Annotated in this window: 50 protein-coding genes, 3 pseudogenes and 1 riboswitch (1 of these 54 running past the window's edge); of the genes and pseudogenes, 28 read left to right on the top strand and 25 right to left on the bottom strand. The window is 62.1% G+C overall.

Annotated elements, in window-relative coordinates:
* From AC07VF_RS23225 to AC07VF_RS23210, 4 genes are all read right to left on the bottom strand, one after another.
* On the bottom strand, positions 1-262 hold the 5' portion of the coding sequence (locus AC07VF_RS23225) for an amino acid ABC transporter ATP-binding protein (protein WP_495009997.1). It extends 530 nt beyond the left edge of the window; only the first 262 of its 792 coding nucleotides appear in the window; it begins with the start codon at positions 260-262; its stop codon lies beyond the left edge, outside the window.
* Positions 259-921 carry an amino acid ABC transporter permease gene (locus tag AC07VF_RS23220; RefSeq protein ID WP_282372235.1) on the bottom strand — a complete coding sequence of 221 codons (663 nt, stop codon included), beginning with the start codon at positions 919-921 and terminating at the stop codon, positions 259-261. The genes AC07VF_RS23225 and AC07VF_RS23220 overlap by 4 nt, the downstream gene beginning before the upstream one ends.
* A 12-nt stretch (positions 922-933) precedes the next feature.
* Positions 934-1,596, bottom strand: a complete 663-nt coding sequence (locus AC07VF_RS23215) for an amino acid ABC transporter permease (RefSeq protein WP_282372237.1) — start codon at positions 1,594-1,596, stop codon at positions 934-936.
* Positions 1,597-1,671: 75 nt separating this feature from the next.
* Positions 1,672-2,520, bottom strand: coding sequence for a transporter substrate-binding protein (locus AC07VF_RS23210; protein ID WP_192173978.1), 849 nt, complete (start codon positions 2,518-2,520; stop codon positions 1,672-1,674).
* A 583-nt stretch (positions 2,521-3,103) separates the two neighbouring features.
* Here AC07VF_RS23210 and AC07VF_RS23205 point away from each other — a divergent pair.
* The 4 genes and pseudogenes from AC07VF_RS23205 to AC07VF_RS23190 all read left to right on the top strand — a co-directional run bounded on the left by AC07VF_RS23205 (position 3,104) and on the right by AC07VF_RS23190 (position 5,694).
* Positions 3,104-3,472 (top strand): NUDIX hydrolase, encoded by a 369-nt coding sequence (locus AC07VF_RS23205; protein WP_192173979.1) that lies wholly within the window; start codon positions 3,104-3,106, stop codon positions 3,470-3,472.
* 230 nt (positions 3,473-3,702) lie between these two features.
* Positions 3,703-4,479 (top strand): annotated as a pseudogene (locus AC07VF_RS23200) (PAS domain-containing protein); the annotation flags it as partial.
* 84 nt (positions 4,480-4,563) lie between these two features.
* Complete coding sequence (locus tag AC07VF_RS23195; RefSeq protein ID WP_423571583.1) at positions 4,564-5,013, top strand: methyl-accepting chemotaxis protein; 450 nt, start codon at positions 4,564-4,566, stop codon at positions 5,011-5,013.
* 150 nt (positions 5,014-5,163) lie between these two features.
* Positions 5,164-5,694 carry a GAF domain-containing protein gene (locus AC07VF_RS23190; protein ID WP_346630456.1) on the top strand — a complete coding sequence of 177 codons (531 nt, stop codon included), beginning with the start codon at positions 5,164-5,166 and terminating at the stop codon, positions 5,692-5,694.
* A 120-nt stretch (positions 5,695-5,814) separates the two neighbouring features.
* Here AC07VF_RS23190 and AC07VF_RS23185 read toward each other — a convergent pair whose 3' ends face one another.
* Positions 5,815-6,432: a DcrB/PsbP domain-containing protein gene (locus AC07VF_RS23185; protein ID WP_346630457.1), complete on the bottom strand. Its 618-nt coding sequence runs from the start codon at positions 6,430-6,432 to the stop codon at positions 5,815-5,817.
* A 117-nt stretch (positions 6,433-6,549) separates the two neighbouring features.
* Between AC07VF_RS23185 and AC07VF_RS23180 the strand changes: the two are divergent.
* The 5 genes and pseudogenes from AC07VF_RS23180 to AC07VF_RS23160 all read left to right on the top strand — a co-directional run.
* Positions 6,550-6,729 (top strand): annotated as a pseudogene (locus AC07VF_RS23180) (hypothetical protein); the annotation flags it as partial.
* Positions 6,730-6,776: 47 nt separating this feature from the next.
* On the top strand, positions 6,777-8,363 hold the full coding sequence (locus AC07VF_RS23175; RefSeq protein ID WP_463581783.1) for an ABC-F family ATPase: 1,587 nt from the start codon (positions 6,777-6,779) through the stop codon (positions 8,361-8,363).
* Positions 8,364-8,684: 321 nt separating this feature from the next.
* Positions 8,685-9,911 (top strand): MFS transporter, encoded by a 1,227-nt coding sequence (locus AC07VF_RS23170; RefSeq protein ID WP_282373579.1) that lies wholly within the window; start codon positions 8,685-8,687, stop codon positions 9,909-9,911.
* A gap of 268 nt (positions 9,912-10,179) precedes the next feature.
* On the top strand, positions 10,180-10,929 hold the full coding sequence (locus AC07VF_RS23165) for an endonuclease/exonuclease/phosphatase family protein (RefSeq protein ID WP_197984053.1): 750 nt from the start codon (positions 10,180-10,182) through the stop codon (positions 10,927-10,929).
* A gap of 129 nt (positions 10,930-11,058) precedes the next feature.
* A complete protein-coding gene (locus tag AC07VF_RS23160; protein WP_282373580.1) occupies positions 11,059-11,241 on the top strand; it encodes a con-10 family general stress protein in 183 nt (60 codons plus the stop codon).
* Positions 11,242-11,360: 119 nt separating this feature from the next.
* Here AC07VF_RS23160 and AC07VF_RS23155 read toward each other — a convergent pair whose 3' ends face one another.
* Entirely contained in the window at positions 11,361-11,525 is a 165-nt protein-coding gene (locus AC07VF_RS23155) for a hypothetical protein (RefSeq protein ID WP_163023126.1), read from the bottom strand.
* Between the two features lie 77 nt (positions 11,526-11,602).
* The gene (locus tag AC07VF_RS23150; protein ID WP_495009998.1) at positions 11,603-12,160 is read right to left on the bottom strand and encodes an ATP-dependent Clp protease proteolytic subunit; all 558 of its coding nucleotides are present in this window, start codon (positions 12,158-12,160) and stop codon (positions 11,603-11,605) included.
* A gap of 288 nt (positions 12,161-12,448) precedes the next feature.
* Here AC07VF_RS23150 and AC07VF_RS23145 point away from each other — a divergent pair, with 288 nt between their 5' ends.
* The 5 genes and pseudogenes from AC07VF_RS23145 to AC07VF_RS23125 all read left to right on the top strand — a co-directional run.
* Complete coding sequence (locus AC07VF_RS23145) at positions 12,449-13,444, top strand: aldo/keto reductase (RefSeq protein WP_192173987.1); 996 nt, start codon at positions 12,449-12,451, stop codon at positions 13,442-13,444.
* 60 nt (positions 13,445-13,504) lie between these two features.
* On the top strand, positions 13,505-14,227 hold the full coding sequence (locus AC07VF_RS23140; protein ID WP_192173988.1) for an aspartate/glutamate racemase family protein: 723 nt from the start codon (positions 13,505-13,507) through the stop codon (positions 14,225-14,227).
* Between the two features lie 221 nt (positions 14,228-14,448).
* Positions 14,449-14,644, top strand: a riboswitch (cobalamin riboswitch).
* A 143-nt stretch (positions 14,645-14,787) separates the two neighbouring features.
* On the top strand, positions 14,788-15,789 hold the full coding sequence (locus AC07VF_RS23135; RefSeq protein WP_192173677.1) for an ABC transporter substrate-binding protein: 1,002 nt from the start codon (positions 14,788-14,790) through the stop codon (positions 15,787-15,789).
* 35 nt (positions 15,790-15,824) lie between these two features.
* On the top strand, positions 15,825-16,832 hold the full coding sequence (locus tag AC07VF_RS23130) for a FecCD family ABC transporter permease (RefSeq protein ID WP_192173676.1): 1,008 nt from the start codon (positions 15,825-15,827) through the stop codon (positions 16,830-16,832).
* A pseudogene (locus tag AC07VF_RS23125) lies at positions 16,829-17,611 on the top strand (ABC transporter ATP-binding protein); the annotation flags it as partial. The gene AC07VF_RS23130 and the pseudogene AC07VF_RS23125, both read left to right, overlap by 4 nt.
* Before the next feature lie 500 nt (positions 17,612-18,111).
* Here AC07VF_RS23125 and AC07VF_RS23120 read toward each other — a convergent pair.
* Entirely contained in the window at positions 18,112-19,386 is a 1,275-nt protein-coding gene (locus AC07VF_RS23120) for a glucarate dehydratase family protein (RefSeq protein ID WP_192173674.1), read from the bottom strand.
* Positions 19,387-19,417: 31 nt separating this feature from the next.
* Positions 19,418-20,704, bottom strand: a complete 1,287-nt coding sequence (locus tag AC07VF_RS23115) for an MFS transporter (protein ID WP_197984002.1) — start codon at positions 20,702-20,704, stop codon at positions 19,418-19,420.
* A 238-nt stretch (positions 20,705-20,942) separates the two neighbouring features.
* Here AC07VF_RS23115 and AC07VF_RS23110 point away from each other — a divergent pair, with 238 nt between their 5' ends.
* Positions 20,943-21,842 (top strand): LysR family transcriptional regulator, encoded by a 900-nt coding sequence (locus tag AC07VF_RS23110; RefSeq protein WP_192173673.1) that lies wholly within the window; start codon positions 20,943-20,945, stop codon positions 21,840-21,842.
* A gap of 206 nt (positions 21,843-22,048) precedes the next feature.
* Here AC07VF_RS23110 and AC07VF_RS23105 read toward each other — a convergent pair whose 3' ends face one another.
* The gene (locus AC07VF_RS23105) at positions 22,049-23,338 is read right to left on the bottom strand and encodes an MFS transporter (protein ID WP_192173672.1); all 1,290 of its coding nucleotides are present in this window, start codon (positions 23,336-23,338) and stop codon (positions 22,049-22,051) included.
* A gap of 338 nt (positions 23,339-23,676) precedes the next feature.
* On the opposite strand from AC07VF_RS23105, the gene uxuA reads away from it, so the two are divergent.
* Positions 23,677-24,720: a mannonate dehydratase gene (gene uxuA, locus AC07VF_RS23100; protein ID WP_495010114.1), complete on the top strand. Its 1,044-nt coding sequence runs from the start codon at positions 23,677-23,679 to the stop codon at positions 24,718-24,720.
* Positions 24,721-24,763: 43 nt separating this feature from the next.
* On the opposite strand, the gene AC07VF_RS23095 is transcribed toward uxuA, so the two are convergent.
* The 3 genes from AC07VF_RS23095 to AC07VF_RS23085 all read right to left on the bottom strand — a co-directional run bounded on the left by AC07VF_RS23095 (position 24,764) and on the right by AC07VF_RS23085 (position 27,870).
* Positions 24,764-25,471, bottom strand: a complete 708-nt coding sequence (locus AC07VF_RS23095; protein ID WP_495010113.1) for a FadR/GntR family transcriptional regulator — start codon at positions 25,469-25,471, stop codon at positions 24,764-24,766.
* A 246-nt stretch (positions 25,472-25,717) separates the two neighbouring features.
* Positions 25,718-26,848 carry a mannitol dehydrogenase family protein gene (locus tag AC07VF_RS23090; protein ID WP_192173669.1) on the bottom strand — a complete coding sequence of 377 codons (1,131 nt, stop codon included), beginning with the start codon at positions 26,846-26,848 and terminating at the stop codon, positions 25,718-25,720.
* Positions 26,849-26,859: 11 nt separating this feature from the next.
* The gene (locus AC07VF_RS23085) at positions 26,860-27,870 is read right to left on the bottom strand and encodes a zinc-binding alcohol dehydrogenase family protein (RefSeq protein WP_495010112.1); all 1,011 of its coding nucleotides are present in this window, start codon (positions 27,868-27,870) and stop codon (positions 26,860-26,862) included.
* Positions 27,871-28,171: 301 nt separating this feature from the next.
* On the opposite strand from AC07VF_RS23085, the gene AC07VF_RS23080 reads away from it, so the two are divergent.
* A complete protein-coding gene (locus AC07VF_RS23080) occupies positions 28,172-28,573 on the top strand; it encodes a hypothetical protein (protein ID WP_192173667.1) in 402 nt (133 codons plus the stop codon).
* A 54-nt stretch (positions 28,574-28,627) separates the two neighbouring features.
* Here the strand turns inward: AC07VF_RS23080 and AC07VF_RS23075 are convergent, their stop codons facing one another.
* Entirely contained in the window at positions 28,628-29,479 is an 852-nt protein-coding gene (locus AC07VF_RS23075; RefSeq protein WP_192173666.1) for an urea carboxylase-associated family protein, read from the bottom strand.
* 208 nt (positions 29,480-29,687) lie between these two features.
* On the opposite strand from AC07VF_RS23075, the gene AC07VF_RS23070 reads away from it, so the two are divergent.
* Positions 29,688-30,713 (top strand): LacI family DNA-binding transcriptional regulator, encoded by a 1,026-nt coding sequence (locus tag AC07VF_RS23070; protein ID WP_495010111.1) that lies wholly within the window; start codon positions 29,688-29,690, stop codon positions 30,711-30,713.
* Positions 30,714-30,771: 58 nt separating this feature from the next.
* Entirely contained in the window at positions 30,772-31,770 is a 999-nt protein-coding gene (gene iolG / locus AC07VF_RS23065; RefSeq protein ID WP_192173664.1) for an inositol 2-dehydrogenase, read from the top strand.
* A 252-nt stretch (positions 31,771-32,022) separates the two neighbouring features.
* On the opposite strand, the gene AC07VF_RS23060 is transcribed toward iolG, so the two are convergent.
* The 9 genes from AC07VF_RS23060 to AC07VF_RS23020 all read right to left on the bottom strand — a co-directional run bounded on the left by AC07VF_RS23060 (position 32,023) and on the right by AC07VF_RS23020 (position 42,669).
* Complete coding sequence (locus AC07VF_RS23060; protein ID WP_192173663.1) at positions 32,023-35,124, bottom strand: error-prone DNA polymerase; 3,102 nt, start codon at positions 35,122-35,124, stop codon at positions 32,023-32,025.
* The gene (locus AC07VF_RS23055) at positions 35,121-36,548 is read right to left on the bottom strand and encodes a Y-family DNA polymerase (RefSeq protein ID WP_192173662.1); all 1,428 of its coding nucleotides are present in this window, start codon (positions 36,546-36,548) and stop codon (positions 35,121-35,123) included. The genes AC07VF_RS23060 and AC07VF_RS23055 overlap by 4 nt, the downstream gene beginning before the upstream one ends.
* Positions 36,549-36,555: 7 nt before the next feature.
* A complete protein-coding gene (gene imuA / locus AC07VF_RS23050; RefSeq protein ID WP_192173692.1) occupies positions 36,556-37,173 on the bottom strand; it encodes a translesion DNA synthesis-associated protein ImuA in 618 nt (205 codons plus the stop codon).
* Positions 37,173-37,790, bottom strand: coding sequence for a transcriptional repressor LexA (gene lexA / locus AC07VF_RS23045; protein ID WP_192173661.1), 618 nt, complete (start codon positions 37,788-37,790; stop codon positions 37,173-37,175). The genes imuA and lexA overlap by 1 nt, the downstream gene beginning before the upstream one ends.
* Before the next feature lie 110 nt (positions 37,791-37,900).
* Positions 37,901-38,704, bottom strand: a complete 804-nt coding sequence (locus tag AC07VF_RS23040) for an isocitrate lyase/PEP mutase family protein (protein ID WP_495010110.1) — start codon at positions 38,702-38,704, stop codon at positions 37,901-37,903.
* A 91-nt stretch (positions 38,705-38,795) separates the two neighbouring features.
* Positions 38,796-39,335 (bottom strand): methylated-DNA--[protein]-cysteine S-methyltransferase, encoded by a 540-nt coding sequence (locus tag AC07VF_RS23035; RefSeq protein WP_192173659.1) that lies wholly within the window; start codon positions 39,333-39,335, stop codon positions 38,796-38,798.
* A gap of 129 nt (positions 39,336-39,464) precedes the next feature.
* On the bottom strand, positions 39,465-40,385 hold the full coding sequence (locus AC07VF_RS23030) for a DNA-3-methyladenine glycosylase family protein (protein WP_192173658.1): 921 nt from the start codon (positions 40,383-40,385) through the stop codon (positions 39,465-39,467).
* Between the two features lie 277 nt (positions 40,386-40,662).
* The gene (locus tag AC07VF_RS23025) at positions 40,663-41,343 is read right to left on the bottom strand and encodes a hypothetical protein (protein ID WP_495010109.1); all 681 of its coding nucleotides are present in this window, start codon (positions 41,341-41,343) and stop codon (positions 40,663-40,665) included.
* 180 nt (positions 41,344-41,523) lie between these two features.
* Positions 41,524-42,669: an MFS transporter gene (locus AC07VF_RS23020; protein ID WP_495010108.1), complete on the bottom strand. Its 1,146-nt coding sequence runs from the start codon at positions 42,667-42,669 to the stop codon at positions 41,524-41,526.
* A gap of 320 nt (positions 42,670-42,989) precedes the next feature.
* Here AC07VF_RS23020 and AC07VF_RS23015 point away from each other — a divergent pair, with 320 nt between their 5' ends.
* From AC07VF_RS23015 to AC07VF_RS22985, 7 genes are all read left to right on the top strand, one after another.
* A complete protein-coding gene (locus AC07VF_RS23015; protein ID WP_346630480.1) occupies positions 42,990-43,976 on the top strand; it encodes an aliphatic sulfonate ABC transporter substrate-binding protein in 987 nt (328 codons plus the stop codon).
* 83 nt (positions 43,977-44,059) lie between these two features.
* A complete protein-coding gene (locus tag AC07VF_RS23010) occupies positions 44,060-44,851 on the top strand; it encodes an ABC transporter permease (RefSeq protein WP_346630510.1) in 792 nt (263 codons plus the stop codon).
* A 1,046-nt stretch (positions 44,852-45,897) separates the two neighbouring features.
* Positions 45,898-46,881, top strand: a complete 984-nt coding sequence (locus tag AC07VF_RS23005) for a LacI family DNA-binding transcriptional regulator (protein ID WP_495010158.1) — start codon at positions 45,898-45,900, stop codon at positions 46,879-46,881.
* Between the two features lie 104 nt (positions 46,882-46,985).
* Positions 46,986-47,807, top strand: a complete 822-nt coding sequence (locus tag AC07VF_RS23000) for a sugar phosphate isomerase/epimerase family protein (protein WP_495010156.1) — start codon at positions 46,986-46,988, stop codon at positions 47,805-47,807.
* Positions 47,800-48,765 (top strand): sugar kinase, encoded by a 966-nt coding sequence (locus tag AC07VF_RS22995; RefSeq protein WP_495010155.1) that lies wholly within the window; start codon positions 47,800-47,802, stop codon positions 48,763-48,765. The genes AC07VF_RS23000 and AC07VF_RS22995 overlap by 8 nt, the downstream gene beginning before the upstream one ends.
* Before the next feature lie 71 nt (positions 48,766-48,836).
* The gene (locus tag AC07VF_RS22990) at positions 48,837-50,153 is read left to right on the top strand and encodes an MFS transporter (protein WP_192173651.1); all 1,317 of its coding nucleotides are present in this window, start codon (positions 48,837-48,839) and stop codon (positions 50,151-50,153) included.
* 15 nt (positions 50,154-50,168) lie between these two features.
* A complete protein-coding gene (locus tag AC07VF_RS22985) occupies positions 50,169-51,149 on the top strand; it encodes a 2-hydroxyacid dehydrogenase (RefSeq protein WP_495010154.1) in 981 nt (326 codons plus the stop codon).
* Between the two features lie 378 nt (positions 51,150-51,527).
* Here AC07VF_RS22985 and AC07VF_RS22980 read toward each other — a convergent pair whose 3' ends face one another.
* A complete protein-coding gene (locus AC07VF_RS22980; RefSeq protein WP_495010153.1) occupies positions 51,528-53,153 on the bottom strand; it encodes a methyl-accepting chemotaxis protein in 1,626 nt (541 codons plus the stop codon).
* A 409-nt stretch (positions 53,154-53,562) separates the two neighbouring features.
* On the opposite strand from AC07VF_RS22980, the gene AC07VF_RS22975 reads away from it, so the two are divergent.
* Entirely contained in the window at positions 53,563-53,826 is a 264-nt protein-coding gene (locus tag AC07VF_RS22975; RefSeq protein WP_197983975.1) for a DUF1652 domain-containing protein, read from the top strand.
* On the opposite strand, the gene AC07VF_RS22970 is transcribed toward AC07VF_RS22975, so the two are convergent.
* The gene (locus tag AC07VF_RS22970; protein WP_495010157.1) at positions 53,813-56,266 is read right to left on the bottom strand and encodes a UvrD-helicase domain-containing protein; all 2,454 of its coding nucleotides are present in this window, start codon (positions 56,264-56,266) and stop codon (positions 53,813-53,815) included. The genes AC07VF_RS22975 and AC07VF_RS22970 overlap by 14 nt on opposite strands.
* A gap of 382 nt (positions 56,267-56,648) precedes the next feature.
* Here AC07VF_RS22970 and AC07VF_RS22965 point away from each other — a divergent pair, with 382 nt between their 5' ends.
* Complete coding sequence (locus AC07VF_RS22965) at positions 56,649-57,344, top strand: pirin family protein (protein ID WP_495010152.1); 696 nt, start codon at positions 56,649-56,651, stop codon at positions 57,342-57,344.
* Positions 57,345-57,458 lie beyond the last annotated feature (114 nt).

The raw sequence follows: 57,458 nt of genomic DNA, 5'->3' as shown, positions 1-57,458 counted from the left end.
GCACGCGCTTGCCACTGACGTCGCTGTAGCCGATGTCCTGACCTTCGAGACGAATGTGCCCGCCCTGAAATTCTTCCAGCAGATTGACGCAACGCAACAGCGTGGTTTTGCCCGAGCCGCTGGAGCCGATCAGCGTCACCACGTTGCCTTTGTTCATCGTCAGGTCGACGCCCTTGAGCACTTCAACCGGGCCATAGGATTTGTGCAGCCCTTCGATGCTCAACAGAGCCGGGGCGGCAGGTGCGGTTTGAGTCTGTGTCATGGCAAGGCCACCCGTTTTTCGATTTGCCGCCCAAGAAGCTCGATGGCGTAGTTGATGACGAAGAAGAGAAAGCCGGCGAACAGGTAAAACTCAAGGGTCATGAAGTTGCGCGCGATGACCTGCTGGGTGCTGAGCAGCAGCTCGGCCACGCCGATCACCGACAGCAGGGTCGAGGCCTTGACGATCTCCGTCGACGAATTGACCCAGGTCGGCAATATCTGCCGCAGCGCTTGAGGCAACAGCACATAACTGAGGGACTGACCGAACGTCAGGCCGATGGCCTTGCCGGCTTCCAGTTGCCCGCGCGGGATGGCCTGCAAGGCACCGCGCACGATCTCGGCGACATGGGAACCGCAAAACAGCGTCAGCCCCAGCGCACCGGCCTGGAACGCGCCGATCTGCCAGCCCAGCGCCGGCGCCATGTAAAAGCAGGCCAGCACCAGGACAAACACGGGCGTGCCGCGAATCAGATCCACGTAGGCGCGAAACGGCAGGCGCGCCCACCATTTGCCGTAGGTCAGGATCAGCCCGGCAAACACGCCGATCACAGTGCCGAACACGATCGCCAGTCCCGCGCACTGCACGCTGGTGAGAAACCCTGCCCACAGCGCCTCTCGGGCGATCCACAATTCATGCAACCAACTGGGTTGTTCGTACATGGTCCTGGCCTCCTAGCGGCGAATCGCCAGACGCTGCTCGAGGTAACGCAGCAGCATGGCAATGAGGTAACAGGCCGCGACGTACAGGGCCGTGGTCACCAGCCAGGTTTCAATCACCCGGTAGCTCTCGACGTTGATCTTGCGCGCGTAATAGGTCAGTTCCGGCACCGCGATGGCGGCGGCCAGGGACGTGTCCTTGAACAGCGAAATGAAGTTGTTCGACAGTGCCGGCAGCACATTGCGCAGCATCACCGGGACCACAATGTACGCACGCACCTGCCATTCGCCGAGGCCGATCGCCAGCCCTGCTTCGCGCTGGCCCTTGTGAATGCTCAGCAGCCCTGCACGGAACACCTCGGTCAGGTACGCCCCGGCATACAGCGATAGGGTGATGATGAACGACGGGATCTTGTCCAGACGAATACCGAGCCCGGGCAAGGCGAAGTAGATCAACAGGATCAGCACCAGAATCGGCGTGTTGCGCACCACGGTGACGTAAACCGACGCCACGATGCGCAGGGCCCGATAGCGCGACAGCATCGCAAACGCGGCCATCATGCCGATCACGCATCCGATGGCGATGGAGATCAGGGCCAGTTCCAGGCCGAGCCCCAGCCCCGCCAGCAGACTGGGGAAATCCCGCCAGACCGCTGCAAAATTCAGCTGATAATTCATGGTCAGCAGTACCTGGGGCGGGACGGCACCACGGCCGTCCTCGCCCGCTTCAGTGGGCGACGCAAGCGGCGCGGGTTATTTGTATTCCATCGGGAAACCGATCGCAGGGGTCGGCAGGTCCACGCCGAACCACTTCTTGAACGACTCGGCATACATCGGGAACTCGACCCCGGTCATGGCTTCATGCAGGGCGGTGTTGACGAAGTTCAGCCAGTCCTGATCACCACGCTTCACGGCGCAGGCGTAGGTCTGCGGGCTCCAGGCGAACGCGGGCGAGCGATAGCGACCGGGGTTCTGCACCATCAGGTATTTCACCGACGACTGATCGGTGGCCGCCGCATCGGCACGACCGGAGTTGATGGCCTGGTACATCAGATCGACGCTGTCGTACTGATCAACCTTCGCCTTGGGCAGCGCCTGATGCACGAGCTCTTCGGCGTAGACGTTTTGCAGCACGGCAACGGTGACGCCATCGCCGGCGCCTTTCAGGTCATCGATTTCCTTGTACTTGCTGTTGGTCGGCAGCAACAGCGCGACGCCTTCGCGGTAGTAAGGCAGGGTGAAGGCCACCTGCTGGGCGCGGCTGGCGGTGACGGTGATGAACTGGCAGCTCATGTCGACTTTGTCGGTCAGCAGGTTCGGGATGCGCGCGTCGGAAGACTGCACGACGAACTCGACTTTGCTCGGGTCATTGAACAGGCCCTTTGCGACGATCCGCGCGATGTCGATATCAAAACCCTGCAACTTGCCGTCTGCACCCTGGAAGTGCCAAGGGGCATTGGTGCTCCCCGTACCCACGATCAGATGGCCACGTTGCAGAACGCTGTCGAGCTTGCTGTCAGCGGCGTACGCCGTCGTCGCAAACGTCGCTGCTGTTATCAGGGCCAGTGCACAAGCTTTCAAAGAAAGGGATCCGCGCCACATGAGAGAAACTCCGCCGGTTGTATTTATTCCGCTATAGCGGAACACTGTTTGCCACAACGGAATAGACAGCAGAAAGTGTGCCACAGACTCGGGCAGTAAAAGAAGGCGCAAGAATCACCGGTGTTTTCAATCACATGGGTGCAGAGCCAAGTGCGTGCAGGTCGAAACCTGGCGCGGGCCGAGAGAATTCAGCGCTACGGATCACCCCACGCAGTGAGCATTGGGCCCCATCGGTGTGCGGGCCGCGCCAGAAACGCGCATCACGTCTCACCTCCGCCGACCGTTCATCGCGCCAAGGGCACGATCGCCTTGGTGTGACCCCTAAGCATCGCGCCACTTCAGTAGTGGCACTTTGGGCTGTGCTGGGTCCAGCCCAGGCCGCTACAACACGCCGCCGGGCGGGTTGACGAAAATCTCCCCCCATTCCAGCTATGGTTTTGCTGTGACCGGCCGATTTATGTGGAGGTCAAGGGAACATTGGCACCGTTACTGCTTCAAACGTCTTTATGAAGCTTTTATGACAACCGCGTGAACATGCACGGACGGCAGGCGCTTTTACGGGTTGTACGGTGGAGGAACGCCAATGAAAGAACGAGCCACAGTCATTTGCCGCAGGGACAATCAGATCCTCTACGTGCGCAAATCCAAAGCTCGCTGGAACCTGCCGGGCGGCAAGGTCGAAGCCGATGAATCGCCCGCGCAGGCGGCTGCGCGAGAACTACGTGAAGAGACCGGACTGATCCTGGAAGACCTGGCGTACATCACCCGGTTTGAAGGCGGCACTGTGTTGCACCACGTGTTCGAAGTGTCGGTGACGATGATCGCCACCCCTGCCCCCCATAATGAAATTGCCGACTGCAAGTGGTTTACCACTGAAGAGCTGGGCAGCCAGAAAGTCAGGCCTTCTGCGAAGTCCATCGTGAAGGCTTTTCTGACCAACGCTATTTATTAACTGTTGTTGAGAGGTGTTCACAGGTTTTTCACATTGAGGGCGGTAGTCTTCAATTGCTCCTCCAAGACTGACTTTAAGCCCGCACCCCCCATCGCGGGCTTTTTCTTGTCCGGAATTCCTTGTCAGCGCCCTCCTTTTATCCACGCATGATCTATACACATTCTGACGACCGGGCTTAATTTCGGCATACGAACGCCGACATCAAGCAGAGGATATCCAAGGAGCGGCAGATGTTTAATTCCAAAGTCAAAAAGCAGGTGGCCACACTAAGCTCGGAGCTGGTCACGCTCAAAAATTTTCATGACGCCCTCATGCAGGAGATGCTGTCGCTGACGGTGGATTCCGACCTGCGCATCACGGACGCCAACAGCAAGTTCTGCGCAGCAATCGGTTACTCCCACGATGAACTGGTCGGCAACCCCATGGCGGCATTTATCCCTTCCTACGTGGCGACCATGCCATGCTTTCGCAACTTCAAGGCCGCAGCCACCAGCGGCACGGCAGTGACCGACGACTACCGCTTCGTCAGCAAAGGCGGTTCGCTGATCTGGCTTCACGCCACCTGGTCGCCGTTGAAAGATGAGCAAGGTCGCCTCGTCGCCTTCAAATGTCTGGCCACCAACGTCACCGCCGAAGTCAACAAGGCCCGGGAAAACGAGTCGTTCATCAACGCCCTGCTGCGGTCGACAGCGGTCATCGAATTCGACCTCGGCGGCCACGTGCTGAAGGCTAACCAGTCCTTCCTCCAGGAAATGGGCTACAGCCAGGATCAGATTCTCGGCAAGCACCACAGCCTGTTCTGTGATCCGAAATTCGCCGCCACCGAAGACTACAAAGCGTTCTGGAAACGCCTGAACAACGGTGAGTTCGTGGCAGACCGGTTCAAACGCTTGAACAGCCGTGGCGATGAAGTCTGGCTGGAAGCGACGTACAACCCGGTCCACGACACGCAGGGCAAACTTTACAAAGTGGTGAAATTCGCCACTGTCATTACTGATCAGGTACATCGCGAAGCGGAAATCAGCGTCGCGGCGGGCACTGCCTTCGAAATCTCCCAGCGCACCGATGTCTCGGCCCAGCGTGGAGCAGCGGTGATCAACAACACTGTGGAAACCATGAACGGCATTGCCGACCAGATGCTTTCCGCCTCCCATGGCATGGAAGCGCTGGGCAAGCAATCGCTGCTGATCAGCACCATCGTGCAAACCATCGGTGGCATCGCCCAGCAGACCAACTTGCTGGCGCTCAATGCCGCCATCGAAGCGGCCCGCGCCGGTGAACAAGGGCGTGGCTTTGCCGTCGTGGCGGATGAAGTGCGTCAGTTGGCCGGGCGCACCAGCACGGCCACCGAGGAAATTGTCGCGGTGGTGCAACAGAACCAGAAACTGGTGGATGACGTGGTCAAGGACATGGGCAGCACGCGGGTTCAGGCCGAACAGGGCCTGTCGCTGGCCAACCAGGCGGGCAGCGTGATCGTGGAAATTCAGGAGGGCGCGCGGCAGGTCGTGGGGGCGGTGCAGCGGTTTACCCACCAGCTCTGACGGCCTCGGCTGCATCTTTTCGACGATCGGCCCCATGGCAAATGGTCGCAGAGAGCCGAGGGGGAGGATACGGGTGCAGCACAAGATGCTAATCTGCGCGACGTACATGCCCCGGCCGGTACGCCACTACACATCGATATGGAGCCGACAATGGCTTTGGATTCCCTGCTCTGCCCGGATTTGCTGACCATTGCCGAGCGTTCGGCGATCGCCGAGGTTGAGGCCACGACGAACATCCTCAGACTCGTGACCCGGCTGACCGGCATGCGTTTTGCGGGCATCGCCAAGTTCACCGATGCCGAGTGGGTCGCCTGCGCGGTCTATGACGAGATTCACATCGGTATCCAGGAAGGCGAAGTCCTGGAGCTGGAATCAACACTGTGTAACGAGCTGATCGAAAACCCGAAGGCGCTGATCATCCCCAGCATCAGCAAAAGCGAGCACTATGCGGGTCGCCCGGTGGTCAAGCGTTACGCCATCGAAAGCTACATCGGCGTACCGATCTCCCTGCCCGACGGCCAACTCTTCGGCGCGCTGTGCCTGCTCGACTCCAAGGCCAGCACCTTCGAGAACCCCGACCTCGTCGAAACCCTTGGGCTGTTCTCCCGACTGATCGGCTGCATCGTGTTCTCCCATTACTCCACGGTGAACAAGGTCAGGACGCAGGTCGAGCACGCTTGATCAGGTGATGCAATTCGGGAGCGGCGTCAGGGCCGCTCACGCTTAGCCACCTTCATCAGGCCACGTCACCTCATCGGTGACGTGGCGTCGTAGTCCCTGAGCGCCAGCGATAGCTTTTACTCACTCGCCGGTAACAGTCTTCACAAGTGCAGAGTGGCCTTTCGGGTTGTCCGCGTTGGTAATCACTGTTACGACTGCGGACTGTGTACCAGAGGCAGCGGCCACGGTAGTCGCGAGCATCGGCTTACCACCCGCACTGAAAGAGGCATCGAGCTGACGCAAGCCCAACCCACTGGCTTTAACGATGCTTTTTTCCCCAAGTTTTTTATAGTTTTGGTAATCGGTACGTTGTTGCAGCGCCGTGCCGGTCAGTAGACCGTTCAAGGCGGTTTCGTCGTTGTCGGAATCGACGGCTGTCGCAAGGGGAACCTGCCCGGTGATCAGCACGCTTTTTTCTGCTTTGTTGAGGTAGTTGGCGCCGGTCATGCCCATGGCAGTCGCTCTAGGGTCGATTGGCGCAGGATCTTTGACAAACCCCGCCGGTACGTTGACTGAAAGCTTGCCCCCTAACATCGAGGCCTGCTGGGCGGTGTAACTGCTCTGCGCCTCTGGCGGTGAGGCGGCCAGAGCGGCCGTGACGCCAACGGTCATTGACACGGCCAGGCTCAATGTGAGATTCAGCGCGCCTTTTTTTAGCGATCGGTTCGTCACGGCAGGCAAATTCCATTTATTCAACATAGTCGATTCCAGAAATGATCACAGGGAGATTCAAGCGACTCTAGCCAGTACAGAGCCCAGCGTAGAGCCACCTTTACGCATTCAGCTGACAGGTCCTTCAGACATTTGTTCCAGAGTCCGCCATACAACTGTCGTCATACTTATGCGACACTACGCGCAATGTCTGGAACGAATCCCTCCTTTATCGCCCAACAGCTCGGACGCCCCGTCCAGATGCTGCTCTCGACATATGCGCGCTGGCTCAGCTCCAGCGGTGATTGGGGGGAAATGGAAAACTCAGAAATGCCCCAGGATTGACCCAAGGTCACATCCAGCAACCCGCAACCCATTGATAGGTAAGGTAATTGATTTCCACAGCTAACATCACCATGCAGTTTGGCGCCAAGCCGCTGTTCGAGAACGTTTCGGTCAAATTCGGCGGTGGCAATCGCTATGGCCTCATCGGCGCCAATGGCTGTGGCAAGTCCACCTTCATGAAGATCCTCGGCGGCGATCTGGAGCCGTCTGGCGGCCAGGTGATGCTTGAGCCGAACGTGCGTCTGGGTAAATTGCGCCAGGACCAGTTCGCCTACGAAGACTTCACCGTCATCGACACCGTGATCATGGGTCACGAAGAGCTGTGGAAGGTCAAGGCCGAGCGCGATCGCATCTACTCCCTGCCGGAAATGACCGAAGAAGACGGCATGGCTGTCGCCGAGCTGGAAACCGAATTCGCTGAAATGGACGGCTACACCGCCGAATCCCGTGCCGGTGAGCTGTTGCTCGGTCTGGGCATTGGCATCGAGCAGCACAACGGGCCGATGAGCGAAGTGTCGCCGGGCTGGAAGCTGCGCGTATTGCTGGCTCAGGCATTGTTCTCCGATCCTGAAGTGCTGTTGCTCGACGAACCGACCAACCACCTGGACATCAACACCATTCGCTGGCTGGAAAACATCCTGACCCAGCGTTCCAGCCTGATGATCATCATTTCTCACGACCGTCACTTCCTCAACAGCGTGTGCACCCACATGGCTGACCTGGATTACGGCGAGCTGCGTCTGTTCCCGGGCAACTACGACGAGTACATGACCGTGGCGACCCAGTCCCGCGAGCAGTTGCTGTCGGACAACGCCAAGAAGAAAGCCCAGATCTCCGAGTTGCAGTCGTTCGTCAGCCGCTTCTCGGCCAACGCCTCGAAAGCCAAGCAGGCCACGTCCCGCGCCAAGGCGATCGACAAGATCCAGCTGGCCGAGGTCAAGCCGTCGAGCCGCGTCAGCCCGTTCATCCGCTTCGATCAGAACAAGAAGCTGCACCGTCAGGCGGTCATCATTGACCAAATGGCCAAAGGCTTCGACGGCAAGACGCTGTTCAAGAACTTCAGCTTCCAGGTTGAAGCCGGCGAGCGCGTTGCGATCATCGGCCCGAACGGTATCGGTAAAACCACTCTGCTGCGCACCCTGGTCAATGAGCTGACCCCGGATGCCGGCACGATCAAGTGGACCGATGCGGCGGAGCTGGGTTACTACGCCCAGGACCACGCCCACGACTTCGAAGACGATGTCACCCTGTTCGACTGGATGGGGCAATGGACCCAAGGTGAGCAAGTCATTCGTGGCACCCTGGGCCGGATGCTGTTCTCCAACGACGAGATCCTCAAGTCGGTCAAGGTCATTTCCGGTGGTGAGCAAGGCCGCATGCTGTTCGGCAAGCTGATCCTGCAGAAGCCGAACGTGCTGATCATGGACGAACCGACCAACCACCTGGACATGGAGTCGATCGAGGCGCTGAACCTGGCGCTGGAGAACTACCCGGGCACGCTGATCTTCGTCAGCCACGACCGCGAGTTCGTCTCGTCCCTGGCCACCCGCATCATCGAGTTGAGCCCAAGTGGCGTGACCGACTTCAGCGGCACCTACGACGATTACCTGCGCAGCCAGGGCGTCGCGTTCTGATCAGGGTCATGCACTGACAGAGCCATGCTGAAAACAAGAAGCCCCGTCCATCGTGACGGGGCTTTTTTGTGACAGTGGGACCGGCTTCAGCCGGGAAGACGCCAGGCCAGGCGCCCCCGATCCTGCGGTGTGACATCCGACGCTTTCCCGGCTAAAGCCGGTCCTACGAAGGCAAATGCAAACACTCGCAGGACCGGCTTTAGCCGGGAAAGGGCGAGTCCGGGTGTCCTCTGATTCTGGAGAAAAACCGTTAGCCAGCTTTCATTTCCTGACACCACGGGCGATGATGCGGCACTCCCACCGCTCCAGCGAAGAGTCCCCATGTCTGCCGCCCTGCCGCCCGATGCGCCTGCCCATTCCCCCACCCATGACGCCAGTTCGATGGCGATCACGCTGCAAATCGTCTCCATCGTCGTCTACACCTTCATCGCCTTCCTGTGCATCGGCCTGCCCATCGCGGTGATGCCCGGCTACGTGCACAACCAGTTGGGCTTCAGCGCGGTGGTCGCGGGGCTGGTGATCGGCGCCCAGTACCTGGCGACGCTGTTGAGTCGTCCGGTGGCGGGACGCATCTGCGACACCATCGGCACCAAGCGCGCCATCGTTTACGGGCTGTCGGGCATCGCGTTGAGCGGCGTGCTGACGTTGGCAGCAATCCTTCTGGAGCGTTTCGCCGGAGTCAGTCTGACCATCCTGATCATCGCTCGCCTGTTCCTCGGTGCGTCCCAGGGCTTGATCGGCGTCGGCACCATCAGCTGGTGCATCGGCCAGGTCGGTTCGGAGCACACCGCCCGCTCGATCTCGTGGAACGGCATCGCGTCCTACGGCGCCATTGCGATCGGCGCGCCGCTGGGGGTGGTGATGGTCGGCGCGCTGGGCTTTGCCAGCCTGGGCGTGGTGCTGTTCGTGCTGGCCGCCGGGGCACTGTTGTTGATCCGCAACAAGCCGGCGATCCCGGTGGTGCGCGGCGAGCGCCTGCCGTTCTTCTCGGTGTTCGGCCGGGTGGCGCCGTTCGGCCTGAGCCTGACCTTGTCCTCCATCGGCTACGGCACGCTGACCACGTTCATCACCCTGTTTTACCTGGCCCGTGGCTGGGAAGGCGCGGCCTGGTGCCTGACGGTGTTCGGCGTTTGTTTCATCCTGGCGCGGTTGCTGTTCATCAACGCGATCAACCGCTTCGGCGGCTTCCGCTCGGCGATCGTCTGCATCTCGGTGGAAACCCTGGGGCTGTTGCTGTTGTGGCTGGCACCCGATACCACTTTCGCCCTGATCGGCGCGGGGCTGACCGGTTTTGGTTTGTCGCTGGTGTACCCGGCACTGGGCGTGGAAGCCATCAAGCAGGTGCCCAACAGCAGTCGCGGCGCGGGGCTCAGCGCCTATGCGGTGTTCTTCGACCTGGCCCTGGCCATTGCCGGGCCGCTGATGGGCGCGGTGGCGCTGGGCATGGGCTACGGCTGGATTTTCTTCTTCGCGGCGCTGTTGTCGGTGGCGGCGTTGACGCTGGCGGTGGTGCTGTCGCGCAGGGCGCCGGTCGACACGCGGGTGTAGCGAGCGCAGCGTCTCAAAGCTTCCCGGCTGAAGCCGGTCCTACAGAGAGCCCGCGTTGGTTCAGTAGGACCGGCGTCAGCCGGGAAGAGGCCGGCGACTCTGCAACAGCGCTCACTCGCTGTTGAAATCCCCCGGCCACAGCCCGTCCCACCTAAAAGCTGAACTGCCGCCTCGCGTCCCGGTCCGAATAGCACATCCCCCGAACAGGAGTGAGGGCGTGACCCCCGATCCCGCTGGCTCGAACGCTACCCCTCCGGACCCGGCCACGTTGCGCGAAGTCCACAAACTGCGCGTGCTGACCGTGAACACCCACAAGGGCTTCACCGCCCTGAACCGGCGTTTCATCCTGCCGGAGTTGCGTGAAGCCGTGCGCAGCACCGGTGCCGACCTGGTTTTTCTCCAGGAAGTCCTCGGCGGCCATGACCGCCACGCCGCCAAGTACGAAGACTGGCCCGACACGCCGCACTACGAATTTCTCGCCGACAGTATGTGGACGGACTTCGCCTACGGCCGCAACGCGGTCTACCCCGATGGCCACCACGGCAACGCGCTGCTGTCCAAATACCCGATCCTGCACTACCGCAATCTGGACATCTCGATCACCGGGCCGGAGCGCCGCGGCTTGCTGCACTGCGTGCTGCAAGTGCCAGGGCATGCCGAGGTCCATGCGATTTGCGTGCACCTCAGCCTGCTGGAAAGCCATCGCCAGTTGCAGCTGAACTTGCTCTGCGACCTGCTTGACTCCCTGCCCGAGGATGCCCCGGTGGTAATCGCCGGCGACTTCAACGACTGGCAGCTTCAGGGCAACAAGCGTCTGCAGCGTTGCGGCTACCTGCATGAGGCCTTCGAGCGCAGTCAGGGGCGGCTGGCGAAGACCTACCCGGCGCGCTTCCCGATGCTGCGTCTGGACCGCATCTACCTGCGCAACGCCACCAGCCACCAGCCGAAAATCCTCGGCACGCGGCCGTGGACCCATCTGTCCGATCACCTGCCGCTGACCGTCGAAGTGCACATGTAACAGCGGGTATCACTCGTCACCGCCGTTGGTCTGCCAGTCAAGCGACGGGTTAAACCATTGCGTGAACGCCCCCTCACAGTTAAGGCGAGGCACCTGTCTCGCCTTCTCAATAACAAGAGGTCTGCGATCATGGCTAACACCGGAAAGTCGAACCCTGGCAATTTTGCGAACGATAAAGAGAAAGCGTCCGAAGCCGGCAAGAAAGGCGGACAGGCTTCAGGCAGCGGCAATGCCGGAAGCGATATGAAGAAAGAATCGGGTGCAGGCGCGAGCGGCACCGGCAAGAAAGGCGGCTCAGGCGGCAAGTCGTAACGACGTGCGGCTGAGTGAAGCGAGCGAGGGCCAAGGCTCTCGCTCTTTTGTTTGAGCATCAGTCAAAAAAGCAATGTACGCCTCATAGCAAGCACACGTGTAAGCGGCATCCTCCCCCCTCATTTATCCGGATCGATCAGCGGCACCGTCGCGTCCCGATCAAACTGCGAACCCGGGTCTTCGTTGCCCGGATCCAAGTCGGCGTCAAATCCTGTCTCTTCGTCACCCGGCTGGGGAGCGGGGCGCGGCGGAACGGGTGCAGCGTCAGGTGTATGGGATTGCATGGCAGTCACCTCTCGTTTCAATGTGGCCAATAATAGAGTCAGAGGGCTCGACAACGACCGGGTTCAATGGATCGAGCTTAGCTGGCGCTGACGGTCCAGTGCACGGCGTCTTCGGCAAACTGCAATTGCTCGACACGATGGGCAATGCCGCACGCCAGGGAGTCTTCAGCGCGGATCACCTTCTCCTCCGCTGACAGGCAGCGCCCTATGTCCAGCGGGTGCACCGCGCTCACGGTTTCGCTCTGATAGATGTTCACGTAGCGCTGCAGGTCGTTGTCCAGGCTGCGCAGGTATTCGCGCATGCGTGAGTGGTCTACCGAGCTCTGATTGAAGTACCAGCTCATGGGATGGATCAGAAAACGCGAGTGGGGGCAGACGATCCGCTCTTGAGCCGCCAGGTAGATGACGATGCCCATGGATTCGATGTTGCCGCTGTTCAACGCGCGGATCGGCACTTTCAGGGATTTCAGGAAGTTGTACAGGGTGAATCCCAGTGCCGTGCTGCCGCCGGCGGTCGACAGATTCAGCAGCAATCCGGTCGCGCCCTTGCTGAGGGCTTCGAGGCAGCGATCGCGAAAATGCTCGGTGCTGGCCTGATCGACCCCGCAATGGAAATGAATGATGTGCTCGCTCATCGGCGGCCTCGCTGGTCATGGATGGCGTACTCACGGGCCTCTTCCCGGCTGAAGCCGGTCCCGCAGAGGAATCGCAGGAGCTGGTCCCAGTGAGGTACCGCAAATAGCGAGATTTGCATGGACTGAGGATAGCCGCTCACCGAGCATGTGAAAGTCCACCGCCGCGGATTACGAAGAACCCCTGCGGCAATCAACAGTCAGTAAAGAAGCTTCGCCGGTTTCATCGTGCTCGATCCGGGCCATGAACCGCGCGACATCCAACACGCCCCACCGCACAGGACATCTTCCATGAGTCTGCACGACAAGATCATCGGCCGCCTCGGCTTCGGCTCCGCACCGCTGGGCAACATGTTCCGCACCATCGACGAGGAGGAAGCAGCGGCCACCGTTCAATCCGCCTGGGACCAGGGCATTCGCTATTTCGACACGGCGCCCATCTACGGCGCCGGCTTATCCGAGCAGCGCCTGGGCAAGGCCCTCGCCGGCGTCCCACGCGACCAATACACCCTGAGCACCAAAGTCGGCCGGCTGATTTCCGACGAGATCGATACCGAGACCCGCAGCGGCCCGTTCGCCGAAGGCCTGAAAAACAAGATCGTCACCGATTATTCCGCCGACGCCACGCTGCGTTCCATTGAAGCGAGCCTGGAGCGGTTGAACACTGATCGTCTGGATATCGTGTTTGTCCACGACGTCGCGCAGGACGCCCACGGCGATGCCTGGATCGAGCATTTCAATATCGCCCGCACTGGCGCTTTCCGCGCCCTCACCCGCCTGCGCGAAGAAGGCGTGATCAAGGCCTGGGGCCTGGGCGTCAACCGCGTCGAGCCGTGCGAACTGACGCTGGATCTGGAAGAAGCCCAGCCCGATGGTTTCCTGCTCGCCGGCCGTTATTCGCTGCTCGATCACGACCAACCGCTGCAACGGCTGTTCGACAAGGCCCGTCAGCACAACGCCGAATTCGTCGTCGGCGGGCCTTACAGCTCCGGCGTGTTGGTGGGCGGCAAGCATTTCGAGTACCAGGAAGCGTCGCCAGCGATGCTCGACAAGGTGGCGCACATTCAGGAGATCGCCCGTCAGTACCAGGTCGACATCAAATCGGCAGCGCTGCAATTCGTCCTTGCCAACCCCCTGGTGGCGGCGGTGATTCCGGGTGCCAGCCGCCCTTCGCGGATCATCGAGGACGTCACCGCGCTTAACGCACAGGTGCCTGACGGTTTCTGGCAGGCCATGCGCGATCAGGGCTTCATCGCCCTGCAGGCGCCCGTGCCGATGAAAGACTGATATCGTGGGCAACGACGCCGGGCCAGACGCCCGGCCTTGTTTTCTGCGCGAGATCTGTCCATGCGAATTCTGATCGTCAACGTCAACACCACCGAATCCATGACCGAGACCATTGCCGAGCAGGCCCGCAGCGTGGCCTCGCCTGGCACCGAGATCATCGGCCTGACCCCGCGCTTCGGCGCCGAGTCGGTGGAAGGCAATTTCGAAAGCTACCTGGCGGCCATCGCGGTGATGGACCGGGTGATGTCCTACGAAGGGCCTTATGACGCGGTGATTCAAGCCGGCTACGGCGAGCATGGCCGCGAGGGTTTGCAGGAATTGCTCGATGTGCCGGTGGTGGACATCACCGAAGCGGCGGCCAGCCTGGCGATGTTGTTGGGGCACAAATACGCCGTTGTGACGACACTGGACCGCACCGTGCCGCTGATCGAAGACCGCCTGAAGCTGGCCGGGGTGTACGAGCGCTGCGCATCGGTGCGGGCCAGCGGCATGAGCGTGCTGGAGCTGGAGGCATCGCCGGAGCGTGCGGTCGAGGCCATTGTCGAGCAGGCCATCGAAGCGGTGAATCGGGACAAGGCCGAGGTGATTTGCCTGGGCTGCGGCGGCATGGCCGGCCTGGATCAACTCATCCGTGACCGCGCCGGCGTGCCCGTGGTGGATGGCGTGACCGCTGCGGTGGCACTGGCGGAATCACTGGTGCGTCTGGGGTTGAAGACCTCGAAAGTGCGGACCTATGCGACGCCACGGCCGAAGAAGATCGTGGGTTGGCCGTTTAAGCTCTAAGCCGGTGGTGTTGAGCTCACGCCGATGGCGCTGCAAACACATACCTTGTGGGAGCGAGCTCGCTCGCGAAGACTGCATTCCAGCCGCAGAAGATTTAGCGGATGTGCTGGCCTCTTCGTGAGCAAGCCCACTCCCACAGGTGTTGCGTCCGTCCAGTTACTGCGAGGTGTCAATACATCTCCGGCACACTGTCGCTGCATTCGCCTCTCCCCACCGAATCGTTTAGTATCCCCGCCGCCGGTTTCCGCTCGGAATTAATAGGGAATCCCCAGGCGCGTGCTGCGCGCTGAAAGGGAACTGTCCCCGCAACTGTAGGCGCTGAGCCCTGCTTCCTGTTTGCCACTGGGTCACCCCGGGAAGGCCGAAGCACGGCGATGAAGCGCCAGTCAGGAGACCTGCCGGCCAGCATATTCATTCACCGGCGGGGTGTCCGGGGAAGGACTCCCGTTCGCGTGCCGTGCGCGCACCATGAGCTCGCCCTTTTTTCCGGGGCGTCTGTCGGGATGGACTTTCCAGCGCCTGCTTCGCCAAGCATTCAGGCTATCTGGAGATCGCTGTTCATGCCGCTGCGCCGCCTCGCCGCCCTGCTTGTCACCCTGACCTTGCCCACTGCCGCCCTCGCAGCGTCGACGATTTACCCCTTGACCGTGGACAACTGCGGCCAAGCGCTGACCTTCACCCACGTCCCGCAGAAAACCGTGACCATTGGCCAGGCCGCCACCGAGATGCTGTATGCGCTCGGCCTGGGCCCGAACGTCGTGGGTACGTCGCTGTGGTTCAATCCCGTTCTACCGCAGTACCAAACCCTCAACGACGGCATCGAGCGTCTGGCCGACAACGCGCCGAGTTTTGAATCGGTGATCGGCAAACGCCCGGATTTCGTCCCGGTGCAGTTTGAGTGGATGGTCGGGCCACAGGGCGCCGTTGGCACCCGCGAGCAGTTCCGCGACCTGGGCATCCCCACCTACATCCTGCCGTCCGATTGCGAGGGCAAGAACAACCGGGTCGGCGCCGACGGCACGCGCCTCGAAGCCTTCCGCATCGACACGCTGTACAAAAGCCTGCGGCAGCTGGCGCAGATTTTCGACGTGCAGGACCGTGGCGAGCAGTTGATCGCGGATTACCAGGCGCGAATGGCTCGGGCTGTGGCGCAGGCGAACGCCCATGCCAACCCGCCCGTCTCGGCGGTCTTCTGGTTTTCCAGCCCGGACATCAACGTCGATCCGTACGTGGCCGGACGCAAGGGCATTCCCAACTTCATGCTCGACACCCTCGGCATGCGTAACGTCATCGACTCTGACGAGGAATGGCCGACCGTGGGCTGGGAAACCATCGCCAAGGCCAACCCGACCGTGCTGGTCATCGCGCGCATGGACCGCCGCCGCTTCCCGGCGGACGATCACGAGAAGAAGCTGGCCTTCCTCCGCTCGGACCCGGTCACACGGAATATGGATGCGGTGAAAAACAATCGCATCGTGATCATGGACGCCAGCGCCATGGAGTCCAGCGTCAGGCTGTTCGACGGCATCGAGCAACTGGCCCAGGCCATTCACCCCCAATGACCTCGCTCCGTACTCCTCGCTCAAGCATCGTCCGAATGTTCGGCCACGGCGCCTGGGCGACCGCGTTGCTGGCGTTGGCGGTGCTGGCGGGCGTGGCGATCGGCGAGACGTCGATCAGCCTGCCGGTGATCGTTCAGGTGCTGGCGAACAAGCTGTGGGCCACAGGCTATCCCCTCGACCCCATCGATGAGGGCATCGTCTGGAATTACCGCCTGACCCGGGCCATCGTGGCCGCCACCTGCGGCGCAGGGCTCGCCGTGTCGGGCGTGGTCTTGCAATCGCTGCTGCGCAACCCGCTGGCCGATCCCTACTTGCTGGGCATTTCCGCCGGGGCTTCGACCGGCGCGGTGCTGGTGGCGATCATCGGCATCGGTGCCGGGACGATCTCCCTGTCCACCGGCGCGTTTGCCGGGGCGATTGCTGCCTTCGCGCTGGTCGCCCTGCTCGCCCGCTCCTCTCGGGGCCAGACCGCTGCCGGCCAGATCATCCTGGCGGGCATTGCCGGGTCCCAGCTCTTCAATGCCCTGACCTCCTTCCTGATCACCAAGTCGGCCAATGCCGAGCAGGCCCGCGGGATCATGTTCTGGTTGCTGGGCAATCTCAGCGGCGTGCGCTGGTCGTCGGTGGCGCTGTCGGTGCCGGTCGTGGTGCTCGGCTTGCTGGTGTGCCTGTGGCATCGGCGCGCGCTGGATGCGTTCACCTTTGGCAGCGATTCAGCGGCGTCCCTGGGCATTCCGGTACGCCGGGTGCAGGCCGTGCTGATTCTCACCGCCGCGCTGATGACGGCGGTGATGGTGTCGATCGTCGGCTCCATCGGCTTCGTCGGGCTGGTGATTCCCCACGCGGTGCGCCTGATGGCCGGGGTGCGTCATGCCCGGTTGTTGCCCTTGAGCGCCCTGATTGGCGCGCTGTTCATGATTGCCGCCGATGTGCTGTCGCGCACCTTGATCAAGGGTCAGGTGTTGCCGATCGGGGTCATCACGGCGCTGGTGGGCGCGCCGGTTTTTGCCATGATTCTGGTCCGCGGGAATCGTCCTCGATGAACGCCCGTCAGGAGGTGCCCGGCACCATGCTGGAAGGGAGTGACCTGAGTTATTCGGTCAAGGGCGCGTCGCTGCTCAGTGGGGTGAGCCTGGCGATTCGGCCGGGGGAGAACCTGGGGATTGTCGGGCCCAATGGCTCGGGGAAGTCGACGCTGCTGAAGTTGCTGGCGGGGATTCAGTCGCCGTCTCAGGGCGATGTTCGCCTGGGCGGGCAGCGATTGTCGTCGCTGAGTCGGCGGGACATTGCGCGGCAGGTGGCGGTGGTGGAGCAGCACGCGCAGACGGGTGATTCGATCAGTCTGTTGCAGGCGGTTGAGTTGGGCCGTACGCCGTGGCTGTCGGCGCTGGCGCCGTGGGGCGCGGACGATGACCGGATTGTGGCGCAGGCGCTGGCGGATGTGAGTTTGCAGCACTTGGGGCATCGGGCGTGGCATACGTTGTCGGGTGGGGAGCAGCAGCGGGGGCATATTGCGCGGGCTTTGGCGCAGCGCCCGCAGGTGTTGTTGCTGGATGAGCCGACGAATCATCTGGATATTCAGCAGCAGTTGTCGATTTTGCGGTTGGTGCAGGATTTGCCGGTGACGACGGTGGTGGCGTTGCATGATTTGAATCAGGCGCTGGGGTGTGATCGTCTGGCGGTGATGGACGGCGGGCGGTTGGTGGCGTTGGGTTCGCCCTTTGATGTGTTGTCGCCGGAGCTATTGGGTGAGGTTTTTGGGGTGCGGGGGCATTGGTTGGTTGATCCGTTTGACGGGGCTAAGGTGTTGAGGCTGAGGGCGCCAGGATCAAGAGCGTCTGCCTGGGGGCAGAATGTTTCGCCTTCGGCGAGTTGCTTGGAAAAGCACCCCAAGTAACCAAGGGTGCCTGCTCCTGGTTGGGCCCTTCCTTCGTCAGGGTTCCTTCACTCCGGTCTCGCTCCGTGGGCCCGCGCCGAACGGGCATCCATGCCCTGACGGCGCTCTCGCCGCATCCATGCGGCTCGGCCCACTGCGCGAGACCTGCGTTCAGCCTGCACCCAAGTCGCGTTTGGCGGTGTTTGAGCCTTTTGGGTATGAAGATCAAGAGCAGATCAAAGGCTTCCCGGCTGAAGCCGGTCCTACAGTGAGGTCACGCGTCCCTCACTGGCTTGACGCGGTCTCGTAGGACTGGCTTTAGCCGGGAAGAGGCCAGTTCAGGCGCTGAAGGATCTTCGGCCTGAATGGTGTTTGTGGGAGCGAGCTTGCTCGCGAATGCGATATCCCAAACACCGATCATCCTGCAGAAGTAATAACCCCCAACCTCAATACCTCGGCTTCACCGCCTTCCACTCCGGTTTGTATTTCTGCATTTGCCGCACATCATCCCGCTGGCGAATCCCGCACGTCAGGAATTGGTCATTGAGTTTGCCCAACTGGTCATAGTCCAGTTCAAGCCCCAACCCAGGTTCGCGGGTGAGGTGGACGCAGCCGTCGATGATGGGGAGTTTGCCGCCTTTGATGACTTCTTCGTCCGGTTCTTGCCACGGGTAGTGGGTGTCGCAGGCGAAGTCGAGGTTGGGGACGGCGGCGGCGACGTGGGTCATGGCCATGAGGCTGATGCCCAGGTGGGAGTTGGAGTGCATGGAGACGCCGAGGCCGAAGGTGTCGCACATTTTTGCCAGCGCCTGGGTTTCGCGCAGGCCGCCCCAGTAATGGTGGTCGGCGAGGACGATCTGCACGCTGTTCAGCGCGACGCTGCGGCGGAATTCGTCGAAGTCGGTGACGACCATGTTGGTCGCCAGCGGCAGGCCGGTGCGTGTGTGCAGTTCGGCCATGCCTTCCAGCCCCGGCGTCGGGTCTTCGTAGTATTGCAGGTCATCGCCGAGCAGTTCGGCCATGCGGATAGAGGTTTCCAGCGACCAGTTGCCGTTCGGGTCGATACGCAGCGGATAGCCCGGGAAGGCCTTTTTCAGCGCTTTGATGCACGACACTTCGTGCTCGGGGTCCAGGGCGCCGGCTTTGAGTTTGATGCTTTTGAAACCGTACGCTTCGATCATCCGCCGCGCCTGGGCGACGATCTGCTCTTCGCTCAGCGCTTCTCCCCAGCTGTCGGGCGCGTAGGGCGAATCGGCGTGTTGGGCGTATTTGAAGAACAGGTACGCACTGAACGGCACGCGGTCGCGAACGGCACCGCCCAGCAGGTCAACCAATGGCAGGTTCATGGAACGTGCCTGCACATCCAGAAACGCCACTTCAAATGCCGAATAGGCATTGCTCACCGCTTTGCTGGCATGGGAACCCGGCGCCAGTTCGGCACCCGCTACCGAAGTGGGTTTGTTCGCCGCCACCGTGGCTTTGACCACCGCCCGCAAGTGGTTGAGGTTGAACGGGTCCATGCCGATCAACTGGCTCTGCAACTGCTGCTGAATCGCCAGGGCCGGGGCATCGCCGTAGCTTTCTCCCAGGCCGAGGTAGCCGTTGTCGGTTTCGACTTCAATGATCGAGCGCAGGGCAAACGGCTCGTGGATGCCGCTGGCGTTGAGCAACGGCGGATCGCGGAAGGCAATCGGTGTGACGGTGACGCGTGTGATTTTCAAATGACTTCTCCCGGTCAATCAGGGTGTGAGGCTAGGGTTTGACGCTTGACGATGAGCTGAGCGACGCGGCTGCTCGCAGTGGCGCAGCGTCCTCAAGCTTTGGGCGGTGTGGGTCGCCTTTCGGTGTGGTACGGGCGAAAAAGATCACCACGGCCGCCACCAATGAGGTGAGTGCCAGGCCGTACATGCCGCCTTGAATGGAGCCGGTTTTCTGCTCCAGAAAGCCGAACGCGGTGGGCGCCACGAAGCCGCCGAGGTTGCCGATCGAGTTGATCAGCGCGATCACCGCCGCTGCGATGCGCGCGTCCAGATAGCCTTGGGGAATCGGCCAGAACAGCGCGGACGCCGCTTTGAAACCGATGGCCGCGAAGCAGATGGCGACGAAGGCGAAGATCGGCCCGCCGACGGTGGACATGAACATCCCGCACGCGGCAATCACCAGGGTGACCGCAACCCACGCCTGTTGATGCTTGAAGCGAGCCGCCAGCGCGGCGAAGCCGTACATGGCGATGATCGAGATGATCCACGGAATCGAGTTGAACAGGCCGACTTCGAAATCGCTGAGGCTGCCCATCTTCTTGATCATGCTCGGCAGCCAGAAGGTCGCGCCGTAGATGGTCAGGGCCACGGAAAAGTAGATGAAGCAAAACAGCATGATCTGCCGGTCGGCGAGCAGCTTGAAGATCGACGGCTTGATCACTTGCGCCGCTTCACGGGCGCGCTGTTCGGCGTCGATGGCACTGATCAGCGCGCCCTTCTCTTCTTCGCTCAACCATTTGGCATCCCGGGGATGGGACTGCAGCCAGAACCAGACAAAACCGCACAGGGCGATGGAGGCGAAGCCTTCGATGATGAACATCCACTGCCAGCCGTGCAGGTTCATGCCGCTGACGCCGAGCAACGCCCCGGACACCGGCCCGGAAATCACCGACGCAATAGCCGAGCCGCTGAGGAAGATGGCCATGGCCTTGCCGCGTTCGCTGGAAGGCAGCCACTGGGTGAAGTAATAAATAATGCCGGGGAAGAACCCCGCTTCCGCCGCGCCGAGGATGAAGCGCAGCACATAGAAACTGGTTTCGCCGCGCACGAAGGCCATGGCCATCGCCGCTGCGCCCCAGGTGAACATGATGCGCGTCAGCCAGGCGCGGGCGCCGAAGCGTTGCAGAAGCATGTTCGACGGGACTTCGAACAGCGCGTAGCCGACGAAAAACAGCCCGGCGCCGAGCCCGTAGGCAGCGGCGCCGATGCCCAGGTCGGTTTCCATGTGGCTGCGGACGAAGCCGATGTTGACCCGGTCGATGTAGTTGACGATGAACATGATCACGAACAACGGCAACACATGACGCTTCACTTTCGCAGCCGCGCGGGCCAGAACAGTGGGATCGGCGCTGCTGATGGGTTCAGGCGTGGGAACGGTGCGGTTCAAGGTGCGACTCCCGGTCTTTGTATTTTTTTTGGGATGAGCGTGGGGAATGCAGGTGATGGGCCGATCATGGACCGCCGCATTGTTCCCGTCTAATCTAGATTGACTGTTGATTGATACCCGGAAGAGATCAATGTTCGAGCTTGCCCAGCTACGCTGCTTCACCACCGTCGCCACCGAACTCAACTTCCGCCGGGCTGCCGAACGGCTGAACATGACCCAGCCACCGCTGAGCCGGCAGATCCAGCTGCTTGAGCATTCCCTGGGGGTTCAGCTGTTCAACCGCAACACCCGCAGCGTCGCCTTGACCGCGGCGGGCCGGGCGTTTTTCATCGAAGCCCAGACGCTGCTGGAACGTGCCCATCAGGCGGCCATCGCCGCGCGGCGCTTTGCCGAGGGCGACATCGGCTCGGTGACCATCAGCTTCGTCGGCAGCGCGGTGTACGAGTTTCTGCCACGGGTGATCGCCGAAGCGCGGCAGAACCAGCCCCACGTGAAAATCTCCCTGACCGAACTCAATACCTATCAGCAACATGAAGCCCTGCGCGCCCGGCGCATCGATCTGGGCATCGTGCGCGCGCCGCTGCTGCAACCCGGTTATGAAACCGAATGCCTGGTCCGCGAGCCATTTGTGCTGGCGGTGCCCAGCAGTCATCCGCTGGCCAACACCCGGAACATCGGCGTGCAGGACCTCGACGCCCAGCCCTTCCTGATGTACTCCCACTCGGCTTACCCACCGTTCAACGAACTGCTCACCGGCATGTTTCGCTCGGCGCAAGTGGCGCCGGAGTACGTGCAGTGGCTGGGTTCGTCGCTGACGATTCTGGCGCTGGTGAATGCCGGCATGGGCCTGGCGCTGGTGCCCCGCTGCGCCGCCAATGTGGTGTTCAAGGGTGTGACGTTCCGCGACATCGATCTCGGCGAGGGGGTGCAGAGCGAGCTGCACCTGGTCTGGCGCTCGGACAACGACAACCCGGCGTGCCAGATGCTGCTGGAGGCGATTCGCGCGGCGGTGAAAGCCGAAGGGGTGTGAAGCGGATGCGGCCGGGAACGCGTCGGTGGTTACACCGCAAAGGTGGCGGTGCCTGCACTGGCCTCTTCCCGGCTAAAGCCAGTCCCACTAAACCATCCGCGTGCATTCAATGGGACTGGCTGGAACGACGACTTCTGGGACCGGCTTTAGCCGGGAAAGCGTCAGTGGGTACACCACAGAAGTGAGGCCCGCATCCATTTCAACACTCAGGTGCGCTGGGCGACTGCCGATGCATCCAGCGGCGCGGCATCCTCCGGCGTCGTGGAGAACGGCTCGATCTTGCCGACAATGAACAGATAGCTGAACGCCCCTAACAGCGCAAACGCCCCGGCGGTGAGCAGCGGCGCGGTGAACGAGCCGTTGCCGATCACCAGCATGAAGCCGGTGAAGGTGGTGATGAAGATGCCGGCGGTGTTCGACGCGAAGTTCTGAATGCCGCCAATCGACGCCACATGGGCCGGGGTCGGCGCAACGTCAGCAGGCAGGCACCAGATGCTCGCGCCGGCAAACGCCAGGCTGGCGTACGCCAGGCTGAAAAAGCCGAGCATCGCGTAGGTGCCATCGACGAACACCGACAGGGAAATGCTCGACGACATCAGCATGCCGCCGACGATGCAGGTCTTGCGCGCAGCGGTCAGGCTCCAGCCACGACGGTACAGCGCGTCGGAGGTGAGTCCGCCGATCCAGCCGCCGACGATGGACGCGATCGCCGGAATGGTGCCGAGCGTTCCGAGGGATTTCAGCGAGAAACCGCGTTCGGTGACCAGGTAGGTGGGGAACCAGGTGATGAAGAAATAGATCACGAAGTTCAGGCAGAAGAAGCCCAGCATCATCCCCCACAGGGTGCGGTGACGAAACAGCGACGCCCATTTCACTTTCGGCCGTGCGGCGTGGGTCGCCGCCTTGCCCGCCTCATGCTGCTCGATGGCCGCAACCGCCTGAGGCTCTTTGTAGACCAGGAACCAGCCCACGACCCAGATCAAACCCACTGCGCCGGTGATGATGAACGACGCGCGCCAGCCCCACAGCTCGATGATCAGCGCCACCAGGGGAATGGACAACGCCGAGCCGACCCGCGAGCCGCTGTCGAAAATGCTGGTGGCAAAGCCGCGCTCCTTGACGTCGAACCACTGGCTGACGATTTTCGCGCAGGACGGATACGCCCCCGCCTCCCCCACGCCGAGCATCAGGCGGCAACCGAACATCGCCGCCAGGCTGCCGGCCGCCGCCGTGGCCGCCGTGAACAGCGACCACCAGGCCACTGCGAGGGGCAGCGCGATGCGCGCGCCGACCTTGTCGACGAACCAGCCAAACGGCATTTGCATGAGTGCGTAGGTCCAGAAGAAACCGCTGAGCAGCAGGCCCATTTGCCCTGAGCCCAAACCGAGTTCTTTCTGGATATAGGGGGCGGCAACCGCGAGGTTAGCCCTGTCGATGTAGTTGATGGCCACCGCGAGGAAGCACAGAAAAATTACCAACCAGCGCCCTTTCTGCATGGCGAGTCCTCCTAATTATTTTTATGAGTAAGACGTCGTTAGAGCTTCGTATAGCGTCCGGGCCCTGATTCACACGCTGTTTACCGAGGGATAAAGCATCCTTCGGGAACCGCAGAATTGGCCTGACCAAATATCCGAATGCAGCCGATACTAGACCCGCAATCCGGGTTATGGAAATCGAAAAGGCGATTTATTTGCCGATTTATGGCTCGACGGTCGGGATTTGCATAATTTGGCCTGACCAATCTATGCTGCTGCGCACGCCACGCTCCGGCCGGCTTCAATGAAGCACAGGCGGTCTTGAGCGGCCCGCTCCCCATAACAACAAGGACTGCGCAATGAAAATGACCTTCCGTTGGTACGGCGACAGCGATCCCGTCACCCTGCCCTATATTCGTCAGATCCCCGGCATGACCGGCGTGGTCTCCGCCATCTACGACATCCCGGTGGGCGAGGTCTGGCCACTGGAGAAAATCGCCGCCCTGAAAGCCACGGTGAATGCCCACGGCCTTGAGCTGGAGGTCATCGAGAGCGTGCCGGTCCACGAAGACATCAAGCGCGGCCTGCCTTCCCGCGATCAGTTGATCGACAACTACGGCCAGACCCTGCGCAACCTGGCCGCCTGCGGAATCAAGGTGGTCTGCTACAACTTCATGCCGGTGTTCGACTGGACCCGCTCGACCCTGGCCATGGAGCTGCCGGACGGTTCGACCACCCTGGCGTTCGACGTGGCGGTAATCGAGCAGGCGAATCTCGACAACGGCATCAGCCTGCCCGGCTGGGACGTCAGCTACGAGCCGGAAGTCCTGCGCGCGCTGATCAACGAATACGCTCAGGTCGACGAGGCCACTTTGCGCGAGCGACTGGCGTATTTTCTGGAGCGAATCATTCCGGTGGCGAAAGATGCGGGCATCAAGATGGCCCTGCACCCGGACGACCCGCCGCGCTCGATGTTCGGCATGCCACGGGTGGTGAAGAACCGCGAGGACCTGGCGCACATTCTGGCGATGTTCGATGACCCGGCCAATGGCCTGACGCTGTGTTCAGGCTCCCTCGGCGCCGATCTGGGTAACGACATCCCGTCGCTGGTCCGGGAATTCGGCGGTCAGGGACGCATTCACTTCGCCCATCTGCGCAATGTGAAGGTCAACGAAGCCGGTGATTTCTACGAGACCGCCCACCGCTCGGAAGACGGCTCGCTGGACATGGCGGAGATCGTCAAGGCCTACGTCGAGACCGGCTTTGAGGGTTATTACCGCCCCGACCACGGCCGCATGATCTGGGGTGAAACCGGCAAACCGGGCTACGGCCTGTACGACCGGGCGCTGGGCGCGGTGTACCTGAATGGCTTGTGGGAAGGGATTCGCAAGACCATGGCGTGAGGCTGAGGACCTTTGAACAGCACCGCCTTGCGGCGGGCGACTGTTAACGCAACTCCGCGTCCATCCCGTCCAGCCAGCGCGCTTCGGACCGGCGCAGGTGTTCGCGCATGGCGGTCTGGGCGCCGATCAGGTCGCGGGTCTGCACGGCGTGCAGGATGGCTTCGTGCTCGGCCACCGCCATGGCCCAGGTTTCGCGGGTTTCGGAGTGTTCGCTGACGTGGGCGGTAAGCGGGCTGTACCGCTCTTCGAACAGGGACGTGATGATGCGCACCAGGGTCGAGTTGCCGCTCATTTTCGCCAGGCGCTGATGGAATTTGCGGTCGTCGTCCAGAGCCGGCACGCCTTTGAGCGCACCCTCGCGCATCTTGTCGATGCACGCCTGCAGGTAGCGGAAATCAGCTTTGCTGCCGTGCAGACAGGCCAGCATCACGCTCTCGCCTTCGATCAACGCCCGGGCCTGCATCAGCTCTGACGGGCTCTCGCCCAGGGTGCGGGTTTTGCCTTTGACGCCCAGCAGGTGCTCACAGACGTAGATGCCGGAACCCATGCGAATCTCGACGCTGCCTTCGATTTCCAGGGCAATCAGGGCTTCGCGCAAGGACGGCCGAGAGACCCCGAGCAACTGCGCCAGATCACGTTCAGGCGGCAGCCGCGCGCCGGGGGCGATGCCATGCTTGCGAATGTGCTCGCGCAATCGGTCGGCGGTGATCTGGTAAAGGCGGCGTTCGGGGGCTGGGCTTGGCGCGGTCATCAATCACGTTCCATCAAGATGCGCCGGAGGATATCACAGGCGTTGGGGCGCCTTGTCAGGTGGCCTTGCGGGCGGTGAACAACCTTAATTTATGATTGTTCCCCACGCTCCGCGTGGGAACACATCCCCTGACGCTCTGCGTCACACGAGGGGACGCGGAGCGTCCCGGGCGGCATTCCCACGCGGAGCGTGGGGACGATCATCAATGGATGCATCCCATTTAGTAGGACCGGCTTTAGCCGGGAATCAATCCGCCAACGCCCCCTTGAGCTTCGGCTGCTCCAACCCGGCGATCCCCCGCCCCATCTCCACCACCGGCAAGAACCGGCGGCGTTTCTTCTCTTCGTGGTTCTGCGCGATGTCGGCAATGCGGTGCTGCAAGAACGGGTTGAGAAAGCGGTCACGGACACTCGCCAGATAATCCCGCGCCTGATCCCCTTGGCCCTTCGCGGCAAACACCGGCAGCACCTCCCGCTCCCACAGATCCTCCAGGCTCTCGCGCAGCAGCGGGTCGTTCATCGCCTGAAACACGATTTCGTCGGACGGCCTGCCATCCTTCAACCACCGCTCGGCCAGCCAGGTGTGCCCGAGGTTGAGCATGAACAATTTGAACTGCTCGTACTGCTCCAGTTGATCCGTCACTACTACGCAAGGGTGCGTACACGGCAGCACCAGCCCCGGCTGACGCTCAATCGCCCAGATCGCGTACGGCTCGGCAATGGCACCCACCGGCTGAATGGGCTGCGAGACGATGCGATCAACTAACGAATTCGCCCAGCGACAGGTGTCGCGCAGATAGTGGGCAAACCCGCTATCGATGCCCCACTCCGCCGCCAGCGCAATGATCAGATCGCGCAGCACGTCGCCGTTGCGCGACACCAGTTCACAGGGGAACAGAGAGAGCGGCGCATCAGGGTTCGCCTGCCAGCGGTCATGGAGCAACACCAGCAGTTTCGCCGGAAAACTCTGGGGCGTCGGCGCCTCGGCGGCCAGGCAAGACGCCGTGTCCGCCGCGTCCAGCACGTAGCCTTTGTCGCCCGTGTTGGAGATCACCACCTGCACGTCGTGCCGTATCGCCTGACGAATCAACGTCCAGTCGGGACCGGCTTGCAGCGCGCCGGCAATCGATGTGGACCAATACTCCTCATCCACCGTGCGACCGCTTTCCGCGCCCTGAATGCGCACCGGATACCCCGTGCCACCGGCCAACGCCGCAACTCGCTGGGCGCTGTCGGCGCTGCCGGTGGTTTGCACGACGGTGATTCTGCCCAGCGCTTCGCCCTTCTCCAGGGCCTGGGAAATGAACAGGTCAGCATGGGCCTGAAGAAAACGGCTGGTGCCGAACTGCAGAATGGGGGTGAACGGGGTCGCGTGCATGCCCGCGCCTCCTAGCATTCGACAATGGCTTTGACGACCCGCTGGGCAGGGTCGAGCAGCGTGGTGAAGCGTTCGGTCACTTCGCTCAGGGCCATGCGGTGAGTGTTGAGCGCTGCGTCGGGGATCAGGCCGTCGCGCAGGCACTGCTCGACGTAGCGGAAGTCTTCGACGGTAGCGTTGCGACTGCCCATCAGGGTCGCTTCGCGCTTGTGAAATTCAGGGTCGGAGAAGCTGATGGTGTCGCGAACGATGGACACCAGCACGTACTTGCCGCCGTGGGCAATGAACTCGAAACCGCGCTCCATGGCCTTGGCGTTGCCGGTGGCGTCGTACACCACATCGAAAAACTCGCCCTGGGTCAATTGCTCCAGTTGCTCCTTGTCGTCTGCGCCGATCAGCACGGCCGAGTCGATCTGCAGATGCTGCTTGCAGAACGTCAGGCGGTCCTCGCGGGTGTCGAGCACAGTGACTTTCGCCCCACGCAGGCGGGAGAAAATCGCCACCGCCATGCCGATCGGGCCAGTGCCGACCACCAGCGCTCGCTGGCCGGATTGCACGTCCGAACGACTCACCGCGTGGGCGCCAATGGACAGAAACTCGATCATGGCCGCCTGATCCAGCGTGACACCGTCGGCCTTGAGCACGAAGCCATGGGGCAGGCTCAGGTATTCGGTGAACGCGCCATCGCGGTGGACGCCCAGCACTTGAATGCGCACGCAGCAATTGGTCTTGCCCTGGCGACAGGCGATGCAGTCGCCACAGGACAGGTACGGCATCACATAGACCACGTCGCCGGGCTCAAGGCCACTGCCCGCCTCGCTTTGCTCGACGATGCCGGAGAACTCGTGGCCCATGACCCGGGGGTATTCAAGGAACGGCTGGTTGCCGTTGAAGATGTGCAAATCAGTACCGCAAACCCCGACCCGCTTGATGCGAACCAGCGTCTCGCCGGGTGCGCGTTCGGGTTTCGGACGGTCGAGGGCCAGCAGGGAACCGGGTTTTTCGCAGACGACGGTGAGCATCTTCTCTCTCCAGACAAGGGACGCCGGCGTCGCTGAAACGGCCAGAGCCGCAGGTTACCGGGCAGTGATCTTGTTGTTGTGAGGTGGCTGATGAATTCTGGAAGCGCGGACCGCAGTTGCAGTGGCTTGGGCGATGACAAGTGCGGCGCTGCAGGAAAAAACTACACAGCCGCCCGACCATTGGCAAGACCAATTAGATAATTAAGCTATTGGCCTTACCAAATTAGCCCTTCAAGTTTTCGGCGCGATTGCCCGTGCCACAGCTATAAATCCCCTCCACCCATGGTTATGATCGGAGCCCATGAATTCCCCATTGCCGATCCGCTCGCCCTGCCCGCCCGGCGCCTGTCAATGCGACCGCGACCGACTGTTGGAGCTGGAGGGTGCTGACGTGCGCATCCTTCGCCTGACCCGGCAGGAAGAAAAACGTCTTCTTGAGCGTCTGGAGAATATCGCCACGCTGGAAGATCTGCAGCGCCTGCAACAGCGGATGTTTGACCAGCTCGGCATCCGCCTGGATATCGCTCCCGGCTTCAATGAAGTGCGCAGCATGCGCGGCATGGTCATCGACATTGCCGAATTGCCCGGCATGTGCCGCAAGACCCGCGCCGCGATCCCTGCGGCAATTCGCCGGGGCCTCGAAAAGAACCCCGAAATCGCCTGGCGCCTGCTCAACGCCCACGACTTGTTGCGGGATGCCTGAACGCGGTGACTGGCCCGCAGGGTCTGTCACTGGAAAACCAGCATCCCAACCGCCTTACTTCTCCCAGTCAGCATTGTCGATCTTCAACCCGTGCAGACCGTTGTAGGCCGCGCGTTTAGGCTGCTCCCAGCCCTGGAGCAACGCCGCATCAATGTCATAGATCTCGACGCCCAACGGCCGGCACACGGTCAGCGGGTCCTGAGCATCCGGGCCCCACATTGGCAATGAAAGGTCGCCGCCGGGGCACGTCGACAACGCGCAGAGCAGGTCGATTTCGGCGAAGAACTCAAGGTAATCGCCCTGTTTGGCCGGGCAGGCTTTCATGAAATAAAGATCGTCGTGATTCAAGCCGGTGCACTGAAAGATGTTCAGCACGTCGTGCACGTCGAATTCGGTCAGGCCGTGGGGCAACACGGCGCGGGTCAGGTTCGAATGGCAGTGATGGTGAAAGTCTTCGCCGGTGAGCATCTTGTTGACGTAGGGATCGCAGCGGGTGCCGAGCAGGTCATGCAGCCGACCGCCATGTTCGTCGATGCCATAGCTGGCGAGGCTGTCGTCGGTGATGGTGACCATCGGCCGCAGGAACGGCAGGTTCGACCACAACCGGTCATGGGTTGTGACATGGGCGCCCTGCAATTGCCGGGTGCGCGCGGCCCACATGCGTTCGCGCGGGTCGTCGGCGCTCCAGACATTGAAGTCGCCCACTTGCGGGCCCACCGGGGTGGTCACGCGGAACACCTGCCCGGCCTTGACCTTCCACGCCCGCCCGGTGCGGATCGGCACTTCGAACTGCTCGACCAGGGAGCGGCTGTCCTGCGCCTCACGGATGCGTTGATAAAACGCCGTGTCGACCTGCAGAGCCGAGCCTTTGCTGACCTGATAAGCAGCGGGATAGTCTTTGAACATGGGTGCTCCTGGCGAGTGATTGACTTCTAAAGGATTTGAGCAAAGCACGGCCCGTGCCAAGGGCTTTCAGAGATTAACGAACGTCCCTGATTTGGAATTTAATTTCCATCTGTACAAGCAATAGAACTGCGGCTAGCATTGCGACAGCCTCACCGAGGCCCCGAATCGACCTCAACAAGACCTCATCGAGAGGCTTCAGGGGATTCACATGCTCGACCGCGCCAGACGTTTTTCCATCAAGCAGATCGCAACCCAGGCCGGCGTGAGCAAGGCGACGGTCGATCGCGTCCTGCATCAGCGCGGCAGCGTGCATTACCAGACCCACCGCCGCATTCATCAAGCCCTCGAAGAACTCGAAGCCCAGGAAAAATCCGGGCCTGCGGTGGGCCGCACCTTTCATATCGACGTCATCCTGCACACGCCCAAGCGCTTCAGCGACGCGGTGCAGGAGGCGATTCTCGCCCAGCTCGGCAGTCTGGCGCCGTTTCGGATCTTTCCGCGCTTTCACCTGTATCAGGCCATCGGCACACAGCAGATGCACGACCTGATTCTGCGCTGCGTCGAAAAAGGCAGTCAGGGCCTGATCATCAAGGCGGCGGATGAATTGCCGATCAACGAAGCGGTGAATCAGGCCACGGCGGCGGGTGTGCCGGTGGTGACCTTTGTTTCCGATCTGCCCCAGAGTGAGCGCATCGGTTACATCGGCATGGACAATCGCACTGCCGGGCAGACCGCGGCGTACCTGATGTCGCGCTGGCTGGACGATGCCGCCCAGGACGTGGCCGTGGTGATCAGCAGTGAGCTGTTTCGTGGCGAGGAAGAGCGAGAAATGGGTTTCCGCACCTGGCTGCGCAGCCGTGCGGCGCATTTGCGCGTCGTCGACGTCACCGGAGGGTTCGGGGTGCATGAGCCGACTTTCGAGAAAGTGACTCGAGCGCTGCAGGACAATCCGTCGATCAAGGCCATTTACAGCGTCGGCGGCGGCAACCGCGCGATCGTCGATGCCTTCGCCGCACTGGATCGCCCCCTTGAGGTGTTCATCGGCCACGACCTCGATCAGGAAAACCGCCAACTGCTGGCGGAAGAAAAGATTGCCGCGATCATCGATCACAACCTGCAGGTCGACGCCCGCAACGCGTTTCTGCACATCCTGCAGTTTCATCGCCTGTGGAAGGCGGTGCCGAACCCCGTTTCCCACGTGCAGGTGGTCACGCCGTTCAACCTGACGCACTGATGTGCAGCCGCACCCGTTACGCCGATCACCCCATAACAACAATCCCGGAGATCCCCCCATGCTACGCATTGCTGTCCTCGGCGCAGGCCGTATCGCCAACATTCACGCAGCCAACGTGGCCGCCAATCCCAACGTGCAACTCACGGTGATCGCTGACCCCTGGCGCGAAGGGGTTGACGCCCTCGCCGGAAAGCTGGGCTGCGCCGCGGCCTATGACTGCGCCGAAGCCATTGCCCGTGACGACGTGGGTGCGATTGTCATCGGCACGCCCACCGACACCCACATCGACCTGATGCTGCGGGCGGTCAAGCTAGGCAAACCCGTACTGTGCGAGAAACCCATTGATCTGGATTTCGCCAAAGCCGCCCGCGCGGTGGAAGAGATCGAGCGCCTGAACGGCAAAGTGATGCTCGGTTTCAACCGCCGCTTCGACCCCGACACCCTGCAGATGCGCAAGTCCATTGCCCGCGGGGACATCGGCGAGGTGCGCCAGGTGGTCATCACCAGCCGGGATCCGGGTCTGGCGCCGGTGGAATACCTGACCCACTCCGGCGGCATCTTCCGCGACATGACCATCCATGATTTCGACACCGCGCGCACGCTGCTCGGCGAAGAACCCACCGAAGTCATCGCCATCGCCAGCCGACTGGTGGAGCCCGCACTGGCGCAAATCGACGACTACGACAGCGTGATGGTGCTGCTGCGCACCGCGTCCGGCAAACAGTGCCACATCAATTGCTGCCGCGAAGCCGTGTACGGCTATGACCAGCGCCTGGAAGTGTTCGGCTCCAAGGGGATGATCCTCAACGACAACCATCGCCCGAGCACCGTGCGCAGCTACAGCGCCACGCAGACCGAAGTGCGTGAGCCGCTGGAGAATTTCTTTCTCGAGCGTTATGCCGCTTCGTATCGCATCGAGCTCAACCAGTTCATCGACGCGGTGCGGGGCAACGAAACCTTGCCCACCAATGCCCGCGACGGCTTGAGAGCCTTGCATCTGGCCAACTGTGCCATCGAATCGATCAAGACCGGGCGGGCGGTGAAGGTGGAGATCTGAGTCGCGGAGAAACGCGTCGCCCGAAATCAGGATCGGGCAGGTGAACATTTTCTGGGGGATTGCCCGTCGTCAAGACGCCACGGTATCGCGCAGCAGATGCGGTCCATGTGGGAGTGAGCTTGCTCACGAAGACAGCATTCCAGCCGCCAAAGATTCTGTGGATGGACGGCCCTTTTCGCGAGCAAGCTCGCTCCCACAATGTTTATCCCCGGCATCTCGGCAATCACGTCATGTTCGACGTTTCCCTGCGCATCACTTGAAATCCCGGCTGCGCACGTCGAGCCCGGTGAGCATCGGCGTGAGGTCGAACAATCGCTGGGCGATGACGTGACGCACGCCCTTCTGGAATTCGAACTTGCCGAACACCTGCATCAACTGCGACCCCACCAGCACCTTGCGTTGACGCTCGGCCAGATCACGCCAGACCACGACGTTGATCATTCCGTGTTCGTCTTCCAGCGTCACAAAGGTCACGCCACTGGCGGTGCCGGGCCGTTGTCGACCGACGACAAGCCCGGCGACGCTGAAGCTTCGGCCATGTTCTTCATCCAGCAAATCCTTGGAACTGCGAAAACGCTTCGCTGCCAGTTTAGGGCGCAGCAAGGCCAGCGGGTGCGGGCCGAGTGTGGTGCCGAGGGAGTCGTAATCGGCAGCAAGGTCCTGGGCGACACTCGGCAGCGGCAGCGCGACTTGGGCCTCTTCGCCAAAACAGTCGTCGCCGAACAACGGCCGTTGCATCTCGACGCCGGCGATCTCCCAGCGCGCCCGATGCCGATGCCCCACCAGCCCGCGCAGGGCACCGGAATCCGCCAGGGCAGCACGGGCCCGGTTGTCCAGTTCGGCGCGAATGCACAGGTCGGCCACGTCCTTGAAATCTCGGACACCACGGGCCTGTTCGATGCGCGTGGCGTCCTCCTGGCGGAACCCCTTAATCATGCGCAGGCCCATGCGAATGGCCAGGTTCTGATTGTATTCGCGGCCGGCAACCGGCTCGAGCGAACAGTCCCAGTCGCTGTAACGCACGTCCACCGGGTGCACGTCGATCTGCTGGCGGCGGGCGTCCTGCAGCAATTGATCGGGGCTGTAAAAACCCATGGGCCAGCTGTTGATCAGCGCGCAGGTAAAGGCTGCCGGCTCGTGGCACTTGAGCCAGCAACTGGCGTAGGTCAGCAGGGCGAAACTGGCGGCGTGGGATTCCGGAAAGCCGTAGCTGCCGAAGCCCTTGATCTGCTCGAAAATGCGCTGGATGAACTCGTCCGGGTAACCCTTTTCCTTCATGCGCTCGCTCAAGCGGATCCGATGGGGCTCGAGACCACCATGGCGTTTCCAGGCGGCCATGGAACGGCGCAGTTGATCCGCCTCGCCGGGGGAATAATCAGCAGCGACGATCGCCAGTTGCATGACCTGTTCCTGAAACAGGGGCACGCCCAATGTGCGCTCGAACACCACTTTCAGTTCATCGGACGGGTACGTTACCTCTTCTTCGCCGTTCTTGCGGCGCAGGTACGGATGGACCATTCCGCCCTGAATCGGACCGGGGCGGACGATGGCGACTTCGATCACCAGGTCATAGAAGGTGTTGGGTTTCAAGCGCGGCAGCATGGACATCTGCGCCCGCGACTCGATCTGGAACACGCCGATGGTGTCGGCGCGGGTGATCATGTCGTAGGTCGGCTTGTCCTCGGCGGGGATGGTCGCGAGGGTCAGGTCGTAACCGCGATAACCCCTGACCAGATCGAAGGTCCGGCGCAGGGCGCTGAGCATGCCCAAGGCGAGGATATCGACTTTGAGCAGGCCGACCAGATCGAGGTCGTCCTTGTCCCACTGAATGATGGTGCGGTCCGCCATGGCGGCGTTTTCCACGGGCACCAGGGTTTCCAGCGGATGCTCGGAAATCACAAAGCCGCCGGGGTGCTGGGACAGATGCCGGGGGAAGCCGATGAGTTCGCCGGTCAGCGTCAGTACCCGCCGCAGGATCGGGCTGTCGGGTTCGAAACCGGATTCGCGCAGGCGTTCGGCGGGCGGCATGCTGTCGCTCCAGCGGCTGAAGCAGTCCGCCAGGGCGTTGATCTGGTCGGGCGGCAAACCGAGGACCCGCGCCACATCCCGTACGGCCCCCGCACCGTGGTAGGTACTGGCAACGGCGGTGAGCGCCGCCCTGCCCCGGCCGTATCGACGGAACACGTATTGCAGCACTTCCTCGCGCCGTTCGTGCTCGAAATCCACGTCGATGTCCGGGGGCTCGTCGCGCTCTTCGGAGATGAAACGCTCGAACAGCAGATTGCTTTTTGACGGGTCCAGCTCGGTGATGCCCAGGGCAAAACACACCGTGGAGTTGGCCGCCGAGCCCCGACCCTGGCAGAGGATATGCTGCTCGCGGGCGAAGCTGACGATGTCGTGCACCGTGAGGAAGTAACTCTCGTAACGCTTGGCCGCGATCACTTTCAGCTCTTTTTCGATGTTGCTGCGGGCGACCTCCGGCACGCCCTGAGGCCAGCGACGGCTGGCGCCCTGCTCGGTCAGGTGCCGCAGCCAACTGCTGGGGGACTGGTCAGGCGGCACCAGCTCATGGGGGTATTCGTAGCGCAACTCACTGAGGTCGAAGGTGCAGCGCCGGGCAATGTTCACGGTTTCAATCAGCAGGCTCGACGGATACAGCTCGCCCAGCACCGACAGCGGTCGCAAATGCCGCTCGCCGTTGGCAAACAGCCGATGCCCTGCCTCCGCCACGGTGGTGTGATGGCGAACGGCGCTCATGGTGTCCTGCAAGGCCCGACGACCGCGGGCGTGCATGTGCACGTCGCCACTGGCAACGGCAGGAATCGCCATGGCCCGTGCCATGCCGAGCAAGGTGTTCAGACGCTTTCGATCATCCGGACCGCAATGCAACTCGACACTCAGCCACAGATTCTGCTGAAAAATCCCACGCAGCCATTCACCTTGTTTCCGCCGGGTCGGGACGTCCTGTTCAAGATCCGGCAGCCACAGCGCCAAAAGCCCCGAGAGCGGCGGCTGGAAGTCCTCGCGCAGCAAGCGGTATTCGCCTTTCTTGCTACGACGCCGACCCTGGGTGATCAAGCGACACAAGGCCTGGTAACCGGCGAGGTTCTCCACCAGCAAGACGATTTTCGGCCCGTTCTCGACGGTGATTTCGCTGCCGATGATCAGCGGCAGTTCACATTCCTTCGCCGCCTGCCACGCCCGCACAATGCCCGCCAGGGTGCATTCATCGGTGATCGCCAGCGCTTGATAGCCATGCAGTTTGGCCCGCTCGAACAGCTCCTTCGCACTCGACGCCCCACGCTGGAAGCTGAAGTTCGACAGGCAATGCAGCTCGGCGTATGCCCCGCTCATGCGAACCAGCCGTGCAGCAACAGGCTGCTGTCGCCGACGCTGCGGTACGCCCAGCCGCGCTGGCCGTTGCGGGTTTCGACGAGGTAATAGTCGCGGCGCACGTCGCCGCCGTCCCACCAGCCCGACTCGATGCGCTCCGGCCCGGCCAGCACGCGCACGCCCGGCTCGGTCAGTAACTCGGGCTCAGGCAACAGCCAGCCGGGGCGCGGCACTTTATGGGTCAGCACCAGCGGCTTGTTCGGGCAAGCGGGCAGCGAGGCGTGTTCCGGACGATGGTCGGCATTGAAGCCCAGGCCAGCGACCGCTTCATCCCCAAGCCGTGCGCGCAAACGCTCGCGCAGTTGCTCCCAGGGCATGGTCTGCTGCGGACGGTCGTCGAACAGCTCGCGGTGGGTGGGCACGAAGGCCGGCAGATCCTTGGCCTGCAATCGCAACGCGCGCACCGGCGACGGCACTTCGACTTGCTCCAGACGGCCCCGCGCCAGCTCGAACAGCATGTTGGCTTCGCGCTCGGCACTGAGCAGGCCGACGGGAATCTGTGTGTCCGGGGCCACGCTGCCGACGCTTGGCACGTGTTCCAGATGAATCACGAAACGTTGCACGCCGCTGTCGCGCCCGGCCAGAAACACCGCCAGATCGGCAATCATGCGCTTGAGCGGGAACAGCAGCGCCTGATGGGATTCGACGTCGAAATTCAGCTCGATACGGGTATCGAAACGGTCCGGCGGCACATAACACTCCAGCCCCATGGGCCGGCGCCCGAACAGCGTGTCGAGGTGTTGCAGGACCGCCGCCGGGAAACGCCGGGCCAGGGTGTCACGGGGCAACGCCTGAACCTGTCGCACGCGATGCAGGCCCATGCGCGCCAGGGCCGTGGCCACCTCGGTTGGCAGGCCGATGCGGTTGACCGGCATCTGTGCCAGCACCTCATGCAGCGTGTCGCCATCGGTCACGGCGAGACCATCATGGGCGTTGGCAAGCATGCGGGCCGCCAGCGGATTGGGTGCCGCGACGATGCGGTGGGTGAAGCCCAGCTCGGTCAGTTCCTGACGCAGACGCGCTTCGAAGACCGGCCACGGCCCGAACAGGCCAAAGCTGGATTCAACCTCCATCAACAGCACGCGCGGGTACTTGAGGCTGACATGGGAACTGAAACGGTAGGCCCAGGCCGCCAGCAAACGATGCCAGCGCTCGGTTTCGTCGGGGTCGTATTCGACGGTGGCGAATTCACGGGTCATGGCATGGGCTGCGGTCAACGACTGGCCGGCACGCAGGCCCATTGCCCGGGCCGCCGGGTTGACCGTCTGCAGCACCCGGCGCTGCGCCGTGCCGCTGATCAGCGCCAGCGGTTCTTCAGGGTTTTCGCGACGACGTATGACGCCGTCCAGCGCCAGCTGCGGCAGGAGGACACAAGCCCAGAGCATGGCAACCTCAAGCGTCAGCAGTGAACGGAACGGGGGAAGCAGGCGGCAGCCCGCCGCGACACTTGAGCACCCGCAACTGACTGGGGCGCGCGTCGATGGCAATACGCAGCGCGGCCGGTGACGGATTGGCGGCCGCCTCATGCCCGCGACAGGCAAAGGCCAGGGTTTCACCGGTTTCGGCGGCCACCTGCAACCGACGCAGGGCGCGGTCGTCGACCTTGGTCGGCCAGCACAACACCGCGCCGCAACTGCCCGAGCGCAGGCATTGCTCAACTGCCCATAGGGCATCGCGCTCGTTGGCGTGGATGATCGACAACTGCCTCAGGTCGATGCCCGCCATCTGCCAGGCCTGGGCATAGGGGAGATAGGGAGGCGCGACCAGCACGATGCGTTCGCCGCTGTCAGCAAGCCGCGCCAGGGTTGGCCACATCAGCCGCAACTCGCCACTGCCGTTGGCTGCGACCAGCACTTCGGTCATCGCCGCAGGGGGCCAGCCCCCCATGGGCAACGCCGCGTCGAGGGCCGCATGGCCGGTGGGCTGCGCGGCCACGGAGGCAACCTGCTGACGCCCCTTCCAGACGCGCCGCTCGTCCAGCAGCGCGTCCAGGCTGACCACCGCGCCCATCATTCCCGGCGCACCAGGCCACAGAACACACCTTCGATGGCGAAGTCCTGGTCGGGCCGAACAATGATGGGTTTATACGCAGGGTTGCGCGGCAGCAAGCGCAGCTGATCATCGCCGCGCTCAAGGCGCTTGATGGTCACTTCGCCGTCCAGCCGGGCCACGATGATCTGCCCGTCGCGGGCGTCGGCGCTTTGCAGGATGCCCACCAGATCGCCATCGAAGATGCCGTCGTCGATCATAGAGTCCCCGCTCACCCGCAGCAGGTAATCCGGGACGCGCATGAAGGTGCGGCTGTCCAGCGTGAAGGTGTCGTGGTTATCGAGGTCGGGGCCGATGGGCGCACCGGCGGCTACCCGCCCGAGGACGGGAATGTCGAGCATCTGCGGCCGCGGACGGGTGTCCACCAGCCGGATGCCGCGGGCCTGATTGGCGGTGACTTCGATCAAACCGGCATCGGTGAGCGCCACGATGTGCTTGCGCGCGACACTGCGGGAAGCAAATCCGAAGGCTTCGGAAATTTCAGCCAGGCTGGGAGGCTGGCCATTTTGGGCGATGCGATCTCGAATGAACGTGAGGATGGCAGCGCGTTTTGGGGATAGGGTCGTCATGGAGCACATTTGTACTCTTCTCGACTAAACCTGACTAGCGCCTCTTGTCGATCCGGCTGCAATTTTTGTAACAGAGCGGCGAATACGGGGAATCACCACCCTGCTCAAAAGCCCTTTCTTTAGCGCTCAAACAGCGCTTGAATCTGCGGATACGCGAGGCTGGTCTCGATGACCGTTTCCGAGCGCCCTTCCTCCAGAAAGCCCCGTGCCAGTTGCTCGGCCTGTCCCCACAGGGTCTGGGCGATGCTGGATCCGGCGCTCAACCGGCGAACGCCCAATGCGGCCAACGCATCGGCGGCGGGCAGTCCCTGTCGCGCCAGCAGATTGAGGGGCAGACCGATGCCTGCAACGACGGCTTTGATCTGCTCGACATCCACCAGGGCCGCGACGAACAGGCCGTCCGCACCCGCCTCCCTGTAAAGCTGGCCTCGCTTCAGGGTTTCCTCCAGGCGCAGCTCATCAGGGACCAGACTCGCCAGGTAAACGTCCGTGCGGGCATTGATAAAGACGTCCAGCCCGTTACGGGCCGCCGTGCTTTTGATCGCCTCGATCTTGCGGGCCAGCAGATCCGGCGCGTCGGAACCGTCCTCGATATTGATGCCGATCGCCCCGACGTCCAGCACCCGCTTGACGTTCTCCGCAACGGTTTGCGTGTCGTCCGAATAGCCGTTTTCCATGTCCACCGACAGCGGCACCTTGATCAATCGCGCGATGCTGGCCGCGACGCTGACCGCAATGCCGACCGGAAACACCCGGCCATCGGCATAGCCCTGGGCCCAGGCGACCCCGGCGCTGGTGGTCGCAATGGCCGTGGCGCCGAGGCTTTCGAACAGCCGCGCGCTGCCCGCGTCCCAGGCATTGGGCAGACGCAAAACGGTGGATTGGTGGTGCAGTGAGCGAAACGTCTGAGCGGAACCGGGCATGATCATCTCCATTGATTTAAGGGTCGGCCGTTGCGTACGTTTTCAAGCGGCGTGTTGCGTGAAGCTTTGCGTAAACCGTGAAGCGATTGATTCAGAACAGTGACGCCTGGGTCGAAGCCACTGCCATGACGCGCCTTCCCCGCTGTACCGGCTGATACCCCTCCAGGGTCAGCAGCAGGTGCTTGGCATCGAGGCCACCCGCAAAACCGGTCAGCGCACCGGAGCTGCCGATCACCCGATGACAGGGGGCGATGATCGAGATGGGGTTTTTGCCGTTGGCGGCTCCGACCGCGCGCACGGCGGCGGGGTTGCCGATCTGCAGGGCAATGTCTAGATAACTGCGGGTTTCGCCGAAGGGAATATTCAGCAAGGCCTGCCAGACTTTCTGCTGAAAATCCGTCCCATGGAATTCGAGTTCAAGCTCGAAGCGCTGACGGCGACCTGCAAAGTATTCGGCGAGCTGGCGTTCGGTCCGGTCAAGAATATCGCTGCCGTCATCTTCGCTCATGGCTCCGAGCAGCACGCGGTTCGGGCGGTCGTTTTCCCACAGCACGGCGGCCAGACGCGGGCCCTTGGCGATCAGTTTCAGCTGCCCAACCGGGGAATCGATGAAACGGTAGGTGAAGGTCATCGTCTGGCTCCTGCGCTGGTTTTTACTCTCGATACGGGCGCGCCGGGATTAACTGGAATCGTCCGTACGTCGACATACTACTCGCGCGCCCTTCCCGAACCACCCGGTTCTTGCGCTCGAACTCGCCGGTCAGCCGCCCTTCTGCTTGCCCGCCGCATCCGCCGCGGAATTCCAGATGTGCATGGCGGCGTAGGCGCGCCAGGGTTTCCAGGCGTCGGCCCGCGCCTTGTGCTGTGGCAGGCGCAGCAGGCTCGGCTCCTGCAGGGTCATGAGATTCATCAGCACCAGATCGGCGGCGGGCCAGGCGTCCGGGTCACGCCAGGCGCGCATGGCGATGTATTCCACGGTCCAGGGGCCAATGCCGGGCATGGCCAGCAACTGTCGCCGCACATCGCCGAGGTCGCCATGGCGCACGTCAAGGGACAGCTCGCCACTGGCCACCGCTGCGGCGAGACGCTGCAGGGTATCGACGCGCTTGCCGGGCATGCCGATCTTGTCCAGGTTGGCCTGCGCCAGGGCATCCGGCGTCGGGAATCGCCACCCCAGCTGTTCATGCAGACCCTCGCTGACCTGAACCCCGGCGCGCTGCACCAGACGACCGACAATCGTGGTTGCACCCTTGACGCTGACCTGCTGCCCGACGACCGTGCGCACCGCCAGCTCGAACCCGGAAAACGATCCCGGCACACGCAGCCCCGGACGACGCTGCACCAGCGATGCCAGCCACGGGTCTTGCGACAGGGCGTGGTCAATGATGTGAGGTTCGGCGTACAGATCGAACATGTGAGACACCGGCACGATCAGCTCATCAATGTGCTGGCTCACCTCGCCGTGGGCGGTCGCCAGCAGATGTTGCCCGTCCGGCGCCAGTGCGACCGACAAAGCACCGAGGCTGCCCTTGAAATCGATGTTGCGCAGGTACACCCCATCGACCACCGCCTCCACGCCCGCCGTCATCCGCGCCGCGAAGAAATCGAGCATGCGCTGCCAGTCAAACGGTGGGTGAAAGGGTATCAGGCGCGAGGCGTGGGGCTGGAGAGGTTGAAGCATGGGGGAACTGCCGGCAGTCAGGGTCGGCTGACGCTAGCGTAATCGATGGAGGCGCACAAACTTTTCGGGCGGGAACGCATAGTGAGGGTTATCACACTAGCCTCTTCCCGGCTGAAGCCGGTCCCACATGGAATCGCGTTCTAACTGTAGGACTGGCTTTAGCCGGGAAAGCGTCAGGGATCACAACGCAAGAATGAGGGTGATCGCACTGGCCTCTTCCCGGCTGAAGCCGGTCCTACAGGGGATCGTGTTCTACGACGGATCCCGTGCATCTCTGTCAGCTCGGGCAGCCCACAGCACCGCCGTCAAGGTTCTGCTTGTAGTTTTCATACTGCAGCGTGGCTTTGCCGTCGTTCCATTTGAGGGTCAGCACCAGCACGGAATCGAAGTCCTCGGCGACCCAGTCGTTGACCAGTTTGACCTTCTCGCCGGACGCCTCCTCGGCGACCTTGTTGATCAGCTCCGGCAGGTAGCCGTGGGACCAGGCAGTGTAGATGGTGGCGTCGTGGTATTTGTCGCGCATCAGCTCATCGGCCAGATCACCGGTGTCGTTGGCGGCGAAATCGATATTGACCGGCAGGCCCAGCTTGATCGCGCTGGGGCCAACGGTCATCAGGGGGCGAAGGTAGCTGTAGGAATGATCGTGCTCGCCCTCTTCCACATGACGGCTCGGGTTGGCCGCAAAGATGAAGTCGGCTTTGCCGAAGGTATTCGGCAGCACCGTGGACAGGTCGATGGCCCGATTGAGGCCCTGGCAGTTCAGCTGACCCAGTCCGGTTTCGGGCTTCTCGGCGTGGCGCAGAAACACCAGGGTCTGGGTGCCGTTCTTGGCCTCGGCATGAACACCCTTACCGGCGGCGAACCAGAAAATGGCGGAAGCGATGAGGAGGGTCGGAAACAGAAAATAGGTCATGCGCTGCATCGCGCGGGACCGCAGAGGAGGTGTTGAAAGGCTCATATCGGCATGGAGTTCTGATGGCTCGTGATGGGCGTGACGCCCGATGCAACGTCCTTGTCAGCGTGTGGCTCGGTGCAGTATGGCGAGCGAATATTTCCGTATAACGAATGCCCATCAGATCAGAAAACGCTCAAGAGGTTGCACGCAAGCACCTGATTTGCCGAATTAATCGCCGAACGGTCAGAGGGTGTTGTTTTGGGGCACCGGTTTGTATCGACTGCAAACCACCGCGCTGAGCAGCACGGCGACGCCCGCTGTGGTGTAAATCCATGCAGGGGACGCCCACGGCAGCAACACCCCGGCGAGCAGCGGTCCGACGCCTGCACCGACGTCGCGCCACACCGCATTGCCCGCCAGCGCCTGAACCCTGCCCGGCCCCGGATTGCGTTCGGCGACCAGGGTCGTCACCAATGGCAATTGCAACGCCCGCAGGATCAGAATCGCGCCGGCGCCGACGATCAGCCAGTGAAAGCCGAAGGCCGTCAACGCCAGTGCGGTCGCGGCGGAAAGCACCACCAGCATCCGCACAGCGCCGAAGCTGTCAGCCGCGCGCCCGCCCAACGGGCTGAGAAGCATCTCCGAGGCGTAGCGCAGGGCCAGCAACACACCGGCGATAAAGACCGCATTGCCGCCGAGCACCGTCTGCGCCTGAAGCGACAACCCGAAGATGAACAGCCCGTCCAGCGCCACGCCCTCGACGAACGACCACAGCGCCACACTGTCCGGCCGCTTGAAACGGCGCCCGGCGGAAGTGGGCAAGGGATGCGGCGCAGCGGGCAGCCCACGCGCAAACCACACCGCTCCAAGGGAACACAGCGCGAGGATGAAAAAGATAAGCCGCGGACCGTAATGCAGGCTGATCAGCGCGCCGATGGGCAGTGCCAGCATAGGGCCGATGGCGATAATCGCGCGGGATCGACCCGCCCGACGTGCCGCTCCACCTGGCTCCGAGGTCGCCAATGCCTGGGTCGACAGGTTCAGCGCCGCGTAACTCAGGCCCCAGCCCAGTCGCAGGATCAGCAACCACCAGAACCCGCTGATGAAGCTGTTGCCAAACGCGCAGACCGCCGATACCAGGGCCGCCAGCGTCAAGGCCGCGCGATCGCCCCGCGCGGCGTAGAAACGTACGACATAGCTGTAGCCGAAAATCCGGACCAGCCGGTTGGCCGCCAGCAGGATCCCTGCTTGGGCGAGGCTGATGCCGAAGGCCCCGGCGTTCATCGGCAGCAACAGATACAGAAGCACGTCGCTGGGCAGGCACAAGCTGAGAATGATCGCAGAACCGCGCGATGCGGAATCGGCGGAACGGGCAGTGACGGCGGACATGCTCGGAGAGGCCCTGTTGCAACGGTGGAGCGCCAGCATGCGGTTCTGCGCGTCGGCTGACAACCCGCAGCGCAGCGCAGCGTGCTGAGTCTTCGGACGGCGGAGATTGCCGCTGTTTGCCCAGCAACAGTCGATCAGCAGACTGTTGCATCGGTAGCACTTTCCCACTTGCCCGGCCCCGCAATCAGGGGACCTGGGCGGCGCCTCGCCAATGGCACAAAGCCTGCAATATTCCAATCAAGCAGATCGATTCGCTCCGACTGCTGATTTCGTCATAAGCAGCCGTGCGCAGCTTCCGCCCCTTGACTGGACACTCACCCATGACCGCACTTTCCCGTCTGCCGACTTCCTTCAAACTACTCGCCGGCGCGCTTGCACTGACGTTACAGCCGCTGGTCCAGGCTGCCGAGGCGCCACCGGCCGAGGTGCACCTGGATTACGCCTACTACTCGCCGGTCAGTCTGGTGCTCAAGCACTTTGGCTGGCTGGAAAAAGCCCTGCCAAACAGCAAAGTCAGCTGGGTGTTCAGCCAGGGCAGCAACCGCTCGCTGGAATACCTCAACAGCGGCGGCGTCGACTTCGCCTCCTCCGCCAGTCTCTCGGCGGTGCTGGCGCGGGCCAACGGCAGCCCGATCAAATCGGTTTATGTCTACAGCCGCGCCGAGTGGACCGCGCTGGTGGTGCGCAAGGATTCGACCCTGCAGAGCGTTGCCGATCTGAAGGGCAAGAAAATCGCCGCTACCAAAGGCACCGACCCTTACCTGTTTACCCTGCGCGCCTTGCAGCAGGCGAAGCTGACCAAGGACGACGTCGAACTCTTGCATCTGCAACACCCGGACGGCCGTATTGCGCTGGAGAAAGGCGACGTCGACGCCTGGGCCGGGCTCGATCCGCACATGGCCGCGAGCGAAATACAGGCCGGCTCGCGCTTGTTGTATCGCAACAAGGACTTCAACAGCTTCGGCGTGGTCAGCGTGACCGAGCGTTATGCGAAGGAACACCCTGAAGCGATCAAAACCGTCCTTGGCGCGTACGAAAAAGCCCGGGAATGGTCGCTGAAAAATCCGGACGAGCTGGCCCAATTGCTCGCCACCGAGTCAGGCCTGCCGCTGGATGTCGCCAAATTGCAGTTGACCCGCACTGACCTCGGCAGCCCGCTGCTGACCGACAAAGACGTGACCGCGTCGAAGGCCGCCGCGCCGATTCTGGTTTCCGAAGCGCTGGTGCGCAAAGGGACGAACGTTGACCAGGTCATCGACCAGTTGATCGACCCGAGCTTCGGCAACGCGGTCGTCGCCAAGCCATGAGCAACGCGCGGGGCAGCGAAGTCAGTGGCGGCGGTATCGGAAGCAGCGTCAGCCCCAGAGCTCAGGTGTTGAAGGACGAGGCGTTGGACGCGCAACCGGTTGTGCGGCGTACACGTGGGAATGGGCGAACCCGCCTGAAGGGGCTTGCCGTGCCGGTGGCCCTTTTGCTGTTGCTGGAAATTGCCGTCCGCGTGGGCTGGGTGCAGTCCTACCAGATGCCGGCGCCCAGCGAGATCGCTACGACGCTGACCGATCTGGCCGACGGCGCGCTGTGGAAACACATCGGCGCCAGTTTGACGCGGGTGCTGTCGGGGTTCGTGATCGGTGCGGGTCTGGCGCTGGTGTTCGCGGCGTGGGTCGGGCTCAGTCGCGAGGCGGAAGCGTATCTGGAGCCGACGTTCGCGGGGCTGCGCTCGATTCCGAGCTTGGCCTGGGTGCCGCTGTTGCTGTTGTGGCTGGGGATCGGTGAGACCTCCAAGATTGTGCTGATTGCCATCGGCGCGTTTTTTCCGGTGTACCTGAACGGCGTGGCGGCGATTCGCAACATCGATCGCAAGATGGTGGAGGTCGGGCAGATATTTCGCTTCAGTCAGCGGCAGATGATTGTGCATGTGTTTTTGCCCGCCGCCCTGCCCGGTCTGTTCACCGGGTTGCGCTCGGGGTTGAGTCTGGCGTGGATGTTTCTGGTGGCGGCGGAGTTGATCGCGGCGACGAAGGGGCTGGGTTATTTGCTCAGTGACGGGCGCGAGACGTCGAGGCCCGACATTGTGCTGGCGGCGATCATTGTGCTGGCGGTGTTGGGCAAGTTGACCGATGGGGTGTTGGCGATGCTGGAAAGGCGGTTTTTGGCCTGGCGGGATACTTTCAAGGGCTAAGATCAAGATCAAGATCAAGATCAAGATCAAGATCTAGGGCGTCTGCCTGGGGGCAGACTGTTTCGCCTTCGGCGAGTTACTTGGAAAAGCACCCCAAGTAACCAAAGGTGCTTGCTCTCGGTTGGGCCCTTCGTTCCTCAGGGTTCCTTCACTCCGGTCCCGCTCCGTGGGCCCGCTGCCATCCGCCATCCATGGCGGGGGGCAGCTCTCGCCGCATCCATGCGGCTCGGCCCACTCCACGAGACCTCCGTTCAGCCTGCACCAAAGTCGCGTTTCGCGGTGACCGGACTTTTTGTGTACGAAGATCAAAAGCAGATCAAAAGCAGATCAAAAGCAGATCAAAAGCAGATCAAAAGCAGATCAAAAGCAGATCAAGGGCATATCAGTCGCCGGCGACTTGTGGGAGTGAGCTTGCTCACGAAGGGGTCGGTACATTCAACGGATATCTGTTGTTTGAGATAAAGCATTCGCGAGCAAGCTTGCTCCCACAAGGAGGGGGACTATCAGCAAAAATGTCGGCGCCTGAGCTGGCCTCTTCCCGGCTAAAGCCGGTCCTACAGGGCGTACGCGGTGCTTTTGTAGGACCGGCTTCAGCCGGGAAGCCGTTGCTCTGCTTTTGATCTGCTTTTGATCTTCATGCACAAAAAGCCCAAACACCGCCAATCGCGACTTGGGTGCAGGCTGAACGCAGGTTTCGCGGAGTGGGCCGAGCCGCATGGATGCGGCGAGAGCGCCGTCAGGACAGGGATGTCCGTTCGGCGCGGGCCCACGGAGCGAGACCGGAGTGAAGGAACCCCGACGCAGGAGGGGCCCAACCAGGAGCAAGCACCCTTGGTTACTTGGGGTGCTTTTCCAAGTAACTCGCCGAAGGCGAAATATCTGCCGTTAGGCAGATGCTCTTAAAGCCATATTGACGCCACCCCACAATCTGGTGTCTCCTGAAACCGGTTTCAGAGCCCAACCGCTCTTCCCATAAGCCTGCTGATAAATCCAATAAGGTCCAGGCCGTGAACAGCATCTCCACCCCGACGCGCACCCGCGTCACCATGAACGACGTCGCCGACCTCGCTGGCGTCTCCAAGGCCAGTGTCTCGCGCTTCATCGGCGATGACCGGCAACTGCTGTCCGATGCCATCGCCAAACGCATCGAACAGGCCATCGACACCCTCGGCTATCGCCCCAACCAAATGGCCCGCGGCCTCAAACGCGGCCGCACCCGCCTGATCGGCATGCTCGTCGCCGACATCCGCAACCCCTACTCCATCGCCGTCATGCACGGCGTCGAAACGGCCTGCCGCAAACACGGCTACAGCCTCGTCGTCTGCAACACCGACCGCGATGACGAGCAGGAACGCCTGCACCTCGCCGCCCTGCGCTCCTACAACATCGAAGGCCTGATCGTGAACACCCTCGGCCATCACCTCGACGAACTGCGCGAACTGCACCGCGAACTGCCGATGGTGCTGGTGGACCGCAAGGTCGATGAACTGCACAGTGATCTCGTCGGCCTCGACAACGTCACGGCAGTCCGACAAGCGCTAGACCATCTGCATGACGCCGGCTATCGCGATGTACTCATGGTCACCGAACCCCAGGACGGCACCAGTTCGCGGATCGAGCGGATGGACGCCTTCAAGAAACAGATCGCCGAGCGAACCGACATGCATGGGCAGGTCTGCGAAACCGGCGAAGCATTGCGCGATCGGTTGCGCCAGTTCCTCGCGCAACACGGCCCCGGCCCCAAAGCGCTGTTCACCGCCAACGGCGTCGCTACCCTGATCACCACCCGCCAATTGCATGAGCTGGGCTGTCACTTGTTCAACGACATCGGCCTGATCGCCCTCGACGAGCTTGACTGGTACCCGCTGGTCGGCAGCGGCATCACGTCGCTGGCCCAACCTACCCATGAGATGGGCATCACCGCCTTCGAATGCCTGCTCAATCGACTGCGTGGCTATCAGGAGCCGGTGCGGCTGTACGACTTCCCCGCGCAGTTGATCGCGCGGGGCTCGACCCGACGACAGACCTGACATCCCACACAGATACCGCAGGTCAGACCCTGCACGCCGACGCGAACTTTTACCCGGTTCGCTCGTTCGAACAAAAATGTAACCGGTTTCAGAGGACAATAATAATGACCCTACCATCCGTTGCCATCAGCCTCGGCGCCTTCGGTGCCGATCGTGTACGTGCCCAAGGCCAGGCCAGTTTCATCCCGCTACTGGTTGATGCCGGCGTCAAGCGTATCGAGCTGCGCGAAGAGCTGTTCACCCCCGGCGTGCATGACCAGGACTTCCCTGCCCTTGCGCGCGCCATTCAGGCTCAAGGCCTGGAGTGCCTGTACTCGGCGCCCCTTGAGTTGTGGCTCGAAGGCGACACGCAACCGAACCCCGAATTGAGACCGACCCTGGAGCGCGCCACCGCGTGCGGTGCGTTCTGGCTCAAAGTGTCGCTGGGGCATTTTGGCGAGCACTGCGACGTCGCCGCGCTGGCCGATCGCCTGGCGCCCTACGACGTTCACTTGCTGGTGGAAAACGACCAGACCGAACAGGGCGGCCGCATCGAGCCCTTCGTGGAGTTCTTCGCGCAGATCACCGCGCTGCAAATGCCCATCGGCATGACCTTCGACATCGGCAACTGGCGTTGGCAGGAGCAGTCCGCCCGCGACGCTGCCCGGCAGCTGGGCCGTTACGTCGAATACCTGCACTGCAAGGCAATCTCCCGGAGCACGTCAGGCAAGCTCATCGCCGTGCCGCCTGCTTCAATCGACCTGCAACAGTGGGAATTGCTCATCCAGCACATGCCGGTGAACCTCCCCCGCGCCGTTGAATACCCGCTGCAAGGCGACGACTTGCTCCAGGTGACCCGAGATCAGGTTGCCCTGCTCGCCCGCCTTGGCCAGTCCCAATCAGCGCAGCCCCACCCCAAGGAAACGGAGACGCTGAGCCATGTCTGAGATCGATATTCTCTCCTTCGGCGAAACCATGACCATGCTGGTGGCCGAGCAAACCGGTGACCTGGCGCAGGTTCGCCATTTCGAGAAACGCATCGCCGGTGCCGACAGCAATGTGGCGATCGGCCTCTCGCGGCTGGGCTTCAAAGTGGCGTGGCTGAGCCGGGTCGGCAACGATTCCATGGGCCGCTTCGTCACCGACAGCCTACAACAGGAAGGCGTCGACTGCGCTCACGTCACCGTGGACGCCGCGCACCCCACCGGTTTTCAGTTCAAATCCCTGGAGCTGGAAGGCGCCGACCCGGTGGTCGAGTACTTCCGTCGCGGCTCGGCGGCCAGTCATCTGTCGGTCAACGACATCGTTCCCGACCTGCTCAAGGCGCGGCACCTGCACGCCACCGGCATTCCGGCGGCGCTGTCCGACACCTGCCGGGAGCTTTCCCACGTGCTGATGACGCAAATGCGCGAGGCCGGTCGCAGCGTGTCGTTCGACCCCAATCTGCGGCCTTCGCTGTGGTCGAGCCAGGCGACGATGATCCGCGAAGTCAATCACCTTGCCAGTCACGCCCACTGGGTCATGCCGGGGCTGGCCGAGGGTGAATTGCTCACCGGTTTCGACACCCCGGCTGACATCGCCCGTTTCTACCTGGACATGGGCGTCGAGGCGGTGATCATCAAACTCGGCGCCAAGGGTGCGTATTACCGCACCCAGCTGAATGAGGCGTTCTTGCCCGGCGTGCCGGTGGCCAATGTGGTCGACACCGTGGGCGCAGGCGATGGCTTCGCCGTCGGGGTGATCAGCGCGCTGCTGGAAAACCTCGGGTTCGAGCAAGCCACTGCCCGGGGCAACTGGGTCGGCAGCCAGGCCGTGCAAAGCCGTGGCGACATGGAAGGCCTGCCCACTCGCGCCGCACTTGATGCCGCCAACGTCTCGGCAGGCGCCCGACGACAGAGCGCCTGAACCCTTGCTTTCACACACACCGAACCTCCATCACCTGCTGCGACAAAAACAACATGCTCAGGGAGCCTGAAATGGAAAAGCTGCTCGAATCCGTGAAACACGCCGGCCTCAAACGTCGCTGGCTATTGATCATGCCCATCGTCTTCATCACCTACAGCCTGGCGTACCTGGACCGCGCCAACTACGGCTTCGCCGCTGCCTCGGGGATGGCCGAAGACCTGCACATCACCCCGGGCATGTCGTCCTTGCTCGGTGCGTTGTTCTTCCTCGGTTACTTCTTCTTCCAGGTGCCCGGCGCCATCTATGCGCAGAAGAAAAGCGTCAAGAAACTCATCTTCGTCAGCCTGATTCTGTGGGGCGGCCTGGCCACCCTGACCGGCATCGTCTCCAACGCCTACATGCTGATCGGCATCCGCTTCATGCTCGGGGTGGTCGAAGCAGCGGTGATGCCGGCCATGCTGGTGTACCTGTGCTATTGGTTCACCAAGGCTGAACGTTCCCGCGCCAACACCGTGCTGATCCTCGGCAACCCGGTGACGATGCTGTGGATGTCGGTGGTGTCCGGTTATCTGGTAGCACACTTCAGCTGGCGCTGGATGTTCATCGTCGAAGGTTTGCCGGCAGTGATCTGGGCGTTTATCTGGTGGCGTCTGGTGGACGAGCGTCCGGCCCAGGCCAAGTGGCTGACCGCTGAAGAAAAGACCGAACTGCAAGCGCGCCTCGACGCCGAACAGGTCGGCATCAAACCGGTGAAGAACTACGCCGAAGCTTTCCGTTCCCCGCGCGTGCTGTTGCTGGCCGCGCAGTACTTCTGCTGGAGCATCGGCGTGTACGGCTTCGTGCTGTGGCTGCCGACCATCATCAAGAAAGGCATGCAGATGGACATGGTCGAAGCCGGCTGGCTCTCGGCCCTGCCGTATCTGGCTGCGGTGATCGGCATGGTGCTGGTGTCGTGGGCGTCGGATAAAACCCAGAAGCGCAAAGCCTTCGTCTGGCCGCCACTGCTGCTGGCCGCCGTCGCGTTTTACGGCTCATACGCGCTGGGTACCGAGCACTTCTGGTGGTCGTATTCGCTCCTGGTCATTGCCGGCGCCTGCATGTACGCGCCTTACGGTCCGTTCTTCGCCATCGTCCCGGAAATCCTCCCGGCCAACGTCGCAGGCGGCGCCATGGCACTGATCAACAGCCTCGGTGCGCTGGGATCGTTCGCCGGTTCCTACCTCGTTGGCTACCTCAACGGCGTCACCGGCACCTTGAGCGCGTCGTACCTGTTCATGAGCGGCGCGCTGCTGGTCTCGGTGGTGCTGACGCTGCTGCTCAAGCCGGACAGCAAGGCCCGGCCGCTGAGCGATAAGCCTGGCGTTGGTCCTGCGCCAGCCCACTCCTGATCGGGAATCCTTTCGATGACTCATCATGTTGTGCTGTACAAAAAACTCTCGGCGCCATTGATGGAGCGCCTGCAAGCCCAGGCCGAGGTCACGCTTATTGAAGACCCGAAATCCAGCGACGGCCTGGCACGCCTTCGCGACGCCCTGCCCCACGCCGATGCCTTGCTCGGCGCGAGCGTGAAACTTGACGCCAAACTGCTGGACCTGGCGCCAAAGCTGAAAGCGGTGTCCAGCGTCTCGGTGGGGGTCGATAACTACGACATCGAGTACCTGACGCGGCGCGGCATTCTGCTGACCAACACCCCGGATGTGCTCACCGAAACCACCGCCGACACCGGTTTCGCGCTGATCATGGCCACGGCACGCCGGGTGGTGGAGCTGGTGAACATGGTCCGCGACGGCCAGTGGAAGCAGAACATCGGGCCGCAGCACTTTGGTTCCGACGTGCATGGCAAGACGCTGGGCATCATCGGCATGGGCCGGATTGGCGAAGCGGTGGCGCAACGGGGGCATTTCGGTTTCGGAATGCCGGTGATTTATCACAGTCACTCACCCAAGCCGGCGGTGGAAGCGCGCTTTGATGCCCGCTATCGCAGCCTCGGAGAGCTGCTGCGCGAAGCGGATTTCGTTTGCCTGACCGTGCCGCTGACCGCCGAAACCGAGGGGCTGATCGGTGCCGAGCAGTTTGCGCAGATGCGGCCGGAGACGATCTTCATCAACATCGCCCGCGGCAAGGTGGTGGACGAGCAGGCGCTGATTGCCGCGCTGCAGAACGGCCAGATTCGCGCGGCCGGTCTGGATGTCTTTGAGCAGGAGCCCGTGAATCCGGACTCGCCGCTGTTGCAGATGGACAACGTGGTGGCGACCCCGCACATGGGTTCGGCGACCCACGAGACCCGCGAGGCCATGGCCCGCTGTGCCGTGGACAATCTGCTGGCGGCCCTGGCGGGCGAGCGACCGAAGGATCTGGTCAACCCCCCTGCGTGGAATGGCTGATAGATACTCTGTGGGATATGGGAATGCTTGCGATATCAGCCAGCTCGCAGGACCTCTGGGGGGTGACCGGGCTGAACTCAGGATCTTGGGCACGCCGCAGGACGTGTAGGAGTGAGCTTGCTCGCGAAGACTGAGGTTCGTCCGCTGGAGATCTAGCGGCTTTGCCACTCTATTCGCGAGCAAGCTCGCTCCCACAGAATTGAGGTGAACTCAAGATTTCGGGCACGCCGCAGGACCTGTGGGAGTGATCTTGCTCACGAAGACCGAAGTACAGTCGCGAGAGATTTAGCGGATGTACGAGAGTCTTCGCGAGCAAGCTCGCTCCCACAAGGTTGCGCCGGTCCTTCAGGCTTGCGCGCCCCGAACAGACCGCGCCGCTTAAATCACAAACCGCGCCACCATTGCTTTCAGATCCACCGCCAGTCGCGACAGCTCATGGCTGGCCGCGCTGGTCTGGTTCGCGCCCGCCGCCGTCTGCGCGGCGAGGTCGCGAATGTTGACCAGATTGCGGTCCACCTCCCTCGACACCTGCGCCTGCTCCTCCGATGCACTGGCAATGACCAGGTTGCGCTCGTTAATTTGCGCAATGGCTTCAGTGATCAACTCCAGTGCATCACCCGCCGAGCTGGCCAGGCTCAGCGTGGTGCGGGTGCTGTCGGTGTTGCGCGACATGGAGTGCACCGCCTCGCCGGTACGCGTCTGGATGCCGGCGACCATCTCTTCGATTTCCGTGGTCGACTGCGCCGTGCGGTGGGCCAGCGCACGAACCTCGTCGGCGACCACGGCAAACCCGCGACCCGCCTCCCCCGCACGCGCAGCCTCGATGGCGGCGTTGAGCGCCAACAGGTTGGTCTGCTCGGCGATCGAGCGAATCACGTCGAGCACCTTGCCAATATCACGGCCTTGGGCCGCCAGGCCTTCGACCAATCCGGAAGTGGCCTGGATCTGCTGGGTCATGTCCTGAATCGACTTCACCGTCTCGACCACCCGATCACGCCCCTGACGTGCGGCCTGATTGGACTGCTGTGACGCTTCGGAGGTCGACACCGCGTTGCGCGCGACCTCCTCAACGGCGGCAGTCATCTCGTTAACTGCCGTTGCCGCCTGCTCGATCTCGTTGTTCTGCTGCTGCAAACCGCGCGAGGACTCTTCTGTCACCGCGCTCAGTTCCTCGGCCGCCGACGCCAGTTGCGTGGACGAGCCGGAAATCAGCTCGATGGTCTGGCGCAGATTGCGCTGCATCGTTGCCAGAGCGCGCAACAACTGAGTCGCTTCGTCCTTGCCGTCGACCTCAATGGGGCGGGTCAGATCGCCCGATGAGATCTCTTCTGCGGCGCGAACTGCTCGGGTCATCGGGTTGACGATACTTCGGGTGAGCAACCACGCCAACATGATGGTGAGCAGGACGGCAACCACTGAAACAGCAATCATGCTCAGGTTGGCGCTGTCATATTCCGCTCTGGAAATCTCTCCCGCTTCAGTGGCGCTCTTCGTGTTCAGGGCGATCAACTGGTTGATCTGCACACCCATGAGGTCAGTGGCTTCTTTCATGCGGGTATTGATCAATGCGCGCATGTCCTCAACCTTATCTTGATGCGACAAGTCCAGCACGTTGGCCTGAATGTCGAGGAACGTTGCCAGCGTCGCTTCAAACTGGTTGTACACGGTCAGCTCATCAGCCTCGGCCGGGAGCGAGGCGTAGGCTTTTTTGGCTGTCTGCAACTTACCAATCAGTTCGGCGATCCGCGCATCGGTTTCGCGTAGCGATGCCGGTTCTCGGTTTACCAGCGTGCGAAACGAGGTGATGCGCAAGCGCAGGCTGTTTTCCAGCATCCCACTTAAATGGCCAATACTCGGCAGTTGATTGGACTCCATGTCGATGGCGGTCTGGCGTATCTGCGCCATCCTGTGAACCGAGAAAACGCTCAAGCCAATGACCAGTGCGGCAATGAACGCGAATCCCAGGAATGCGCGAGGCGCAATATTCATGTTTCTTATCGACATGGATGATCTCTCTGGAAGGCTGATGCTGCGTCGATTCTTTTAATTGACGCTCGCCTTGCTATCGGCCGCCCATCAACTTTCATGCGGGCGCCTTGAGCGTTTGGAGATATATATTTCTTCCACCTAACTCGTTAACGATGCTTTCAGATCGCTATAACGATTCAGCGCTGGTTCAAGCATGCATCCGCATATAAGCGATTCATGATAAAGATCAACGAAACATGAAATTCTCAATTGTGTAGGATTTATTTCCCGACACTGTCAGAACTCGGTGCTACCTTTACCTGACTCGTGGTCTGCGGGCCAGGCTTCCTCACGCGACGTGTCGATCGCTGCCGAAGCCTGAACAGACCTGCCGTTTTCCTACCCTGCGGAGCTTGTGAAGTGCTCGATTGAACGAGGTGGGTCCATGAACAAAGTGACATTCCCGAACGCCTGCCAGCTGATGCGCTGGCATTTTCATCCGGTGGGCTTCGAAGCCAACATGGACGCGCCCGGCAGTATGGTGGCCCGTCTTTTTGACCGGGCCAGCGGCGAGACCGTGATTGCCATCGCCGCCATTCCCTGCGCCACCGTGATGAACGCGACGGACGTGGAGCGCATCATCGAGGCCATTGAACTGGAGGTCGAGACCTTCATTCCAAGGCGCTCTCTGTACCTCAATCGGGCCTGACCACCTGGGCGTACTGCCCCTGTTCGACGGATGCGCCGAGTGGAGTGGCGAGTGCCGCAGCCCCTCGGCGATCGTCGAAAAATGCCTTGTCGCCTGCAACCCGTGCCGAGGCCCGCGGCATGTTCCCGTCGTCATTGCCCGCAGCGTCGATGAACCAGTAGCAGTGGCGAACGGCGCGGGTGATCGCCACATAGGCTAGGCGTAACACCTCATCTTTCTGCGCGTTGTCGAACGCTTCCAGATCCCCTTCCCGCCCCAGACCGGCCAGCTGATAGACCTGATTCTTGTACGGCGACTGCGTCAGATGCTGACAATCCCCGAGCAGAAACACGGCGTCGGCCTGTAGGCCCTTGGCGCTGTGATAGGTCAGTTGCTTCAGACGACGTTCCTGGGGCGGCAGTCTGTAATCGGCATCGGCAAGGTCCTGCAAAGCTTCCGGCAAGCGGCTGCGTTCGCTGCCTTTGCGGTACAGCAGCAGCACCGAGTCGCCGGCGTGGTAATGCTCGGTCAGGCTGGCCAGCAAACGGTCATCGTCGCGGTCCAGCACGATCACCGGCAGCAGCTCCTGCTCCGGGCCACTGGCGCGGGCCTTCTTGCCGCTGATCGCCGGCGCGGCACGCACGATGTGCTCGGCAGCGTCGATGATGTGCTGGTGGCTGCGGAAGTTGTCGCTGAGCATGACCTTGGTGGTCGCGGGCGAGGAAAACTCCTTGGGGAACTCCATGAAGAATTTCGGCGAACTGCCGCGCCAGCCGTAGATCGACTGCCAGTCATCGCCGACGCACAGCAGCGATGAACGCTGGGCACCGCGGCCCACATGCAGCGCCGGGCCGCGACTGCGGATCTCCCGCAGACTGGCGCGGATCCACGAGACGATTTGCGGCGAGACGTCCTGAAACTCATCGATCATCAGATGCGACAGCGGACGCAGGCCGGCATCGCTGACCAGCTTGAGGTTTTCCGGCGAGTTTTCACCGAACAGCGAGAACATCCGGTTGTAGGTCATCACCGGCGGTGATTGATCCAGCAGGTGGTTCTCGAACGCTTTCCAGAACAGGCTCAACGCTTCAAAGAAAAACCGGTCGGGGTCTTGATCCGAAAAGCTCATCTGCGCCACGGCGTCCGGCACGTCCAGCCCGAGGTTTTCGATGAAGCTGGCGGCCGCGACAAAACAGTCCAGCAGCGGCGCTGCGCTCAGCTCGCCTTTGACTTTGTAATCGAACCCCGGCCCCGCCACGGCAGCGCCAGACAACGACTGCATCATCCCGCGCGAGGCCTGGTAGTTTTCCAGCCAGATGACCGGCTTGCGGCAAAACGCCTGAAACAAGGTGCGCTTGATCACCCATTCAGCCCACACCGGCAACTTGGCGTCCGGACGGCGCAGGTGCTGGTCTTCGCTTGGGTCGAAACCCAGCACAATCCAGGCATCCAGCTCGGCCGCATAGCCGTGGACGTGGAAGGTCAGGCCGCTGACTTCGACGGTCTGGCGCATCGGCTCGACGCCCTGAATCGGCCACGCGCCGGCGCGAATCCACAGGTCTTCGATGACGTCGCACAGCTCTTCGTCGCGCTTGGAGGACAGGCCCATCACGGTGATGCGCTTCTGCACGTCCGGGTGATCGCGGTCCAGTTCCTTGAGTTGCAGCGACTGCCGGTACAGGGGCGCCATGACCTCGCGAAAACGCGGATTGGCGGCGTACAAATCCCGGTAGCACAGGTTCAGCTGTTGGCGCTGGGCGTCATTGATGCGCAAGTCGAAGGGGTTGCTGTCGGCGCTGTCGTCGAACAGCTGGCCGGACTGGCTGCTGAGGTTCTCGAAGGCCTGCAATTGCTCGAAACCCGGCAGGCTGCGCACCAGCGGCAGGATCCGCGAATGGAAAGTGCGCACCACCTCGCGGGCCTGACGCAGTGTCAGCTCATGGCCCCACAGCGCCATGATCTCGATGAGTTTGTTGATGAAATCCTTGCGTGACTCGCGGGTGAAGGTCACCACGGTCATCGAGTCCAGCTCGAAGCTCAGGTAGTGGTTCAGCAGCAGCACGCGCAGCACCAGCGACGTCGACTTGCCCGCCCCGGCACCGGCAATCACGTAGGTCGATGGCGTGTCGCTGAAAATCATCTTCCACTGGGCGGTGGTGGGTTGCGCGTGAGCGGGCAGCTTCTCGGCGACGTCGGCCTTGATACGCTTTTTCAGCTCGTTGGTCAGCGGCAGGCGCCAGTCGTCGAACAGGTGGTCGTCAACCCTCGGACCACGGTGCTCAAGGGGCCGGGTGTCGCGAATCACCAGTACCTGACGGCCTTCTTCGATGCCATCCAGGTGACCTTCCGCGTAACCCTCGTTCATGCCCTCGGCATGACCGTTGAGGTAGCCATCGGCGTGGCCCTGGTGCCACGACGGCACGTGCTGCGCCTGCATGCGCGACAAACCGCTGCCCATCATGCGGGCAACGAGCCGCTTGAAGAACGGCAAGCGTTCAGGGGTATTCAGGTCAGGAGGCAGTTGGTTTGGCTCGTTGGGTAGCTCGGCGGAAAAATCGTGCGGCACGCGGGCTCCGGGTATCAGCGTTTTCGACAGGGCGCCTATGGTCGCCCCATTCGCGTTTCAGCTCCAGTGAAATGCTTTGCGGTCAGGGAGTTAGCCGATAAAGGGCCGCGTGTTTCTAGGCCCCATGATGGCCTACGTATCGAATTAACCGATCGCATTCATGCAGAACTTACGCTTTTTATCGATATTTAGTTGATAGATCATTGCTCCATCGACTGACAAGTCATCACCAGCGGCGCCCTGCCACAGGCCCGGCCCTGCTACGGAGGAACTGATCATGCTGCAACTTCGACCTTTCAAATCCCTTGGCGGCGCAGACCACGGCTGGCTGAATGCCCATCACCATTTCTCGTTCGCCAGTTACTACGACGAGAGCCGGATGAACTGGGGCCAGCTGCGGGTGTGGAACGATGACGTGATCGAAGCCGGCACCGGCTTCCCGCGTCACCCGCACCGGGACATGGAGATCATTACCTATGTGCGTGAGGGCGCAATCACTCACGAGGACAGCCTGGGCAACCGTGGCCGTACCGAAGCGGGCGATGTGCAGGTGATGAGTGCCGGCACGGGCGTGGCGCACAGTGAATACAATCTGGAGTCGAAGGAGACACGGATTTTCCAGATCTGGATCATGCCGGACGAGGTCGGTGCTCCGCCGTCCTGGGGCGCAAAGCCATTCCCGAAAGGCGACCGCGAGGGTTTTGTGACCCTGGCGAGCGGCAAGGCGGACGATGATATCGAGCTGCGGATTCGGGCCAATGCCCGGTTGGTGGCGGCGAATCTTAAGGCCGGTGAGACGGCGGAGTACGTGCTGGATACTGGCCGTCGGGCGTATCTGGTGCCTGCGACGGGCGTCATTGAGGTCAACGGCCTGCGTGCCGAAGCGCGGGATGGTGTGGCGGTTGAGGATGAGCGTGTGTTGCGGGTGACGGCCCTCGAAGACAGCGAGATCGTTCTTGTGGATGTGGCTTAAAAAGCCGTAAATCGAGATCAAGATCAAGATCAAGATCAAGATCAAGAGCGTCTGCCTGGGGGCAGACGTTTCGCCTTCGGCGAGTTACTTGGAAAAGCACCCCAAGTAACCAAG

Source organism: Pseudomonas sp. GW821-FHT02H06 (genome assembly GCF_059421525.1).
Note: the sequence above shows the minus strand (reverse complement) of the source record. Positions and strands in the feature narration are given on the sequence as shown.

Coding starts and splice junctions, on each gene's coding strand:
- AC07VF_RS23220 (WP_282372235.1), bottom strand. CDS start 921: ATGTACGAACAACCCAGTTGGTTGCATGAATTGTGGATCGCCCGAGAG.
- AC07VF_RS23215 (WP_282372237.1), bottom strand. CDS start 1,596: ATGAATTATCAGCTGAATTTTGCAGCGGTCTGGCGGGATTTCCCCAGT.
- AC07VF_RS23210 (WP_192173978.1), bottom strand. CDS start 2,520: ATGTGGCGCGGATCCCTTTCTTTGAAAGCTTGTGCACTGGCCCTGATA.
- AC07VF_RS23205 (WP_192173979.1), top strand. CDS start 3,104: ATGAAAGAACGAGCCACAGTCATTTGCCGCAGGGACAATCAGATCCTC.
- AC07VF_RS23190 (WP_346630456.1), top strand. CDS start 5,164: ATGGCTTTGGATTCCCTGCTCTGCCCGGATTTGCTGACCATTGCCGAG.
- AC07VF_RS23185 (WP_346630457.1), bottom strand. CDS start 6,432: ATGTTGAATAAATGGAATTTGCCTGCCGTGACGAACCGATCGCTAAAA.
- AC07VF_RS23170 (WP_282373579.1), top strand. CDS start 8,685: ATGTCTGCCGCCCTGCCGCCCGATGCGCCTGCCCATTCCCCCACCCAT.
- AC07VF_RS23160 (WP_282373580.1), top strand. CDS start 11,059: ATGGCTAACACCGGAAAGTCGAACCCTGGCAATTTTGCGAACGATAAA.
- AC07VF_RS23155 (WP_163023126.1), bottom strand. CDS start 11,525: ATGCAATCCCATACACCTGACGCTGCACCCGTTCCGCCGCGCCCCGCT.
- AC07VF_RS23150 (WP_495009998.1), bottom strand. CDS start 12,160: ATGAGCGAGCACATCATTCATTTCCATTGCGGGGTCGATCAGGCCAGC.
- AC07VF_RS23145 (WP_192173987.1), top strand. CDS start 12,449: ATGAGTCTGCACGACAAGATCATCGGCCGCCTCGGCTTCGGCTCCGCA.
- AC07VF_RS23140 (WP_192173988.1), top strand. CDS start 13,505: ATGCGAATTCTGATCGTCAACGTCAACACCACCGAATCCATGACCGAG.
- AC07VF_RS23135 (WP_192173677.1), top strand. CDS start 14,788: ATGCCGCTGCGCCGCCTCGCCGCCCTGCTTGTCACCCTGACCTTGCCC.
- AC07VF_RS23130 (WP_192173676.1), top strand. CDS start 15,825: ATGTTCGGCCACGGCGCCTGGGCGACCGCGTTGCTGGCGTTGGCGGTG.
- AC07VF_RS23115 (WP_197984002.1), bottom strand. CDS start 20,704: ATGTTCATCGTCAACTACATCGACCGGGTCAACATCGGCTTCGTCCGC.
- AC07VF_RS23110 (WP_192173673.1), top strand. CDS start 20,943: ATGTTCGAGCTTGCCCAGCTACGCTGCTTCACCACCGTCGCCACCGAA.
- AC07VF_RS23105 (WP_192173672.1), bottom strand. CDS start 23,338: ATGCAGAAAGGGCGCTGGTTGGTAATTTTTCTGTGCTTCCTCGCGGTG.
- uxuA (WP_495010114.1), top strand. CDS start 23,677: ATGAAAATGACCTTCCGTTGGTACGGCGACAGCGATCCCGTCACCCTG.
- AC07VF_RS23095 (WP_495010113.1), bottom strand. CDS start 25,471: ATGACCGCGCCAAGCCCAGCCCCCGAACGCCGCCTTTACCAGATCACC.
- AC07VF_RS23090 (WP_192173669.1), bottom strand. CDS start 26,848: ATGCACGCGACCCCGTTCACCCCCATTCTGCAGTTCGGCACCAGCCGT.
- AC07VF_RS23085 (WP_495010112.1), bottom strand. CDS start 27,870: ATGCTCACCGTCGTCTGCGAAAAACCCGGTTCCCTGCTGGCCCTCGAC.
- AC07VF_RS23080 (WP_192173667.1), top strand. CDS start 28,172: ATGAATTCCCCATTGCCGATCCGCTCGCCCTGCCCGCCCGGCGCCTGT.
- AC07VF_RS23075 (WP_192173666.1), bottom strand. CDS start 29,479: ATGTTCAAAGACTATCCCGCTGCTTATCAGGTCAGCAAAGGCTCGGCT.
- AC07VF_RS23070 (WP_495010111.1), top strand. CDS start 29,688: ATGCTCGACCGCGCCAGACGTTTTTCCATCAAGCAGATCGCAACCCAG.
- iolG (WP_192173664.1), top strand. CDS start 30,772: ATGCTACGCATTGCTGTCCTCGGCGCAGGCCGTATCGCCAACATTCAC.
- AC07VF_RS23060 (WP_192173663.1), bottom strand. CDS start 35,124: ATGAGCGGGGCATACGCCGAGCTGCATTGCCTGTCGAACTTCAGCTTC.
- AC07VF_RS23055 (WP_192173662.1), bottom strand. CDS start 36,548: ATGCTCTGGGCTTGTGTCCTCCTGCCGCAGCTGGCGCTGGACGGCGTC.
- imuA (WP_192173692.1), bottom strand. CDS start 37,173: ATGGGCGCGGTGGTCAGCCTGGACGCGCTGCTGGACGAGCGGCGCGTC.
- lexA (WP_192173661.1), bottom strand. CDS start 37,790: ATGTGCTCCATGACGACCCTATCCCCAAAACGCGCTGCCATCCTCACG.
- AC07VF_RS23040 (WP_495010110.1), bottom strand. CDS start 38,704: ATGCCCGGTTCCGCTCAGACGTTTCGCTCACTGCACCACCAATCCACC.
- AC07VF_RS23035 (WP_192173659.1), bottom strand. CDS start 39,335: ATGACCTTCACCTACCGTTTCATCGATTCCCCGGTTGGGCAGCTGAAA.
- AC07VF_RS23030 (WP_192173658.1), bottom strand. CDS start 40,385: ATGCTTCAACCTCTCCAGCCCCACGCCTCGCGCCTGATACCCTTTCAC.
- AC07VF_RS23025 (WP_495010109.1), bottom strand. CDS start 41,343: ATGAGCCTTTCAACACCTCCTCTGCGGTCCCGCGCGATGCAGCGCATG.
- AC07VF_RS23020 (WP_495010108.1), bottom strand. CDS start 42,669: ATGTCCGCCGTCACTGCCCGTTCCGCCGATTCCGCATCGCGCGGTTCT.
- AC07VF_RS23015 (WP_346630480.1), top strand. CDS start 42,990: ATGACCGCACTTTCCCGTCTGCCGACTTCCTTCAAACTACTCGCCGGC.
- AC07VF_RS23005 (WP_495010158.1), top strand. CDS start 45,898: ATGAACGACGTCGCCGACCTCGCTGGCGTCTCCAAGGCCAGTGTCTCG.
- AC07VF_RS23000 (WP_495010156.1), top strand. CDS start 46,986: ATGACCCTACCATCCGTTGCCATCAGCCTCGGCGCCTTCGGTGCCGAT.
- AC07VF_RS22995 (WP_495010155.1), top strand. CDS start 47,800: ATGTCTGAGATCGATATTCTCTCCTTCGGCGAAACCATGACCATGCTG.
- AC07VF_RS22990 (WP_192173651.1), top strand. CDS start 48,837: ATGGAAAAGCTGCTCGAATCCGTGAAACACGCCGGCCTCAAACGTCGC.
- AC07VF_RS22985 (WP_495010154.1), top strand. CDS start 50,169: ATGACTCATCATGTTGTGCTGTACAAAAAACTCTCGGCGCCATTGATG.
- AC07VF_RS22980 (WP_495010153.1), bottom strand. CDS start 53,153: ATGTCGATAAGAAACATGAATATTGCGCCTCGCGCATTCCTGGGATTC.
- AC07VF_RS22975 (WP_197983975.1), top strand. CDS start 53,563: ATGAACAAAGTGACATTCCCGAACGCCTGCCAGCTGATGCGCTGGCAT.
- AC07VF_RS22970 (WP_495010157.1), bottom strand. CDS start 56,266: ATGATGGGCAGCGGTTTGTCGCGCATGCAGGCGCAGCACGTGCCGTCG.
- AC07VF_RS22965 (WP_495010152.1), top strand. CDS start 56,649: ATGCTGCAACTTCGACCTTTCAAATCCCTTGGCGGCGCAGACCACGGC.